Below are 57,168 nucleotides of genomic sequence, written 5' to 3'. Positions count from 1 at the left end.
GGTAGATCGCATAGTTCAAATGTGAACTGCCGCTTCGCAACCGACCGAATTCACAGATGTGGGCGCGGCCGGAGGCGGTATCGCCGTCGATATCGACCGCGCCGGGATGGGTGTGCTGCACGAAGTAGTCCCAGGCGTCTTGCATTCGCGGCATTGCGGTCTCCAATTCGGCGCGTCCGGAGACTTCGATACCCGCGTCGGGGATGCGCAGCACCGCGTCGTCGGTGAACAGCGCTGCCAGGCGCTCGAAGTCGTGCATCATCACCGCGTCGGTGAATTCGGCGCAGAGTGCTTCGATTTCGATACGGTCGACGAGTGACCGAAAGTCGTTTGGCGTAGCCATCATTGGCTCCTCAGGAATTGACGAGAGTGGTTTCGGTACTGGCCTGCCGTAGCGGTGCGAGCGCGCGGCTCCATGCGACGACCTGGTCCAGCAGCATGCTCAGGGCTGTGGCGTGGCGGTCGTCCGGTGTGAAGGTGGTGTAGTTCTCGAAATCGGTGAGCACCGAGATCGTGACCTGGTGGCTCACATCGGCCATGCCCAGGGCGCCGCAGACCAGCCGCAGCTGCTCCACCGCGCGGACGCCGCCGCCCGCACCGTAGGAGACGAATCCGACCGCCTTGTCGGCCCACTGCGCGAACAGGTGGTCGATCGCGTTCTTCAGCACTCCGGGGGCCGAGTGGTTGTACTCGGGGGTCACTATCACGAAGCCGTCGAACGGGGCGATTCGCTCGGCCCAGGCTCGGGTGTGCTCATGCACGGAGGGGCCGAACATCGGCGCCACCGGCTCGTCCAGATGCGGTAGCGGGTGGTCGCGCAGGTCGATCAGTTCGAACTCGGCGTCGTCGCGACCCGATGCCATGTCCAGAACCCACTGGGCGACCTGTGGGCCGTTGCGGTTGGGCCGAGTACTGCCGAGAATGATGCCGATTCTGATCATGTCCGGGAACTCCTGCTCTGCTGAAAGTGTCACGACCTTCCGACGATGCAGCGGGTCGGAATGTCAGGCCGCCTCACAGTCCGGGTGGCTATTTCGTCAATTAGGTGAGGGCCGCATCGACCGAAGGAGCCGACACATGACCGATCCACAGCTGCGCTCGGTGATCAGTGAACGCCGTCAGCTGATCAATCTCGCCTACCGCCTGCTCGGCTCGCTGGCCGAAGCCGAGGATGTGGTGCAGGAGACCTATGCGCGCTGGTACGCGTTATCCGAGCGGCAGCGGCAGGATGTGGCCGCGCCAGGCGCCTGGTTGACCACGGTCGCCAGCCGCATCTGCCTCGATCTGCTCGGCTCGGCGCGAACCAGGCGGGAACGCTATGTGGGCGAATGGATTCCGGAGCCGGTGCCGGACCGTGCCGAATGGCTCGGTGGCCCGGCGCCCGCCGATCCCGCCGACCGGGTCACCCTCGACGAGTCGATCAGCATGGCCTTCCTGGTCGTGCTGGATTCCATGACACCGGCCGAGCGGGTGGCCTTCGTATTGCACGACGTGTTTCGCTACTCCTTCGCCGAGGTCGCCGACATCGTCGGGCGCACCCCCGCGGCCTGCCGTCAGCTGGCCTCCTCCGCCCGCCGCCGCATCCACACATCACCGGGTCCATCGGGCACCCAGCGCGCCGAGGTGGTCCGGGACTTCAAACGGGCCTGGGAGACAAGAGATATCGAGGCGCTGATCGGCCTGCTCGATCCGCAGGCGACCGCGACCTCCGATAGCGGCGGCCTGGCCCCGGCCTTCCTGCACCCGATCAACGGCGGCGAGCAGATCGCCCGCGCCTGGGTCGAAATCGCCGCCCGAGCCCCCGAGGTGACACTGCTCGAGCGCACCGTGAACGGCCAACCCGGCCTGGTGGCGCAACTCGCCGACGCCATCGTGTCCGTCTACGCCTTCGATATCGCCGACGGCCGCATCACCCGCATCTGGGCCATCCGGAACCCGGAGAAGCTGCGGCCCTGGACGGCGGGATGAGCTGTGCCGACCACGCAACCGAGCTCGACCGGTGAGATGAGTGGGACGCGCACTTGGGCGGGCATGGCCGAGCCTGAAGCGGGCCGGTATCCGCTGATTCAGTGGGCTTTCTGGAGCCAGTCCCGGTAGTGCGTTGGTGCCAGGTGCGCGTCCGGGCCTGCGATGAGCACATCGCCGGGGACGGCTGCGAACATGCCAGCCGTGTCGTCGGTGACGACGGTGCGGCTGTCGTCGTGTGCGGCGAGGGTCACCCTGCCGAGTTCGTCGAGCCGGAAGACGTCCGGGCCTGCGACGTTCCAGATCCCGCGCAGCGGGGCGCCGGTGGCGACCTTGACGACCGCGTCGACGACATCGGCGCCGGCCATCGGCTGGATCGGGGTTGCGGGCAGCCGGACGGTATCGCCATCGGAGGTCCAGGACAAGACCGCGTCCATGAACTCGAAGAACTGGGTGGCGCGCACGATGGAGTACGGCGTCGGCCCCTGCCGGAGCAGATCCTCCTGCAGGGCCTTGGCCCGGTAATAGTCCAGCTGGGGCACCTGGTCCACGCCGACGATCGACAGGATGACCTGGTGCCCGACACCGGCCCTGTCTCCTGCGGCGAGCAGGTTGGTCATGGAGCTTCGGAAGAACTCCAACGACGCCTCGTCGAAGGTCGGCGAGTTCGCCACGTTGACCACGACATCGGCGCCCTGCAGCGCCTGGTCCAGGCCCTTCCCCGTGATCAGGTCGACACCGGTCGACGGTGCCGCGGGGACGGCCTCGTGTCCGGCCGCAGTCAACTTCTGGACCACTTGCGAGCCGATCCGTCCGGTACCACCGATGACTATGAGCTTCATGGTTCTCCCCTTTTCACGTGCCCGAATATCCAGGGTTCACAGCGGCCGATTGCACTGATGCCCGAAGTCCTGTTCACCGCGCCAGCCAGAAGCCGATCCCGTCTCCCACGGCCGCGCCACCAGTAGTCGACTACCTTGTCGCGCTTCCAGCATCCCATCAGCAAACCGTCGATGGGGTGTTTCTGTCAGACGTCCATGAATTCGAACCCTGCGGCGTCATGCCGGAACTCGACGGCAGAATCGAGCAGATTGTGTGGATCTCACATGGCCCCATGGACGACAGAATCGCATCTCTGGATCGACTCGGTGACCACCTGCACTACATCCTGCCCGCCTAAATGACCTCAGCGACATGACATCTCAACCATCCGCACATGCCGATGTGCGGACGGCGTGTGCTAGTCCTGCCCGTACCGCTAGCGGATACACACGTGTCGGAGCCACCAGCGTCGTGTCAGCTGAAAAGGCCGGCGCGCGCGGCGGTCAGCGACAGTGCGGCGGCGGCGTCGGCGGTAGTGTCGTCCACTGACTCGCCTGTGATCAGGACACGTAGGTAGATAGGCGCCACAAGGGTTTTGATCATCTCGGCGGCATTTGTGCCGCTGGGAATCTCGCCGCGCGTGATCGCACGCGCGACGACCGGCAGCGCCCGGCGGATACGGTCACGGAAGACATGACGCGTGGCATCGGGCGGCGCCGGCAACCCGGCGGAGGGCAGCATGACCGCGAGGACCGCCCGACCGGACGGGCTGTTGATCCACCCGACGAGGCTGCGCGCCAGCGCACGCAAATCGTCCTCGACCGAACCGGTATCAGGAATGGGGATTTCCGCGGCGACACTGTCGGCCAGCGCATCGGCGATCAAGGCGTCGCGGTCGGGCCATCGCCGGTAGACCGTGGTCTTGTGCACACCGGCGCGCTGAGCGACGTTGTCGACGGTGAACGCGGAGTACCCTCGCTCGCTCAGTTCAACGACGGTCGCGGCGAGTACGGCTGCGCGAACCTTTGGTCCACGGCCGAGGGGCGCGGCAGAACTCATTGCAACTCCCAGTTGCGATATCGGTGAAAGTCGGGCAGGCTGACAATATCGCAACTCGGTGTTGCGATGCGGAGATGGGAGTTCCGATGTTGTCGAAATCCGTCCGAGCTGCGGCGCTGTTGTTTCCCGGCCTGCTCGCTGGAGCGTTCGGATATGGCGCGGTGAACGTGCTATACGCATTTCGTGAAGTGCCCCTTGATGTTCGGTTCACGTTTCATACCGCGTTGATGCGCGTCAACGGCCCGGTCATGCAGACACTGATGGGTCTGGCCGTCCTGAGCACACTGCTGCTGGCGGTGCGATCGAAGTCTCGGCCACGGTGGGTCGCGGCGAGCGCCTCGGCGCTGACGTTCGTCTCGTTCCTGGTGACCCGTTTCGGGAACGTGCCGATCAATCAGCAGATCAAACACTGGGCAGCGGGAACGCCACCCAGCGATTACGCCGAGATCCTCCGGCGCTGGGAACTATTCCATTTCACCCGAACCGGGTGCGCCCTCATCGCATTCGTCCTGGTGATCACGATAGTCATCGGGTCCGGCGCTATCGACGAACACAACCGCCAACCCGGCAGGGCCGGCCGCAAGCCCGCTATCGATGCCCACCCAGCGCACTGAAGGAAGACCCGGTGACGACACTGTCCACCAAGCACAAGATCCGCAACCGCATAGTCGCGCTCTCGCATCGCGTCGGCTTGCCGTTCGGCCATATCCAACTGCTCACCCTCCCTGGCCGCACCAGCGGGCACCCCCGGACCACTCCCGTCGCGCCGATACTCATCGACGGCACCCACTACCTCGTCCAGGCGTACCCCAACGCCGACTGGGTGAAGAATGCCCGAGCCGCCGGTCACGGCATGCTGACGCGCGGGCGGAAAACCCGGATCGTGAATCTGATCGAGGTGCCCGAACAGCAGCGTGAACCGATTATGCGCGAGTTCCCCACGCAAAACCCAAGGGGAACACAAGCTTTCATCAGAAACGGGCTGGTCGACTCCGCTTCACCGGACAGCTTCGCCGCCGCAGCGCCCCGATGCCCGGTATTCCGCGTCGAGCCGGTGAATACGTTGGGAACATCGACTGGACCCGCCTCGTGAATGCCATGGAGCGAACAGCTCGAGCTAAAGGTACGCCTCAGCGTGGCGAACATTTATGCCGCTGGGCGGGCGATCCGAGCAGTGAGATCCACGGCGGTGCAGACCGTCCGATGATGCCGCCGGACGCGCGTACCTCATGTGACAGACCCGGCCTCATGTGGCGTGGACAGCCGTGATCACCGAGCCGTGAAGGTACCCACCCCCGAGGACAGAGTGATGCCGAAGCCACCGGCGGTCGCGATGGCGACGATCTGTCCTGCTCCGGTGAACACCGGCACCGGAGCCGGGGCGCAGTCGCAGGGCTGCTGCGCCGTTTCCCGATCCGCCACGTCCACCACACCGATCGCTCCGGTCGTCAGGTTCGACCACTGGATCCGGGCGTGGGAGTCGAAAATGGTGCCACCGCCGAAGGGGGCGGGGTTGGCGACACCGAAGGTAGTGACCCCCGGGGCGTCGCCGACGGTCGCCGTCAAGTAGATACTGAATTGCGTTGGCACACCCCCTGATTGGGATATCTTCACCAGCGGCAGCCGGAACGTGGTCATTTCCGCGGCGCGAGCCACGGTGTGCTGCCCCAGCACCGACGCACCGACCACCGCACCGGCGACACCGAATTTGGCGACCACGCCAGCAACCCGGCCAACCACGTTGTTCGTCACTAGCCCTCCTCACGGTCGATTCCGGCCTGCATCCAGATCGGCGACATCATGACGATCGATCACGTGATCGCCGGATCAGCTTCGCCGACAGCCCCATTCACAGCGCTGCCCGCGCATTCGACAAGGCGCCACGAGCGGGCGTCCCGCCCAGTAAACAACCCGAGGTGCGATATTTGCGGCATCGACCCGCCCAGACTTGCGGCATGCCGGGCGCGCCACAGGGCTCGATCCTGATCAGGACACGCTTTCCGGCGGCCACAAAGACATCGGCGCCCTTGTTGGCAGCCGCGGTGCAGACGTCCGTGCCGACCGTCGCAGCGTTCGGTACACCCTGAATTACCTGGATGCAATTGAGGAAATGCCCAGTACGTTGCGTGGTACGCGCATTCCTCTCACGGAAATATCCCGCGATGTTTGTGGCTCGGCCGAAACTATTCGATCGGGTTCAGAATCCCAGGTGCCCGAGTCCGCGCTGCCGAAGAGAAGCGGTGCCCCCAGTAGCTGGGCTTGTTGTAGGTTCGCGCCACCCAGCTGAGATCGTCCACGACCAATCCCCCATGCCCGAGTTCGATCTGGAAGCTCGACGGAGTCGTGATGTAGATCGAGGTCATGAGGTCATTGGTGTGCCGACCGAGGCTTTGCATGATTTCGGTGTCGTGCCGTTCCAACAGATCAATCGCACGGCCGAGGTCGTCCATGTTCTCGTATTCGAGCATGAGGTGGTTGAATCCCACGTGTCCAGGGAATTCGGCGAGCGCAAGAGAGTGGTGCCTCCCGTTGATGTGGTAGAAGCGGACATTGAAGTAGCCGTTGACGATTCGGTCCGACAGCCGGAATCCGAGGACGTCCGCATAGAACTCGTTCGCCTTGTTCATATCGGGGACCTGGAAAACGACGTGCCCCAGACCTTGGTCGCCGGTGACGAAGCGCCCTCGCATCACTCGTCCGGGCTGAAACGAGTTCGGGGTTGCCGCCTTGCCCCACGTCAGCTCATGCCGCAGACCCCACGGGTCGCAGAACCAGGCCAGCTCGGCTACTTCTCGTTCCCGACACAAGTCGGCATCACCCCAGTGGATATCGACGCCACGCTCAGTCAGCTGCTCGACATAGGCCCGCAGATCGGTTTCGTTGGCGAGCCCCCAACCGGCGTACCGGAATTCGTCCGCGGTGCCGGGATGGATCGAGATTCGATGGTTGATGTCGTCGAGTGCGAGCCGGACTGCGCCGGCGGGTCCATCGGGTTTCACCATCGCTCCCAGAAGGCCGGGGCCGTAGCTGCGCCAGTTGTCGACATGCGGCGAGGCGACGCCGACATACGAAAGTTCTTGGATCATAAGAGTTCTCCCCACTCGCTGCCGCGGGCGCTGTGTGCTCGCGGCATGCCGAGAAGGTAACACCGCGTACCAATCATTGGCAATGCCAGTCATTGGCAAGGCCGTCTTATCAGGTACCATTCGCGTATGGAATCACCCGACCGGGACGCCTCCCGCACGCTCGACGGCAGACTGGGGTATCTGCTGGTGCGGGCGGCGATGCGTGTCCGCCAGCGATACACCGCCGTGCTGTCCGTCCATGGACTGCTGCCGAACCAGCACGCGATCCTGAGCCGGTTGAACGAGATCGGCCCTTCGCATCAGAAGCAGCTGGCCGACCGAGTCGGTCTCGATCCGGGCGACATCATCGCCTACCTCGACGGCCTGTATAAGGCTGGCTACATTCACCGCGACCGCGACCCGGCCGACCGACGGCGCCAGATCGTCGCCGTGACACCGGCTGGCGTCGACGTGCTCGATATCGCCGATCGGGCCCTCGACGCGATGGAGGAAGACACATTCGCAAGTCTTGCCGTCGCCGAGAAGACCAGCTTCGCGGAGCAGCTTGCACGTTTGTCCGAATCATTGGGCCGATAGGGTGTCTCGACCGCGCAATCGCGTACGCCACCCTCCATTGACAAACGACACGCACAGCGTCGGACCTGCGCTGCCACATGACGTCTCGCCGACTCCTGCGACATCCTCGGGCGCCTGCCGCTGAACAGGTTTCGGAACCCATGTTGCGGAACGGCTTTCGGAACGATTCGTGACTCTCTCGCGTCTGGCCCCACTATCTCGCATCGAGGTCCCTCCCCTGGACACCGCCAGGATCCTGAGCGCATGGGAAAGGCACGCCACGATGTCGGCTAGTGGCCGCCGAGCAGTCCGTATGCGGCGGCGTACGCCTCGAGGCGGTCCGCCAGCTCGTGTGGGCGGCTCAACGCGGGGGTGTGCCCGCAGTTGATCTCGTCGGGGGTGATGCCCAGGCGTTCTTGGGTGATGCGGTGCAGGAAGCCAGCGGGGAACAGGCGGTCGTCGTGTCCGATCAGGACTCGCGTGGGGACACCGGGCCAGGTGTCGAACGGCGACGGTTCACTCATCCGGGCCTCGGACTGGGTGCGCGATCGGTTCAGCGCTTCGGCGGCCAGCTCCGGCGGAACGTCCTGGTAGAAAAGGGCGATCGGATCGTCGTACCGGACCCGCTCTTCCTCGTCATATCTCGTATTGGTCCAGTAGTCGGCGGGCGCCTCGCCCGGCCTGGGGATCATGGGCGCGATCAGGACGAGCAGTTCCACCGCCACCCGGTCGCAGACGAGCGGGGCGGTGAAGCCGCCGAACGATTGCGCGACCACGACGAGATCGGTCCGGTCGCCGAGCGCACCGACCACGATGTCCGCGTACTCGGACAGGCCAGCCGAGTCGTCGTCGCATGGCAGATCCGGAGCGATGGCCGCATGGCCTCGTGCATGCAGTTCGGCCGCCACCAGATGCCAGTACCACCCGACATCGCCAGCGCCGTGGATGAAGACGAATGTGGCCACCCGGCCTCCTTCCTGAGATCCTGATCGAGATTGCTGCCTGGCTCCAGTGCAAATCTGCACGCAGACCGCACTTCCTGGTTTCGTGGCGAGGTTAGGCGACGGTACCGACAATCTCGGCCGCATTGCCGGGTGCGCAGCAAAGCGTCTGCCGGGGAGAGGTGGGGTTTCTCGCCGTCTCGATTGGTCAATATTCATGCAGCGGTCCGTCGGTCGCGCGCGATCGGCACCCGCCACACACCAGCTGCACCACCCCGCCCGAGAACCGCGCCACCTTGCGCGAACAAGGAGGAAGAACAAGTGCGTTCCAACAAAGTCGGTGCCATCGCCGTTGCACTTGCCGCCGCCACCGTGGCCGCGGCAAGTCCGGCGCAGGCCGATGAACCCACCCCCGGTGCGCCCAACGAGATCATCTCGATCGATCTCAACCTGCTGGGATGTTCCATCGGCGCTGGGCTGGGCGTCGACCTTGTACTTGCCCTCGCCAGCACTGGTTCCAGTTCCAATGCCAGCGTTTCATCCGGACTGGCGGCCCGCCTGCGCGCCGCCGGTTGCCTGCCCTGGCCCCGGTAATCGTGATGACCCGCATCGGCTGGCCCGATGTGCGGTGATCTCCCTGTCTGCGGTCTCGTAACCAGGCTGCGCCGAGGCCGCAACTCGCCTGTGTGGCAATGATTGTCGGCTCGCAAGTTGCACCAGCAGCGTCGCCACTCGAACAGATCGCTGCGAATTTCGCACCCCGATAGGCGATTCCGGGTTCTCGATCTCGTCGGGCGCGACCCCGGAAGCCGATCACGGCGACTACGCGCTGCACCGGTATCTCCAACGCCGCGCAACGCAACCGTGGTTCGCCAACGCCCGAAGCGTAAGCAACGCGGTAGAACGGGCTCGGCTACGGCACGCACGGCGACTGATCTCCGCGCCCAACCAGCTGGTGAACCTCGCCGCGCTCGTCAACCCCGCAGGGAATCATCAGGGACGCACAGACATTCAAACACCACCCCGATCTTGATAGACCGAATCCACTGCGTACCAGCAACATTCGCGATATCCCCACCATCGGGAAGGCAAGAGGGGCTACGGCGACCCCCGCCATCGGGTTTACTTGCAGGACTCAACCCTCGCTGCAATGGAGCGTCCACGTGGGGTCAGATTCGTCGCAAGCAAACCGACACGGTGGCATCGTCCCACCGGGTTTCATCGGCCTCGAACCGGGTGCCAACGAATACCTTGTTGTGGCAGTTGATTTCGACCTCACCAGCCGTGGTGAGGCGGGGTTCCGTGACCTCGCAACGCTGCTGCCCGAGCCGGTGACGGTCTGGCTGACCGCCCAGCCGCCCGCGAACGTCGCCCATACCGCGTCGGGTGCGGCCTACACCGCATGGTGGTGGGATCGGCTTGCCGCCTCCGGCGCGCAGATCGACGCGATACTCGGGTATTGCGCGGGCAGCGTGTTCGCCTGCGCCCTAGCCGATGAGGTGGCACGTCGGCAAGGCCGCCGACCCGCCACCGTTGTCTTCAATCCCGGTCGCCCCACCAGGGATTCGGTGTTCCGTGATATGCGCACCACCCTGACTTCGCTGTCTTCGCTGTCGGCCGCCGAACGCGACGACCTCATCGGCACGGCGAGCACCCTGCTCGAGGAGTGGCCGCGTGATATTCCAAGTATCCTGGATCGACTCTTGGCGCTGTATCGCGACGCCGCCAGCGACGCCTTCGAACGAGTCGGTATCGCACCGGACGTCGGCGCCGAGCTGATCGATGTGTTCGCCTCCTACACAGCGTATTTGAGGGCGGCGTCATCCATTGCGCCGCACCCTCACTGGTCGTCGGCGACCGCCGTGATCTCTGCGGAAGACGACGGGGAACCAGGCTTCACCGCGCAACGCATCCCCACCGCGATCGGCCGCCGCGACCTGTTGCGCACACCCCAGGTCGCCCGCCTGGTCCTGAACGCGATGCAGCCGGAAAGTAGGAGATGACATGGCGACCGGCACCTCCACTGTCACAGAGCTGTTCCGCGAACAGGTGCACCGGATCGGCGATGCCACGGCCGTCGTGCATGCACGCGGGCGGCTGAGCTACCGCCAGCTCGACGACGTCTCCACGCGACAGGCCCGAGCATTGCACCGCAACGGCGTGCGCCGCGGCGACCTCGTCGCGGTGTACCTCGACAACTCCGTCGATCTCGTCATCGCGCTGCTCTCGATCGTCAAGAGCGGGGCGGGCTATCTGCCGCTGGCCGTGACCGATCCACCGCCGCGGACCGAGGCACTGCTGCGGGCGGCCGAACCGAAACTCGTTCTGGTCGAACAGAACTGGCCACAGTGGATGTCCGGACTCGCTCCCATCGTCTCGTTGGGCGTGCAGACCCACGACGACTCCCCCGGCGACGCGCCACTCGGCCCGGCGCCACACGATGCCGCCTACGTCATCCACACGTCCGGTTCCACCGGCCGACCCAAGGGCGTCGTCATCGAACACGGTGCCCTCGCAACATATCTGCGTTGGGCCGTGACGTGGTATCCGGGCTTGGCCGGGTTGGTGCGCGTGCACTCCTCGCCAGCGTTCGACATGTCGGTGACGAGTCTGTTCGGCCCGCTGGTCGCAGGCGGAACGCTCGATATCGCGCCCCTCGACGACCCCGGCGAGACCCACGACGCGCCGACCTTTCTCAAGGTGACTCCCGCACATCTGCCGCTGCTGCGCTCCGCCTTCCCGCACTGCGCGCCCACCTCGGACCTCATCGTGGGCGGCGAGGCGCTCACCGGTGCGATGCTCGCCGACTGGCGGCGCGAGCATCCGGCGGCCGCCGTCGTCAACGAGTACGGTCCCACCGAGGCGACGGTCGGCTGCTGTGTCCACCGGGTGGGGCCGGGCGATGCACTCGCACCCGGGCCCGTCCCTATCGGCCTGGCCACCCCGGGCACCCGGCTGTACCTGCTCGACTCGCGACTCCTCCCCGTCGACGAGGGTGAGTTGTACATCGCCGGGTCCCAACTCGCGCGCGGCTACCTGCGCAGCCCCGGGCTCACGGCCGCCGCCTTCGTCGCCGACCCGCTCGGGCCGCCCGGCACTCGGATGTACCGCAGCGGCGACCGCGTCCGCCGCCGAGACGATGACCTGCTCGAATTCGCGGGCCGGGTGGACGACCAGCTGTCCATCAACGGATTCCGGGTCGAACCCGGCGAAATCGCCGACATGCTCACCCGGGCCACCGACGTGGATCGAGCCGCGGTGGTCGCTCGCGATAACGGATCCGCGGGCACCGGGCTCATCGCGTACGCCACACCGGCACCCGGCGCCACCCCGACCACAGGCGCGCTGCGGCAGTACCTGGCCGACCGGCTTCCGGGACACCTGGTGCCCACGACCATCGTGCTGCTCGAAGCGTTCCCGCTGACCCCGAACGGCAAGCTCGACTACGCCGCACTGCCGGAACCCACGGAAAGTGCTGGGCAGCAGGCGGATTCGTCCGCAGCACCGCAGACACCCACGGAACAGCTCGTCTGTGAGCTCATGGCCGAACTGCTCGAACTCGAAGAGGTCGGCGTCGACGACGACTTCTTCGCCCTCGGCGGAACCAGTCTGGCCGCGGCGCGCCTGGTGACCCGGGCCCGCCGCAGCGGCGTGGATTTCACCCTTACCGACGTGCTGAGCCACCGAACGGTGCGCAGGTTGCTCGATCCCCACTTTCCGGCCCGGCACTGAGGAGACGATATGGCACCGACGCTGCCCGCCGAACTCCCCCACCTCGGCCCCGTCGCGGGCCTGCTCGAAACCAATGGGATCACCTCCGCGGCGGTCTATCCGCTCCCGGACGACCTCGTCGACATCCCCGCATGGGCACGGCAGCACCGCGCGGAAATCCGGGCAGTACTGGCCCGATTCGGGGTGGTGTTACTGCGCAACATAACCGTCGAACTCGACCTCTTCGGACGAATCGTCGCCGCCGTCGGCGGCGAGCCGCTGTCCTACCGCGACCGGTCCACGCCCCGCTCGCAGGTCGACGAAAACATCTACACCTCCACGGAATACCCTGCAGACCAACGGATTCCACTGCACAACGAGAATTCCTATGCCGATGTCTGGCCCACGTTGCTGTTCTTCTTCTGCGCCTTACCCGCCCAACACGGCGGATCGACGCCGGTCGCCGACAGTCGCGCGGTGTTCGACCGAATCGATGCCGACATCCGCACGCGCTTCGCTGACGGCATTGTCTACACCAGGACCTACCGTGACGATTTGGGGCTGGGTTGGCAGGAGGCGTTCCAGACCGATTCGCGGTCCGAAGTCGAGGACTATTGCGCCCGGCACGGCCAACAATGCGAGTGGGACGGCCGGGTCCTGCGAACCCGCTTCCACCGGCCGAGTTGGCGTACCGAGCCCTCTTCCGGCAGCACGGTGTGGTTCAACCAAGCGCACTTGTTCCATGTGTCGGCGCTGGACGAGGAGATCCGCGAGGCACTGCTACTGAGCTACCCCGAGAGCGATCTCCCCCGTAACGCCTATCACGGCGACGGCAGTCCGGTGGCCGCGGATGATCTCGGGCGCATCGACGAGGTCTACCGGGAATGTGCCCTCACCATCCCGTGGCGGCGCGGCGATCTGATGCTCGTCGACAATATGGTGGCCGCGCATGGCCGCATGCCCTACCGCGGCGCGCGCCGCGTACTGGTGGCCATGACATGAGCGGCAGCAGCACCGAACAGGGCGTGGCCGTCTACGCGGCGTCATTCGGCCAGCGTCGGCTGTGGTACGCAGAGCGCCTGGAGCCGATGAGCCCGATCGCCAACGTGCCCTTGGCAATACGCTTGCGCGGCCCCTTCGATCCCGCGGCATGGCAGCGAGCGGTCGATCTAGTGGTGCAGCGGCACGATACGCTGCGTACCTGTCTCGCTGATCGCGGCGGGGCACCGGAGCAGGTGGTCCTCGACACCTGCCGGGTGCGCGTCGAAATCGAAGAAATCCCCGAGTCGGACGCCTCGGATTTCCTCGACCGCGTCGCGACCACCCCCTTCGATCCGACCGTCGCGCCGCTGCTGCGCATCGCCCTCGCCCGCTTCGCCGACACGGATCACCTGCTGGCGATCACCATGCACCATGCCGTCACCGACGGCTGGTCGTACGGCGTGCTGCTGCGCGAACTTTCCGAAAACTACGCCGCGATTCGCGCGGACGCGATCCCGGATCCGCCGGAATTGGCAGTGCAGTACGGCGATTACGCCGAGTGGCAGCAGGATGCCGTCGCGGTGGGCCGATGGGACGATCAGGCCGACTTCTGGCGCGCCGAGTTCGCGGATGTCCCGCTGGTACTGGATTTGCCGACCGACCGGCCACGGCCAGCGGTGCGATCATCGGCGGGCGAAGCAATTCCGTTCACGGTGTCCGCGCCGACCGCCGCGGGCATTCGGGAGGCGGCGCGCCGACTCGGCGGCACGGTACATATGGCGCTGATGACCGCGTTCCAGGCGCTGCTCGCCGACGTCGCCGGTCAGGACCGGTTCGTAGTCGGCACGGCGGTGTCCGGCCGCAGCCCCGCGGCGGTGGAGAATCTGATCGGGTTCTTCGTCAACACCGTTCCCGTCAAGGCGGATTGTTCGGGCACGCCAACGTTCCCGGAGTTGTTCGGCCGGGTTCGGGAGCAGTTGCTTCGGGCCTACGCCCACCAGGACCTACCGCTGGACCACATCGTGGACGCCGTGCGCCCGCCGCGGGATCCGGCACGCACTCCGCTGTTCCAGGCCATCCTCACTTACGGCCCGCATCCGATCGCCGAACTGCGCCTGCCCGATGTCGAGCTGGAGTACGTCTGCGTCGCCCCCTCCGGCGGCTGCCATTCCGATCTCGATCTCATCGTCTACGACGATGGAAAGCGATTGCAGGGCTACCTGATTCGACCCGTCGCCTTCATCGACCACGAACGTGCTTCCGAATGGCTGGCGGGACTATTGGGACTGCTCGAGGACATCGCTGCCGGGGTGGAGCGCGCACTCTGCACGCACGCCCGTCCAACGCCGACGATCCCCGCCCGAGTAGCCGCTCCCGCCGATTCGGCGGCCGCCGACGGTCCGCGAACCGACCTGCAGCGGTTTGTCGCCGAAATCTGGACGCAACTGCTCGGGCTGGACTACGTCGGCGTGCACGACGACCTGTTCACCTGCGGCGGCGACTCGCTACAGGCCATTCGGCTGCTGAGCCGGATCGAAACCAGGACCGGACGCAGTATCGGGCTGGCCGATTTCCTCCGCACACCGACCGTCGCCGGGCTCGCCTCGCTGCTGACCACGAATCCGGCTGCGGCCGAATCGGATTCAGTGCCATTGGGCCCATCCGGACGCATCCCCGCGCGCGTGTCATACGGTCAGCACCGCCTCTGGTTCATGCAGCGACTCGAGCCCGACAGCACCACCTACACCGTGCCGGTGTCCGCCAGAGTTCGGGGTGCATTGGATCTCGCGGCGCTGCAACGGGCAGTCGAGGTGATCGTGGCAAGGCACGATGTCCTGCGGACGCGCTTCGCCGACACCGGCAGCATCCCCGAACAGATCGTAGAAGCGGACTTCCGGGTATCGATCCAGGTCGAAGATGTAGCCGAGGCTGCCGCAGCGGATTTCGTCGACCGAATCACCGGCACTCCATTCGACCTGACGACGCTCCCATTGCTCCGCATCGCCGTCGCGAGATTCGACACCGCCGATCATCTGCTGGCCATCGCGATGCACCATGCCATTACCGATGGCTGGTCCATCGACCTCCTGTTGCGCGAATTGTCGCTGTGCTACAACGCCTTCCTGGCCGGGACCACGCCCGTGCTGCCGGACATTCCGATTCGCTACGGCGATTACGCGGAATGGCAGCGCGCCATGGTCGAGGCCCGACAGTGGGATGACCAGTCGTCGTTCTGGCGCACCGAACTCGCCGACTGGCCGCTGACCCTGGAGCTGCCGACCGATCGGCCGCGACCGGCCATACGGACCGCACAGGGGCAATCCCTGCATTTCACGGTCCCCGCAGACACCACGGCCGGGATCCGCGCGGCTGCCCGACGGCACGGCGGCACCGTGCACATGGTGCTGATGGCCGCGTTCCAGGCAGTGCTCGCCGAACTCGGCGGACAGGATCGATTCGTCGTCGGCACCGCGGTGTCGGGACGTGGCCCCGCCGCGGTCGACAATGTCGTCGGATTCTTCGTCAACACCATTCCGGTCAAGGCGGACTGCTCGGGCGCACCCGACCGACCGGAGCTTTTCGACCGGGTTCGGCGCAACCTGTTGCGCGCCTATGCGAATCAGGACCTTCCCCTGGAACACATCGTCGACGCCGTGCGCCCGCCCCGCGACCTCGGCCGCACTCCGCTCTTTCAGACCGTCCTGACCTTCGCAACCGACCCGTGCGCCGAATTGCGCCTCGGCGCAACGCAGATACAAGGACGTCCGGTGCTGCAGAACGCCGCCCGCACCGATCTCACGGTGGAAATCCACGACACCACACCGGCTCTGGATGGCGTGGTGGAGTTCAGCACCGACCTGTTCGACTCGGTGACCGTCGCCTCGTTCATCGACCGCCTGCTGCAGGAGCTCGCCCAGTGGAACCGCTGACCGATATGACCCACCCCGGCATCACCACATACGTCACTCGAATGTGGTGCACGATCCTCGATGTCGACGCGGTCGGCCCGGACGACAGCTTCTTCGACCTGGGCGGGACTTCCTTCCAGCTGCTCATGGTGAAGGACCGCCTCGACACCGAGTTGGGCATCACCACCGAGCTGACCAGCTTCTTCCGCCATCCCACGGTGGCGGAGCTGGCCGACTACCTCTACGGGAAGACACAATGACGGTGGACGACGCAATCGCAGTGGTGGGTATGGCGGGCCGCTTCCCCGGCGCCTCCGATGTGGCCGAGTTCTGGCGGAACCTGGTGGCGGGCAAGGAGTCTCTGGTCCGCACGATGAACGGCGCACCAGGTTCACCGGGTTCGGACGCCTACGGCGTGCTGGCCGATATCGACCTGTTCGACGCCGAGTTCTTCAAGTTCGCACCGGCCGAGGCCGAACTCCTCGATCCACAGCACCGGCTGTTCCTCGAATGCGCATGGCATGCCTTGGAACACGCTGGCTGCCCGCCGGACCGCTACGGTGCGCAGACCGGGGTCTTCGCCTCCGCCAGCCCGAGCACATATCTGCTCCGGACCCTGCTCACCCGATTCCAGCATGCGAATCCGACCGAGCAGCATCGCATCCTGCTGGCCACCGACAAGGACTACCTCGCGACCCGTACCTCCTACAAGCTCGACCTACAGGGCCCGAGCATCGGCGTGCAGACGGCATGCTCGTCGTCACTGGTCGCGGTGCACCTCGCGGCCCGCGCACTGGCCGCGGGCGACTGCGGGGTCGCGGTGGTGGGCGGCGCCACGGTATTCCTGCCGCAGGTGACTCTGCAGGAGCATGTGGACGGTGCCATCATCTCCGCCGACGGGCACTGCCGCCCGTTCGACGCCGCCGCCACCGGCGCGGTCGGCGGCAATGGGGTGGCCGCGGTGGTGCTGCGCCGCGTCGCCGACGCCGTCCGCGACGGCAATCCGATTCGTGCGGTGATCCTCGGTTCCGCGGTCGAGAACGACGGGCGGCGCAAGGTCGGCTACGCCGCGCCCGGCTGGGAAGGCCAGGTGCGGACCGTGTCCCGCGCGCTCGAGCGCGCGGGTATCGCGAGTACCGATATCGGATACGTGGAAGCCCACGGCACCGGCACGCCGATCGGCGATCCGCTGGAGGTGTCGGCGCTGGCCGAAGCGTTCGGGCGGCACCGCGACGGTGTGGCGGAACCCGGCGACTGTCTGCTCGGTTCGGTCAAGTCGAATATCGGACATCTGGACGCCGCTGCGGGCGTGACCGGTCTCATCAAGGCGGTGCTCGCACTCGAGCACGGAATCATTCCGGGCACAGTGCATTTCCGAGAGCCGAACCCGAACTTCGAATGGGATCGTTCCCCGTTCGCCGTCAACGCATCGGCGGTGCAGTGGCCGCAATCCCGAGCGGACCGCCGCTGCGGTGTGAGCAGTCTCGGTATCGGCGGCACCAATGCCCATGTCGTGCTGGGGGGTTGGGCCGAAGCCGCGCCCGCGCCCGCCACCCGCTCGTCTCACGTGGTGACGTTCTCAGCGCACTCCGCTGCCGCCCTGGCAGCCCGGACCCGGGACCTGCGCACCTATCTCGAGACCAACCCCGACGCCGATCCGGCCGATATCGCCCGCACCACTCAACTGGGCCGCAGTGCGCTGCCGCACCGTCGTTTCGCGATCGCGAGCAGCGGCTCCGAGCTGATAGCGGCGCTCGCCGACACAGCGGCAGTCGGCACAACCGCGGCGTCGAAGGCAAAGGTGGCGTTCCTCTTTCCCGGCCACGGCGGACAGTACCCCGACGTAGGTGCCCGGCTGTGGCCCGACTTCGCGGTCTTCCGTGATGCGCACCGGGAATGCCTCGAGCTGCTGAACGCCGCCTCCGACCGATCACTCGAGACATTGCTGTCCGAACCAGCTCGCGCGCACGACACTCTGGTCGCCCAACCCGCGCTGTTCGCGGTCGAATACGCGCTCGCCCGCACCTGGTTGCACCTCGGTGTGCAGCCGACGAGCATGATCGGCCACAGCCTCGGCGAATATGTGGCAGCGGTGATCGCGGACGTGCTGACCGTCGAGGACGCGGCGCGGCTGGTGGTGGCCCGTGCGGAGCTGATGCAGCAACTCGAGCCAGGGGCAATGCTCGCGGCCGCGATCAGCGAGGAAGATGCCGCTCGGTTCATTGCCGCCGGGGCGGATCTCGCGGCCGTCAATGCCGCGAAGTCATGTGTGCTTTCGGGCACCGTCGAGGTCGTCGATGCGGTCGCCGAGGACCTGACCGGCGCGGGCATCCCGTTCCGACGCCTGGCAGTGACGCGGGCGTTCCACAGCCGGATGACCGATACCTGCCTCGATGGCCTGCGTGCGCGGTTGGCCCAGGTGACCTTGCACCCGCCGAAGATTCCGTTCGCCTCCAATGTCACCGGCACCTGGATCACCGACGAGCAGGCGACGAGTCCGGACTACTGGGTCGAACAAACGCGCCGCACCGTGCGATTCGCCGAAGGTTTGGCCACCGTATTCGCTTCGGGTCCGAAGGCGGTGGTCGAATTGGGGCCCGGCCGCGCACTGAGCAGACTGGCACAGCGCGATCCAGCGCGGCCGGAAGGCCTGCAGGTGCTCGCGGCTCTGCCCGCGCCCAACGACGCGGAGTCCGAATCCGAGTGCCTGTCAAGGGCGTTGGCGGCGGCATGGACCACGGGCGCTCCGGTCGACTGGTCGGCGCTGTGGGAGTACGACCGGCCGCGGACCGCGGTCGACCTGCCTGCCTACCCGTTCCAGCGCACTCGCCATTGGCCCTCCGACGCACCCCCGGATCCCGGTACCGCACCGGCTGCTGTTGCAGCGCAGCCAGAGATGAGCTCGGAACAGTCCCGCTCGGAATCCGAGGAACTGCTCGCGGCGGTCCGCGCCACCTACACGGACACGATCGGACGTCCGCTCGACGACACCGCCAACTTCTTCGACGCGGGCGGAGATTCGCTGGTGGCAGTGCAGGCGGTGCTTGCGTTGCGCGCCGCGCTGGGCCGGGAGCTGTCGTTGCGCGAATTCGTCGACAATCCAAGCATCGAGCGACTGACAGCCCTGCTGGCCAACCGTGCAACCGCCGTCCCCACATCCCGAACAGCCGAGACGACATCCCTCCCCGGTGCTGCCGACCTGTCGATCCAGACCTGTCCGGCAACACCCACCGTTTCCGTATGCGACAGTGCCGCAGCCGCATCCGGCCCGCGGTCAGGCCCGCAGTTCAGCGTGTTCTTCTTCTCCGCCGATTCCGTCGAAGGTGACCGTTACGGGCTGATTCTCGACTGCGCGCAGCGCGCCGACGAACTCGGCTACACCGCGATCTGGACGCCGGAACGCCACTTCCACCAATTCGGCGACCTGTTTCCCAACCCTTCGGTGCTCGCCGCGGGAATCGCGACCCGTACCAGCAGGATTCACCTGCGTGCGGGCAGTGTCGTTGCGCCGCTGCATCATCCGGCCCGAGTCGCCGAGGAATGGGCGATCGTGGACAATCTCTCGGGCGGCCGGGTCGGACTCGGATTCGCACCGGGATTCGTGCCGCTGGACTTCGTCTTCAGCCAGGCCTCCTATGAGCGCAAGCAGCAGATCATGCTGGACCGCATCGAGAAGGTGCGAAAGCTGTGGCGCGGCGAATCGATCGAGGACGTCAACGGTTTGGGTGAGCGGGTGCGTCTGCGCACCTTCCCCCGGCCGGTCCAGCCCGAACTACCGGTGTGGCTCACCGCGGCCACCAATCCGGTGACCTTCGCCGCGGCTGGGCGGTCGGGCTACAACGTGCTCACCGCGCTGATCAACCTGGACGTGACCGAACTGGAGGAGCGGATCGTCGCCTATCGCACCGGACGCGCCGAGAGCGGCCTCGACCCGGCCGCGGGCACTGTTTCCGTCATGGTGCACGCCTACCTGGGCGCGGGTAGCGACGACGAGGTACGGGCGGTGGTGGAGCGGCCGTTCCGCGAATACCTCTGGGCGAATTCCGAAATCATCAAGTCCGCGGCCAGGGCGGTGCTCGGCGAGCTCGACCTGGATCAGCTCACCGCCGCCGACCGGGAAACCCTGATGGACTTCGCCTTCGCGCGATACTGGGGATCGAGCGCGCTGCTCGGCGGTGCGGATACCTTCCGGTCCCGGGCGCAGCGACTGGCGGATATGGGTGTCGACGAGATCGCCTGTCTGGTGGACTTCGGCCTCGATCGCGGCACCGTCGTCGCCAGCTTGGAACGCATCGCCGAAACGATGGCGCTGCGGGTCGTGCCCCGGGTATGACGACGCGTCCGCACGCGCGCGCATGGCCGGGCCACGTGCGGATCTTTCTCGGTGGTCAGGCGGTGTCGCTGCTGGGCGACGGGCTCGCACTCTTGGTGGTGCCGCTATTGGCCCTCGAACTGAGCAGCAGCCCAGTGGTTTCCGGAATATCGGCGGCCACGGTCACCATCGGCTACCTCTGTGTCGGCGTGCCCGCCGGGGTCGTCGTCGACCGGTTCGGCCCGTGGCGGGTGCTCATCGCCATGGACGCGCTGCGAGCCGGCCTGTTCGCCGCGCTGTACGTGCTGGCGGTAACCGATCTCCTGACGGTGCCGCTACTGCTCGGGCTGGGTCTGCTGGCTGGTGCGAGCCATGTGTTCTTCGAGACCGCGGTCACCGTGACGGTGACGGAGCTGTGCGCCGATCGCGATCTGCTCCGGGCCAACTCGGTGCTCGAAGTGAGCAGTCAGCTCGCCCTGGTACTGGGGCCGGTCACCGTCGGCGCGCTGGCCGCCACCGTCGGTCTGGATACCGCATTGCTCGTCGACGCCGTTACCTTCCTGGTGTCGCTGGCGAGCCTGCTCGCTGTGTGGTCGCACCGGTCTGCGGCGCCGCCGGTGGTTTCCCCGCTGCGCATCAGTGACATCTGGCGGGAATTCCGGGACGGGTTGCGGTATCTGCTGTCGATCCGAATTCTCGTGATGTTGACCGTCCTGCAGATGGTGGTGAATTTCGGTCTGGCCGTGGAGAAGATGCTGTTCTTCTATGCCAAGGACACCCTCGGACTGGCCACCTCGCTGGTGAGTGTGGTGGTGGCCGCCGGTGGCGTTGGCGGGCTTGTCGGCGCGCTGACAGCACCATGGCTCGGATATCGGCTCGGACATCTGCGAGTGTTCGCCGGTGGCGTGGTATTCGCCGGAATCGCCACGGCCACAATGAGTCTGGCGCACACATGGGCTGTGCTGGCGGCGGCGAACGCAATCTACCTCTGGGCATTGGTCACCGCGAGCCTGGTGAATCGCACCCAGCGGCAACTGATGGTGCGTGGCGATATGCTCGGGCGGGTAACCAGCACCGTGAAACTGCTGTTCCTGGCGGTGGATCCGATAGGTGTATTCGTCGCGGGGAGTCTCACGCTCGCGCTCGACGGCGATCCTCGGTTCGTATTCCTCGGCGCGGGAACGCTTGTGACGGGTGCGGCGATCGTGGCGTGGTATGCCGGACTGCGGGGCTATCGCCGCGCGGCGATGAGCAATCTGCGGTAGTCGCGCAATGTCGGCGTCATGGTCCGTGCCTCCGAAACCAACACCCGTGCGGCCTCGACCCCCAACTCCGCGACCAGATCCGGCTCGGCGCCGATGATCCGGTCGTATACCGCGGTCTGCCGCTCATACCAGCCCGCGGGTTCCCGACAGCTGAGTACCTCCCATCCCGCCGCCGCCAACAACGTCGCATACGACAGATAGCTCGGCTCCCATGTCGACAACACCCAGCGCGCGCCCGGCTCGAGTAGCCGCGCCACTTCCCGCATGGCCGCGGCCTTGTCGAGCACCATCCACAGCGAATCAATGCTCACCGCGCCCTGGAACGAGCCCGCAGGCAGCCCGGTATCAAGGAAATCCCCCACGACGAAGGTCGTCGACCCACCGGGATACAGTGTCGGAGCGCGCTTTTGCGCCGCGGCGACGGCTTCCGGGAGCAGATCCACCCCGACCAGATCGACCTCGGCGTGCCGGGCGATCCACAGGCCCGGCCCGCCGCGTCCACACCCCACGTCGACAATGCGATCGCCCGGACCGACATCCAGCCAGCGCCGCAACGACCCCAGTTCTCCGGCGGAGCTGAAGCCCAGCGGTTCCAGCCCGTCCGGGAGGTCCGCGCCATAGCACTCCTGCCAGATCGCGGTGAGTGTCGGGCTCCAGTCCCCCGCGGCGTACACCGGCCGGTACCGGGCCTCATCCGCCAATGGCGCCGCCTCGGCCGCACGGTCCGGCTGCGATCCCGCGAAATCCCTTGTCACAGTGCGGCCTTGGTCAACGGAGCCTCGAGATCGGCGGCCGTACGGACGCGGGTGGTGCAGGTCTCGGACAGCGGCACATAGTCGTCGGTCGAGTAGCTGCCCGAGCCGTGCACGACCACCTCCATACCCGCGGGCACCAAACCGCGTTCGATGGCATTCATTACGCCGGTCAGCGCCATGACCAGCGACCACTCCCGCAGCGCTGCGGTGTCGGCGGGCAGCGCGATGTCCACCGCGGCCAAGCGTGCCCGCAGCTCGTCGTACCGGGCCAGGCATTCCCGCCGCGACACCACAATGCCGTCGCCACCGTGCCGTTCGATGATTGCGTTCATGGTCGGCGATGTGGCCGGTTGGCGCGTGTAGAAGGTGCTGTCCAAATCCTCGGTGGGACTATCGGTGACCGCCGGGAAGTGCGGATCATCCTGCTGTGCAAACACTTTCGCCGATTCGTCACGAACGTAGCGCGGCGGGATCTCGCCACCCGACCTCGCTCGCAGCAGGCTCGTCACCATATCGGAGGTGCGCAAATGTTGGACGAGCAGGAATTGCGGATGGTCCGGATCCGACTCGGGATGGCGCACCCGCCTGCCGAGGTGGTATCCGAGCAGCCCGAACGCACTCGATACGGCATGGGCGTGCAATCGCCCCTGCGGCGCCGGACTCGACACGTCCGCTTCGAAGAAGGCCCGCGCGGTATCGGCGATGATGTAATTGGCCAAATCCATTGTGTACCAAAGCCGGACTCCTCGATCCCGCTCGAAGGAGTCCGCGGCCGCGCGCACGAACTCGGCGGCCAACGCCTTGACCCCGTCCGACCGCTCACCGTCGTAGAGCAGAATCGGGTTGCGCCGCAACAACTCCGAGTCCTCGGACAACTCGGAAGCCCACAGCTTGGGCAGCGACTCCGCGGGCGCGACCACGGCAATGCTCAACTGCTCTGCCGACACCAGACCGAGTCGGATCGCCCGCAGCACGGCATCGCGCAATGCGGTGCCCTTGTTCGCCGATGTCGGTGTCACGATCATTACCCGCTCGCCGGTTCGCTGGATATGCGCCACCGCCCTGGCCACGATGAGCACCGAGGCGAACGTTTTCGTGGTCCGGGTGGACGCGGTGCAGCGCAAGTCCAGCAGCCGCAGCTCCCGGCCCGCGTACGAACCCAGCCCGACCATCCGCATCCGCGCGGTCCCCAGCAACTGCGCCAGCGGCTCGGTCAGTTCGGGAAGCTCCGGATCCATGGCCAAACCCGGCGTCTGCGGAGTTCCGTTCTCGGACCGGTAGAGCCGGGCCGCGGTGCGCAGGTCCGCGTAATAGCGGACCAGCACACTGTCGCCGTCGATATCCACCGGAAGTGCGGTCTGTGCGATCACCATCGGTTCTCCAATGCGGGCGACAACGCTGTAATGCAGTCTCCCGGAAAGGATATCGACGCAAATCGCTTGCTTCGCTGTGTGAGTTCCCGGCAGTGGAAAACTCAAAAGGCATTGCGCCGCAATCCAGTTGGTCAGCGCGCCGGCAATGCTGCCCGAGCAGCGGCTAGCACCGCGTCCGGTAGTCCCTGAGCTTGTGCCGCCGTCAGCGCCCGCTCGGTCGGACCGCCGGGCGAGGCCACCGCGCGACGCAGCGCGAGCGTGTCGTGCTCGAAGTCGGCCAAGAGAGCGGCCGTGCCGCGCAGCGTCTCGGTCGCCAGCGAAATCGCCAGATTTGCCGGGAGTCCGGCGTGGATGGCCGCATCCGCTTGGGCCTGCGCGAACATCGCGACCAGTGCGGGACCGACACCGGCCAATGGAATCAAAGCGTCCACTTGATGTTCTGGGATTCGGACAACCGCGCCCACGCGGCCGAACAATTCCGCTACGGCGGACTCCACCTCCGCGTCCACGCACTGGCCGGTCGGCAGCGATACGATCCCCGCGCGGACCCGGACCGGGAGATTGACCGTTACTCGCACCGCCGGTGACCGGCGGTACACCGCGTTCAGCTGTGCGGATGTCACGCCGGATAGCACCGAGACCACCACGGCCCGCGTCCCGTCGAGTTCCCGGCCCACCGCGGCCAGCTGCCCCGGCTTGTGGCACAACACGATCACGTCCGCGCGGGCGGCGAGTTCGGCATTGGTCGCCACGGCGACACCGCCGGTGTCCGCGGCCAGCTCAGCCGCGCGTCCCGAGCCGTTGTCGGTGCACAGGATCGGAGTTGCCCATCCGGTTGCCAAGGCACGTGCCATATTTCCCGCACCGACTAAGCCGATCGTCGCGAAGTTCGGCGCATCGTTCTTCTGGTTGTCGGTCATCGCACGCTCCTGTCCACGACGAGTTCGGTCAGCAGCTCTCGCACGCGTGCCGCGATGCGATCGGCCGCTTCCGAATCGTGGCCGCGCACATGCACCCAGCCGGTTAGACCACCCGCCTGTTCGGTCACCTCCAGCAGCCGCACGGTGTGAGCGCCGAGGATCGGCAGTTCGACCGGGGTCGCCTCGACGCCGTCGAGTAGCAGCGGTTCGGCGGCAGCCGGATGCACGACGACGCAATTGGTCAGCATCGACGAGGACAGACCCAGCTCTCCGCACAGAAACTCGACCGGGATCTCCACGAACGCGGCGGCGTCGCCGAGTCGGTCGGTGTCCATCCGCAGCAGCTGCCGCAGCGAATGCCCGGCGCCGATATCGACCACCGCGGGCTCGGATCGGGCGAAGGGGCCTATCACCGGCTCCCACTCCGGCCCTGGGCGGCGTAATACCTTGGTACACACCGCAATCCGGTCTCGATCGGGTTCATCGGCCGCGAGCGCGGTCGCGAAAGCGGTGCGCAATACGCCGGGCAGGTCCATACCCAGCGACCGTGCCTCGGCCCGCAGCGGGCGAACCACGGCCCCCGGCAGCGACAGCCGTGCCGACGACACCGCGCCTGCCGCATCCGCGGGCGGAACGATCTCACCCAGCCGGGACTGCCAGTACCGCAATGCTTTTCCCGCATCTGCTATCGGGTCCTGCGCACGGGCGAACTCCGGATAGTCGGCCGTGGGCTCCGCGCGGCCCGCTGCGCTTCGCGCATCCGAGTACAGCTCGCCGAGCTCACGTACCAGGATGTCCAGCGAAGGCTCATCGGCGACGAGATGGTGACAGCGCACCAGCAATGTGCACCCCGCTCGGGTCGGGTGTTCGTACAGGGTCACATCGATGACCTGCCCGCGCGTAACGTCCATAGCGGTCGCACACGCCAGCGCGAGTTCCGCGGCCATCTCGTCGGCGGGTGCAGTCTCGGTCTTGACCGCAACGCTCACCCGGTGCCGCACGGTCTGGCCCGGCGGCTGTCCCGGCGCCGCATCGAACGCGCAGCGCAGCACCGCATGTCTGCGCAGCAACGCAGCCACCGCACCGGCGAGCCGATCCCGGTCCGGCCGAACGTTCAGCCGGAATGCGCGCGCCACCACCGGTGGTTGCGCTTGCCACGACGCCAGATTCCACAGCCCCCGTTGCACAGCGGACAGCGGATACCGGGTTCCGGTCCGGCGTACCAGCTCATCCGTTGGCCGCGCGGCGGCCGCCCGTCCCGGCAGGTTCGCGGCGAGCAGAGCGATAGTGGGGTTGCCCAGGATGCGCTCGGTAGTGAAGTCACGGCCCAGCTCGGCAGCCAGGCGGTTCGCAATACGCGCCGCCAGCAGCGAATGGCCGCCGAGATCGAAGAAGTTGTCGTCGCGACCGATCTCCCGCACATTCAGCACGTCCGACCAGACCTCGGCAATCGCGCGCTGCACCGTGGTGCTCGGGGCGAAATCCGGTGCCGCACCGTCCTCGGCGTCGGCCCGGCGCCCGCCGAACACGGGCTCCGGCAGGGCGGATCGGTCCACCTTGCCCGTAGCCCCCAAGGGCAGCCGGTCCAGGAACACGTACGCCGCCGGAATCATGTGGGCCGGGAGCAGCGCCGCCAAGTGCGTCCGCAACCCGGCGCTGTCGAGCGGCGCACCTGCCGTGCTCTCCGCCCGGACGACGTAGCCGACCAGGACGATCCCGTGCGTCGGGCGGCGATGACCGATGACGACCGCGGCGCGGACGGCCGGGTGACGGGTCAGCGCCAACTCGACTTCCGCTGGCTCGACACGGTGGCCGCGCAAGTTGATCTGCCGATCGCGCCGACCGAGGTACTCCAGCGTCCCGTCCACGAGCAGACGTCCCAGATCCCCGGTGCGATACAGCCTCGCCCCACCCGCACTGGATGCCGACACGAACGGATCGGCGATGAACCGCGCGGCGGTGTGGCCGACCGCTCCCAGGTATCCCCTGCTCACTCCTGTTCCCCCGAGGTAGATTTCGCCCACTTCGCCGCGGTCGACCGGCTGCAGCGCGCTGTCGAGCAGGTGCACCGCGACGCCCGGCAGCGGCTTGCCGATCACGTCGGCGGCGACCGCCGCTGAGGTGATCGTGTGCTGGGTGGCGATGAGGGTGGTCTCGGTGAGCCCGAAATGATTGACTATGCGCCCGAATCGGACCAGGGCCGCCGCGTGCGCACGCAGCGGCACGAAGCTCTCACCGCTGACCAATGTGGTCTCCAGCCGAGGCGGTTCGGCAGCGAACATCGGCGAGGTGATCAGGCCGGTGAGCAAAGCCGGTGTGGCACTCAACAAGTGGGTAACCCCGTGCGCTCGCACCGCGGCCAGGAGCTGATCCGGGTTGCGACGCACCGACTTCGAGGTGACCACCACCTTGGCCCCCACGGCGAGCGGCATCAGCGCATCCCGCAGCCACGGATCGAAGGTGAAGGCCGCCACCTGCAGTACCACATGGTGTTGCCCGAGCGAGACGTACGACGCCAGCGCGGTGTGGTAGGCGGCAAGGCTGTGATGTTCTACGGCAACACCTTTCGGCCTACCTGTGGAGCCGGAGGTGAACATCACGTATGCGAGGTTCCGAGAATGGGGTGGGCCATGGAACGGCGCGTCACCCGGGAAAGATGGTTCCGATGCGTCGACGATCATCACGTCAACCCCATCCAGGTCGGACAGTCGCGCCTGCTGCTCGGGCTCGGTAAGTATCAGGCGCACACCGGATCCGGCCATCCACCGCCGCAACGTATCGTCGGGAAAGTCCGCGTCCAGCGGCAGATACGCGCCCCCGACGGCCCACACCGCCAGCACCGCAACGATCGCCACCGCGGGCTCCCGGACACAGATGGCCGTCACGGCCTCGGGTTCGACTCCATTGCGCCGCAACCGATCTGCCATGGCATCGACCCGATGGCCGAGCTCTCGATACGTCAGCGCGCGCCCGTCGTCGACAAGAGCGACGGCGTCGGCGAAGTTCTCGATCCCGCGCCGGATCCGATGGTACAGACTGTCCATCCTCCGAGCGTCGCATGTTCGCGCCGGCGCTATTCCCTTAGTTGGCAAGATTCGTGAAATAGCTGGCGTAATAACATCATTGGACTCGACTCACCGCGGAGGGCAGGCGGATCATATGCACCCTGACGGCAGGTACGGCGATAGTTCCAACACCGTGGTGCACCACAGGGTGCTCGAATGGTCCACTCGCACACCGGATTCGGTGGCGCTGGAGTTCGGCGACCGACGCTTCGGCTACGCCGAACTCGTCACCATCGCATGCCGTATGGCGGCAGGTCTGCGCCGTCAGGGTGTCGGCCCCGACGTCCCTGTCGGCGTTCACCTTCCGCGTAGCGAAAGGCTGGTCACGGCGCACTTGGCCGTCCTGGCCGCAGGCGGCGCCTACCTGACCCTGGATCCCGCACAACCCGATAAGGCGCTCGCCGAACAGATCGCGATCGCTGGGGTGCCCGTCGTGATCACCGACGGCGCCAGCCGCGACCGGCTGCCCGGCACCGTCCGCACGCTGCTGTACGACGACCTTGTCGACCATCCCACCGAGCCGCTCCCCGACTCCGTCGGACCGGATCACTTCGCGTGCATCATGTTCACCTCCGGCTCCACCGGAAAACCCAAGGCGGTGGCCATTCCGCACCGTGCGGTGGTCAATGTCGTCACCACCCAGAACTACATGAAGGTAGGGCCGGAACAGTGCTACCTGCTGCACACCGCGCCCACCTTCGATCCATCGATCTTCGAGACCTGGGGTGCCTTGATCAACGGCGGCAGGCTCGCGATCGCGCCGCCGGGACCGCCTTCGGTGGGCGAATTCGCCCGCCTGGTCAGCGATCACGGCGCGACGGCGACCTTCCTCACGCCCACCATGTTCCGGCTGATCCTGGAGGAACAACCGAATGCGTTGCGTCCCCTACGCGATCTGCTGCTCGGCGGCGAGGCCATCTTCCCCGCCCACCTCGAGCTGAGCGCGCGACACCTTCCCGACACCTCGATAATCGTGGGCTACGGTCCCACCGAATCGACCGTCCTCGTCACCGCGCATGTCCAGACAAGTGCCGATCCGCTGCCTTCGGTCGTCGTCATCGGTCATGACATCACCGGCGTGCGCACCTATATCCTCGACGAGGATCTGAACCCGGTCCCCGACGGCGAACCGGGCGAATTGTGTATCACCGGAGCAGGATTGGCCTGTGGATACCTCGGCGCACCCGACCTCACCGCGGAGCGGTTCACGCCGGACCCGCACGCATCTCGCCCCGGCGACCGGCTGTACCGAACCGGGGACCGGGTGCGGGCGATCGGTTACGGCGGGATGGAATTCCTGGGTCGTATCGACAACCAACTCAAAATCCGCGGCCGCCGAATCGAACCGGCCGAAGTCGAGCAGGCGCTGGTACACCACCCGGACATCCTCGCCGCCTACGTAACCGCCGAACACAACGACCGCCGCGGCAAGTACCTCGCCGCGTATGTGACGCTGCGCACCGGGTCCACCGCCGAGGAGTCGGACCTCCGCGGCCACATGGCATCCACTGTCGTAGACCACCTTCGGCCCGACATCTATGTCCTGCGCACCGAAGCGTCCGTCACCGCCAACGGCAAACTCGACAGACGTCGCCTCATCGACGCCACGGCGGCGCCCACGGCACCGACCGCCGGTCCGCCCCTGCGCACAGTCGTGGTCAATGACGATGACCAATACGCGATCTGGCCCGCGCACCGACCCGCGCCCACCGGCTGGACAACGGTCGGCCAGCCCGGCACCCTCGACGAGTGCAAGGCCCTCGTCCGCCGACTCTGGTCCGACATCCGCCCCTCCCGCCGACGACCCGCCGTTGAGACCTCGTAGGCGCGGCATGCGCCCCCGCATGCCTACCGGATGTTATTCGGTACGCCATTCCGGTCGGCTGGAGCCGCGGGGCCGGATGTAGATCCTGCTCCCGCGACGCCGGTGCATGGCGACCGCGGCGGCCATGATGGAGATGCCGATACACGCCCCAGCCGGTGGCGCACGGGCACGATCGGGTCCTGACCGGCGAAACCGACACTGCCTCCGGCGTTTTTCGGTCGAGAGTCCGAGGTTGGCCAACAGGTCGTTCACTGCCGCGACATGGTCCAGGCCCGCAACCCTCGGGGCGGTTGTCTGCTCAGTCATGGGCATCTACTTCGGGAGTGGACAGTCGATTCACCAGCGTTTCGACGATTTCCCAACGCGTAGTGGCCAATTCGGCATGCCCTGCGACGTGCCAGCGCAGGGTGTGCAGGTTCCCCACTTCGACGACGGTCACCTGCGCCTAGTACGCGGGTGCCGTGGACCGCAGCGATCGGGTGATCAGATCCGCGACTGCGTCCGGGGCTTCCCACGGCGGGGTGTGCCCGACGCCGGGAAGGATCGTCGGGTGCGTGTCGTGCAGCAGCGCGAACTCGGCCGCGGGCGCGGCGACACGGGCGTCGAGCTCACCGAAGACCAACTCGATGCGCATCGGCAGGTTCTGCAGACGATCGGCGAGGGTGCGGGTGCCCAGATAGGTGTCGATGGCGTGCGTGCTGCGGATGAGGTTGCGGCGCCCGCGGGAGCGCAGATCGGCGACGAACCGGTCGGGCACCGCGGTGTCGGGAGCGAACGACGTGGCCTGTGCGGCGCGTTGCCGCTCATCCGAGGCCAGCGCCCACATCAGATGGCCGATGACCGGCAGCGCCAAGGCACGCTCGAGCGGTCGACGCGCGCTCAACCGGCTGGCTGGTGACCACGGCGGGCACAGCAGAATCAGTTCCGACACGAGATCGGGGTGGCGTTCGGCCAGCGCGGTGGCGACCAGGCCGCCACGGGAGTGTCCGACGATGAGCGTCGGCGAGTCGATCAACGCTGCGGCATCGTCCGCATCGAACTCGATCGATTCGGTCGATTCCAACTGCACCGCAACGATATTCATGCTCGCTTCGAGCAAGGGCACGACCCGGTCCCAGACTCGGTAGGAGCCGCCGAGGCCGTGGATCAGCATGATCGATGGCGCGGCGGGATTTCCCGCGATCATCGCCCCGGCGCTCATGCGGTGACCGCCACGGGTGCGCGCCGGTGCAGCAGATGCTCGGTGGGATCGAAATGCATTGTGCGGCGGCGGAAGTCGATTGTGGAGCCCGGCCAGATGTTGGTGTTGCGCCCGTCTTCGTTGAGGTACCAGCTGGTGCAGCCGCCCGCGGTCCACACGGTGCCCGCACCGAGACGCTCGACCTCCTCGGTGAATGCATGCTGCGCGGCGGCGGTGGGTTCGACAGCGGCCAGGTCGTGGTCGCGGGCGTAGCTGACCGCGTCGGCGATGTAATTGGCCTGGGATTCGAACATGTGGATCACCGAGTTGTGCCCCAATCCGATGTTGGGGCCGTGGATGAGATAGATATTGGGGAATCCGGCCACCGACGTGCCCAGGTACGCGGTCGGGCTGGTGCCCCACACCTCGGCCATGGTGCGGCCGTCGGGGCCGTAGGTGCGGTCGGTCAGCGGCAGGCGCGAGGTTCGGAAGCCGGTGCCGAAGATGATGGCGTCCACCCGGTGCTCGGTACCGGTGTTGTCGATGAGCCCCCGCTTGGTGATCGAGCGGACGCCGTCGGTCACCAGCGATACGTTGGGTTCGTCCAGTGAGCGCAGATAGTCGTCGGAGATCAGGATCCGCTTACAACCGAAGCGGAAGTCCGGCAACAGTTTTGCCCGCAGCTCGGGGTCACGGACCTGTGCCTCGAGGTGGCGGCGGGCGCCGCGTTCGGGCAGTTTCATCAGCGCCGGATTGCGGAAGCCGACCACCTGCCACTCGCGCCGCAGATACAGGCTCAACCGTTCCAGCTGCTGTACAACGGGCACCGTGCGGTACAGCAGGCGGCTGAACCCGCTGATCTGGTGGTCGTGGCGGGGTACCACCCACGCCGGGGTGCGCTGGAAGACGGTCAGGTGCGCGACGTCGGGCTGGATCGCCGGAACGAACTGCACCGCCGAAGGTCCGGTGCCGATCACCGCGACCCGTTTGCCGGTCAGGTCGTAGTCGTGATTCCAGCGCGCGGAGTGGAAGCTGACACCGGCGAAACGGTCCAGACCCGGAATCGCGGGGATGACCGGATCGGCGAGCGCGCCGGTGGCCAGGACCACATGGGTGGCGGTGCGCGGTCCGCGGGCGGTGTCGAGCTGCCACCGCTGCGCGACCGGATCCCACGTCAACCGATCCACCGTGCAGTCGAGCACCACATGCGCACGCAGCCCCTGGGCGTCGGTGACGTTTTTGAGGTACGCGAACAGCTCGGGTTGCTTGGCGTAGGTGTTGTGCCAGTTCGGGTTCGGTGCGAAGGAGAACGAGTAGAGGTTGCTCTGGATATCCACCGCGGCACCGGGATAGTCGTTGTCACGCCATACCCCGCCGACTTCGTCGGCACGCTCGAGCATGACGAAGTCGGCGCATCCGGCGCGACGCAGCCGCACCGCGGTCGCGATGCCACCGAAGCCGGTGCCGATGATCGCGACATGGTTGTGGGGAGTGCTGGTGTCGGTGGATAGATCGCTGGCGTCGGGCACGACCGTGCTGCGGGACATGGCTCCTCCTGGGCGTGGGGGGTGGGAAGACTCGGAGATGGCTGGACTCACAGCTCGGCCGCGGCCGGTATCGCGGCGTACCGCGGCTTCCTCGTGGCCAGCCATACGCGGTAGCCACGGAGCGCGCGCCGCTGCACGATCTGGTCGGACACGAGCGCGAATGCGGGGCCGACACCGGGCGCCGGGTTGCGTCCGCGCGCCAACCGACGCATTTGATACCGGACCATCGCCATCCCGGCCATCGCAGCCGCAGCCTTATCCGACCAGGTCACCGGTTTCAACGCGGCGCTCGCCGCCAGGTTCTCCCGCCACCTGTTGGGCAGATCCGGTGTGAGCGCCAACGCGGTGCCCATGCCGATCACCGCGACATTGTTGGCCAGAACCTGCTCAGCGGTTTCCCGGCGGGTGATGCCACCGGTCAGCATCAGCGGCAGCGGGCTGGTGCGGGCCAGCTCCGAGGCCAGCTCCAGGAAATAGGCCTCCCGGGCAGCGGTACGGCCGTCGGTGGGTCGGCCCGCCATCGCGGGGCTTTCGTAACTGCCGCCGGACAACTCGACCAGGTCGACCCCCAGCGGCGCGAGCATCGCGATCACCTGCTGGGCGTCGTCGGCGTCGAAGCCGCCGCGCTGGAAGTCCGCGGAGTTCAGTTTCACCGCGACCGCGAAGCTCGGCGACACCACCGCACGAATGGCACGCACCACCTCGAGCAAGAGCCGGGCCCGGTTCTCCAGGGATCCGCCCCATTCGTCGGTGCGGGTATTGACCAGCGGTGACAGGAACTGCGACAGCAGATACCCGTGCGCGGCATGGACCTCCACCCCGTCGAATCCGGCCTGTTCGGCCCGCAGCGCGGTGGTGGCGAAGCGGGTGATGGTGGCACCGATCTGCGCGGGCGTCATCGCGATCGGGCGGCCGAACCGCTTGGAGTGACGGCCCATATCGACCGCGACATCCGAAGGCCCCCACACGACCCCGGGCATCGCCGCCTGCACCTGGCGGCCGGGATGGCTGATCTGCATCCACATCGCCGCACCGGCGGCCTTACCGGCCTGCGCCCACGCCGTGAACGGTTCGAGCGGCGCGTCGGCATCGAGAACGATGCCGCCGGGACCGGTCAGCGCCTCCGCGTGCACCATCACGTTTCCCGTGATCAGCAGGCCAGCACCGCCAGCGCCCCACCGCCGATACAACGCGACCAGACGCGCATCGGGCAGCTGTGCCCGACCCGCCATCCCTTCCTCCATCGCCGCTTTCGCGATCCGGTTGCGCAATATCTGGCCGGACCGCAGCTGAAGCGGCGAGAACAACCCGCTTGACGTCGAACCGCTCGACATGGGCACCTCTCGTTCATCCTCTAATGTTCACACTGCTCACATTATGTGTGCAGCGCTAACATTAAAGAGAAATGTAAGCGATGTCAACACTTGTTAGGTTGGAGGCATGTCAACATCGACCGCGTCGTATCACCACGGCGATCTACCGTCCGCGCTGGTGCGCGCGGCCGTGGAATTGCTCGAGGAAAGCGGCGCGACCGAGTTGTCCCTGCGCGCCGCAGCCCGGCGCGCCGGCGTGTCCACCGCCGCGCCGTACCGGCATTTCGCCGACCGCAACGCCTTGCTGTCCGCGGTGGCCGCCGTCGGATATCGCGAACTCGCCGCACATCTGGCCGCGGCACATCCCTCACCGACGAAGGCCGAGGACCTCGCCGCGATCGCGGTCGCCTACGTCCAGTTTGCGCTCGAGCGGCCCGGGCTGTTCCGGGTGATGTTCGCCGACCCCTGCGATCCGAGCAGCCCCGAACGGGTGGCCGCCACGGCCGCGATCGCCGAGTACGTCAAGTCCATTGTGCAGCAGGCTTTTCCCGCTGCCGACCCAGAAGCGATGGCCACCGCGGTGTGGGCACTTGTCCACGGTCTCGCCTTCCTACACCTCGACGGCAAGTACGACACCTCCTCCCCACAGGTCGTCGCCGATCGGGTTCGCGCGGCGGTGTACGCGACACTCGGCGCCTCCAGCGCGGTAGCGACACTGCCGCAGCCCTGATTCGCCGCACCGACGACCCGGTCGCGCCGCTCACCCACGCAGCTCCGAAACCAGCAGGTGCGCCAGCTTTTCCGAGGACTGCGGGTTCTGGCCGGTGTAGAGATTGCGGTCGGTCACCACGAACGGCCGCAGGGGCATGCCCTTCAGGTAGTCGACTCCGGCCTCCTTCAGTTTGTCCTCCAATAGCCAGGGCGCCTTTCGGGCAAACCAGTTCAATCGCTCTTCCCGGTTCGACAACCCGGTCATCCGGTAGCCCGAAAACGCCGAACTGCCATCCGGATTCGTCGCCGCCAGGATCGCCGCCGGTGCGTGGCACAGCAGGGCCAGCGGCTTGCCCGAGGCGAGCCGATGCCTCAGCAGCTCACCCGAAACCTCGTCGTAGGCAAGGTCTTCCATCGGACCGTGACCGCCGGGATAGAACACCACATCGAACTCGTCGACATCGACCTCATCCAACGGTCGCGGAGCGCTCAGCGTGGCGCCGATGCTGTCCAGGTAGTTCTTGATCGCCCGTCGTTTCTTCGGCATCCCACCGGCGAAACCCAGACTCAGCTCATCGAGAGTGGGCGGCTTGCCGCCCGGTGTGGCGATCGTGATGTCCCATCCGGCCTCGCTGAAGATCCGATGCGGAACCGCCAACTCCTCCGCCCAATACCCGGAGGGGTGGACGGTGCCGTCGTTGAGCGTCCAGCGATCTGCCGCCGAGACCACGAAAAGAACCTTTGTCATGTTTGCTCCGCCTCCTTGCGTGTTCACCCTTCGATGCTTGCTTGTCACTGTATGACAGAGTTGTCATATAAGGACACATTTGGCAGCACACGTCACATCTGGCATTGTATGCTTTCGCCATGGCAGTAGCGGACATCAGCGGTTTGCGCGCCCGCGCGCGCGAGGCATTGAAGGAATCCCTGGCCGAAACGGCGATCGAGCTGTTCGACGAGCGCGGGTATGACCAGGTCACGGTCAACGACATCGCAGCGGCCGCCGAAATCTCCACGCGCAGTTTCTTCCGCTACTTCCCCAGCAAGGAAGACGTCGTCTTCGGCAGCCGAATACCCACTGCCGAGGAGGTCCGTGCAGCATTCGTCGCCAAGCTCGGCGACGCCGATATCTGGTCGGCCCTGCACGCGACCTTCCGCGAGGGCGCCACCTGGATGGAGCAGGACGCCGCCAGCTGGAAACGCATCATGCGCGTGATCACCCACACCGGCGAATTGCGGGCGAAGAATCTCGAAAAGCACCTCGCCTGGTCCGCGGCGCTCTCCCCGGAAGTTGCCCGCCGTCTCGAGACTCACGACGGGACCGCCGACCTCGAGGCACGCGCAATGGTCAGCGCCGCCTTGGGATGCTTCGAGGTCGCGCTATCGCAGTGGGCCGATAGTGCGGATGGCCGACCGCTTCCCGAAATCATCGATCGCGTCTTCGCGTTCATCCGGATTCGACCGCCCCACGATTGAGAGCCCCGTGCAGAAACGAACTCGGCTTTCGGCTATCGGTCTCGTGCTCGTACTGCTTTGGGGCGAGTGGGAGAACTGGCGCGCTTCCCGCAGGCTCGTCGGAACGGCCACGGGCGGCTCCGAGGCCGTTGTGGTTCTCGGCTATCGCAATGCGGGCACCCGCGCGAACCTCATGAACCGGTGGCGTGTGCGAGCCGGTCTGCGGTCCATCGACCCGAACGCGCTCAGCAGTCGTCTCGTACTCTGCGGAGGCGCATGCGCGGGCCCGCACACCGAGGCCGCCCTGATGGCCCACTACGCCACGGAGATCTGCGGGTACGGCGGCGAGCTCGTCTTGGAAGACCAGAGCCGGACCACGTGGGAAAATATCGGTTTCGCAATCCCACAGCTGAAAGAATTCGATCGAATCAAGATCGTCTCGCTGCCCCTCCACGCCGCAAAGGGGCGCCGATACCTCGCCCAGCAGTCCCCGGAGCTGGCCTCGCGTCTGGTGCGGGGAGCGGAATACCGGTTCGGTGAGTGGATGGCGGCAAAGCCATTGGTGGCCGTCCACGGCCTGTGGCAGGACGCGCGCGACCGCGTACGGTGACCGCCGAGGTCACAGAAACCGCGACAACCTTTGGCCTTCTGGGTGACTCGCCGATGAATTCCTGCGCCAACCGGCTGTGCGGCGGCGGCAATCGGGGCAAACTCTTAACCGGCTCGATCCCCTTTTTTCGAAACAGTGCAAGGCCGCCCGCCTAGATTCGGCGCGGCGGATCCGCCCTCGATTAAGGAGACAAACCATGCCCACTCGTGACTCCGCTTGGCCACAGGGCACACCGTGTTGGGTCGACTGTCAGGTCGACGACACCGACAAGGCCCGCGAGTTCTACGCCAATCTCTTCGGCTGGGAGATCCAGGACAGCCCAGCCGAAGCGGGCGGCTATCTGATGGCGCTGCGCAACGGCAAGCCCGCTGCGGGTATCGGCCCGAAGCCCGAGGGTATGCCGATGCCGTCGGCGTGGACCACCTACTTTGCCGCGGACAGTGCCGACGATATCGCCGGTAAGGTCACCGCGGCGGGTGGGCAGGTGTTCATGCCGCCGTTCGATGTCATGGACGTCGGGCGGATGTTCGTCGCCGCCGATCCCACGGGTGGCGTATTCGGCGTGTGGGAAGCCAAGGCGCATACCGGCGCTGGCGTCTACAACGAACACGGCACTTACTGCTGGAACGAACTGCACACCAGCGGCTACCAGGCCGCACAGGACTTCTACCGCAAGGTGTACGGCTGGAGCTACGCCGAGATCGGCGACGGAGACCAGTTCATCTACTCCACCTTCACCACGCCGAGCGGCGCCGACAGCGTCGGCGGCCTGATGGATTCCAGCAAGGAGCCCGGCGAGGGTATGAGCTACTGGCTCACCTGGTTCCAGTACGACGATGTAGACGCAGCAATCAAACGCGCCACCGAACTCGGCGCCACGCTCATGATGGGTCCCCAGGACAGCCCGTTCGGCCGCATGGGGGTGCTGAAGGCGCCACAGGGCGAGGTTTTCGGCGTCATCGACACCAACGTCACCGTCGGCGAGCCGCCCACCGGGTCCTAGCTTCGCCTCGGCGGATCCGCCACTGAACCGGCGGATCCGCCACCGGCACCCGACACAGCAACCGCGCTACAGGCAGCTGCGTCATCAGGTCGACCCGATCGGCTGGGCGGCGGATCGCCCGAGTCCAGATGCTGAACCGGCGATGGGCCGTGGGCACACTCACCCCGAACTGATCCGGCAGCATCCGCCACACACAACCGCTGGCCAGCACGTACACCACTGCTGTGAAGACCGCCCGCTGCTCGACCGGAGCGGTACCGCCACCTTGGCGGCGAGCGGTGAACTCCGGCAACAACGACTCCACGATCTCCCACAACTCGTCCGACATCAGTCGGACCGAAACATCAGTCACGCCCAAACATCAACCAGTGCAACCCATCTCGTTACACAACGTGAGACACGATCATAGGTCCGAACAGTTCGACCAGGATGCGCTCGAGGCGGCAGGAATGTGCCCAGAGCGCTACCCGAAGTCCGCTTGGGAGGCTCAGCTCAGGTCCGGTAGGAACGCGTGGCCGACATAGTCACGGAACAACACGATTTTCCCGTCGCGGATCCGGAAGACCTGAATACAGGGCACTTTGAACGGCTGGTCGGTCGACGTGACGCGTCCGACGGAGGTCAGTTCGACGATCACGACCTCCGGATCGGCGGTCTGGTGGGTCTGGTGTACACGCAGTTCGTCGAGACGGAACCCACCGCGGTCGGCGTCGATCGCGTATGCCCGAATTGCCTCCTTACCTGCCAGCTGAGCAGGCAATTCGCCTGCAGTGAACGGCATCTCGATGACGCCGTCCTCCGCGAACAGGTCCACGAACGCGTGCATGTCGTTGGCGAGGATCGCCTTGTTTCGCTGCTCCAAGACCTGTAGCGGGCTCTCGACACCGGGTCGGCTCATGTCAACCACCTTTCATTCAACGCTCGTTGAATCATTGATACAACGAGCGTAGAACGAAAAGTCGCCCTGATCAACGCCCGTAGAATGACCCGCGTGAGCAACCCCCCAGCGCCCACTTCGCGGGCCGAGCAGCGACGCAATACCGAGGCGCGGATCCTCGCCCACGCTCGCACGTTGTTCGCAGAATCCGGCTACGACCGCACCACCATCCGCGCGGTCGCCACCGCCGCGGGCGTGGATCCCGGACTCGTCATCCATTATTTCGGCAGCAAACAGCAGCTGTTCCTGAGCGCTATCGGGTCCGGAACGGCACTGCTCGCCGGGGGCAGCGCTGCGGATGTCGCCGAGCAATTGCTCGACAGACTGCGCGACTCTCTGATCGAGGAACCGGTTACCTCGCTGGCCATGCTGCGGTCGATGCTCACCCACCCCGAGGCCGCCGAGGAGATCCGCACCTCCTCGCGTATCTATAACGATCAGATCAGCGACGCCATACCTGGTGCGGAAGCCGATCTGCGCGCAGAGGTGGTCAGCGCCGCGCTGATCGGCATCGTCCTGTGCCGCCATCTCGTCAAGCTCGATCACCTCGCCGAGGCCGACCCGGACCGGGTAGTCGCGATTCTGCGCCCCGTCGTCCGTTCGATCACCAAGGCCGACATCGAAGACGCCGCCCCCGCGGACTGAACGCGCTCCAGTATGCAGAATGTCTGCACGGCATTCCCTGAGCCCATTGCGACCAGCGTCATACTTTGGTCGTATGAACAGCACTGAGAGTCGTTCGATACTGTCCCGTATCTCACCAACGCAATGGGTTGCCCTCGCAGTCACGGTCATGGCGGTCATCTTCGTCGCCGAGAACCGTAACAAGGTCTCCATCGAATTCCTTTTGATCACTATTCGCTCACCGCTGTGGCTGATCCTGCTGATTATGTTCGCGGTCGGATGGGTCACCGGCGTAATGACCATGCGTCGCCGCCACCCGCGGTAGTCGCCCTGCCCAGAATCGGATGCTGATGTGGGTGATCGACGTGATCGAAATGAACCCGACCCGCCAGCCGATTGGTCGTGGGCACGCTACGGCCGAGCCGCCGCGGCGCTGCGTGCCATCATCGACACGACAGCGCGTATCCCCCAGGACATTTCGGTCGTCGGCTGCGACGGCGACCGCACCAACACCTACGGCCAGCTGGTCCCCATCACGGTGCAGCAGCCCATCGACACAATCGCCCGCACGGCCCTCACCGCAGTGCTGAGTACGGACATCGCTGCCGACGCGAGCCCCGTGGCCATCGATGTCCAGCTCGATCTCGGGGAAACGTGCGGCTGTAGGCCGCCGATGTCCTGGAGCGGTCTCGATCAGTTCGCGCAGGCAGCAGCGGCCGAACCAGTCATGAGCGGTGTTCGCGATGCTCCGATGGTCAGCATCGAATAGGAGCGGCCGGAGCATTGTTCTAAAAGGCACAGGAAGCATGCGACGATCGGCTGGGCACACAACCATGGGAGATGTGATGACCACACTGGCACAGGCGGCTGAGCTGGCTCGTGATGAGAACGGGCTCGCCGTCGTCTCCACCCTCCGGCCCGACGACACCATCCACTCCACCCTGGTCAATGTCGGACTGCTGGCTCATCCCCTGTCGGGCCAGCCGGTCCTGGGCTTCGTTACCTACGGCAAGGTGAAACTTGCCAATCTACGTGTCCGACCACAGGTGACCACCACCTTCAGGCAAGGCTGGGCATGGGCGACGGTCGAGGGTCGGGCCCACATCGTCGGTCCCGACGATCCGCAGCCATGGATCGACGCCGAAGGGCTGCGCCTGCTGCTGCGCAATGTGTTCACCGCTGCCGGCGGTAAGCACGACGACTGGGACGAGTACGACCGCGTGATGGCGGCGGAGCGCCGCGCCGCGGTCCTCATCGAACCGAGTCGGGTGTACAGCAACTAGCACTTCCCGGCGAAAAGGGTTGATCGCCCGGGCGAACGGGTGCGGGGCCTCCGCCGAGCTCAACCGCCACCGATCGGTGTCGGTAGACCGTGCAACTGCCGGTATTACCGGCTCGCGTCACCGAGCGGCAGCAGTGCCGCCAGATCGCTGCGCGAACTGATCCCGAGCTTCGGGAAGATGCGATGCAGATGGGTGCTGACGGTCCGATGCGACAGGTAGAGCCGTTGCCCGATCTCCCGATTGGTCAGCCCCTGCGCCGCCAGGTGCGCGATGCTCAGCTCGTGCGGGGTGAGCCGTTCTCGGGCGTCCGGGCTGCGGTCCGGGCTCGATTCGCCCGCACTGCGCAGTTCCAGGCGTGCCCGTTCGCTCCAGGCCACAAAGCCCAGGGCGTCGAAAGTCTCTCTGGCCGTGCGCAAATGGGTCCGGGATTCGACAACCCGGCGCTGTCGCCGCAGCCATTCGCCGTAGGCCAGGTGCAGCCGGCCACGTTCGGCCGGCCAGCCGGTGAGGTCGGCCGCCAGCGCGGCGGCGAACCGCTCCTCGGCCGCGTCGGTGGCGAGTACCGCCTGCGTGTACCGCATTCCGATGTGCAGGGCGGGCGACGGTGTGGACGCCGCCGCCGGTTCCAGTCCGTGCAGCAGTTCCCGCAGGGCGTCGACCTGTCCGGCGCGCACCGCGGCCTCGGCGAGTTCGGTGAGGAAATACGCGCGCAGCGCCGGTGAATGGGACGGATCATGCGGATCGTGGATCCGGCTCAGATCGGCGAAGGCGTCGTCGAACCGGCCTTCGCCGAGCGCGGTGAGCCCGCGCGCGAGCTGGACGGTGGCCAGCACGGGGCGCGCACCGGCGGCCAGCCCGATCCGCTCGGCCTCCGCCGTGAGCGCGATGGCGTGCGGGTAGTCCCCACGGAGCGCGGCGATTTCGGCTTGCACGGCGGTGGCCAGTCCGTGCATGAACGGCTGGCCGGTCTCGCGCGCGAAGGCCGCGGCCTCGGCCGCAATGGGCGTCGCGGTGGCGAGATCACCGAGCCGGGTCAGACTCCAGGCGTGGACCGTGAGTGCGCGGGGCAGCAGCCCCAGCCGCCCAGCGGCGCGCAGTCCGGGTGCGGCGGCGTTGGAGAAGTGGGCGGCGAGGTCGAAGGCGCCCACTTGGAGTGCCGCGCTGCCCAGGAACCGGTCCACTTCCGGATCGCGTCCGGTGGTCGAGGCCAAGGCGTGCAAGTGGCCGAGGACGCGGTCGCCGCGTTCGAAGGGAGCCACGTATGCGTCGACCGCGACCAGGCGGGGGTCGCTGCCAGGGATGGGGAGTGCGTCGGCGACGGCGAGCAGCGCGCGGCGGGTGTCGGGTCCGGGTTCGGACCAGAAGCACCGCATGGCCGCGCCCCACAGGATCCGCATCGCGGCATCGGTGTGCCCGTCGACGGCGACGGATGCCGCCAGGTCGGCCAGTTCACCTATGCGCGATGGATTTTCGCGTATTCCGTCGTCGAATCCGCTGAGCAGCCAGTGCGCGGTGCTCTCCTGTCGCGGTGTCAGGGATAGCGTGCGCGCGGTGTGCACCAGTCGTTCGGCGGTGTCGCGGCGGCCGGAGTCGACGGCCAGTTCGGCCGCCCGTAGCAGCCGGTCCGCACGCCGCACCGAACTGTCGCTGAGCGCCGCGGCCTGCTCCAGCGCCGCGACCGCGCCCCCGCGGTGTCGCGCCCGTTCGGCGGCGTCCTCGAGTTCGATGGCGACCTGTTCGTCGGGGACCGATGCGCCCGCCGCACGATGCCATACCTGGCGATCCGGCAGCTCGCCGAGTATCTCGGCCAGCGCGCGGTGGGTGCGGTGGCGCTGCTCGATCGTCGCTGTCGCGGCGAGCGCCGACCGCACCAGCGGATGCCGGAAGGTCACAGTGCCGGAACCGATTCCGATCAACCGTGCCTGCATCGCGGGCGTGAGTATCTCGGGCTCGACGGTGCAGCCCAGCAGAATGCCGGTGGCAGCGAGTGTTTCGGCGAGCGAGTCGCTGTCGTTGAGCGCCACGACCAGCAACGCGTCACGGCTTCGCGCAGGCAACGCGGCGCACCGCGCGGAGAACGCCTGTTCGAGGCGTTCGGTCAACGGCAGGGCAGCGGCGAGTTCGGTGCGATCCGTGACGGCCGTGGGCAGTTCGGTCAGTGCGAGTGGATTCCCCTGGGCCTCGGCGAGTACGCGGCGGCGGACCGGCGCGGGCAGTTCCGGTGCCGTGTTGTCGAGCAGCGCCGTCGCGTCGTCGTCGGACAGTGGACCGATTCTCATGGCGGTCAGTCCCGCGTCGCAGAGCGGCGTATCGCCGTCTCGAAGGGTGGCAAGTACAGCCACGGGTTCGGTGTCGATGCGGCGGGCGAGGAAGGCGAGCACATCGGCGCTGGCGGCATCGAGCCAGTGCACGTCTTCGGCGACGATCAGCAGCGGCTGCTCGCCCGCCGCATCGGTCAGCAATGTGAGTGCGCCGAGCCCCACGAGGTACGGACTCGGATCGCCGATGGTGTCCGACACGCCCAAAGCGGTCGCCAGCGCGTCCGATTGGCGCACGGGCAGGGCGTCCATCCCGCGGCGGAGGGGATACAGCAGCCGATGCAGTCCGGCGTAGGCAAGGTTCTGTTCGGCTTCGACCCCCGCGGTCCGCAGCACCCGCAATCCCGCGACGGCCGCGGCTGCCACCGTCTCGTCGACGAGCGCCGACTTACCGATACCCGGTTCCCCTTCGATCACAATTCCGCTCCGATCGCCGGGGCCGTCCACGAGCGCGCCCAGGTCTTTCAGCTCGGTGTCTCGGCCGATCAGTGGCATGGTGGGGTGTCCCTTCTCCGGGTCCCGTGCGACATGCGGACCCGCCGCGACCCTACCGAAACTGGAATACGTCAACCCAGTGTCATCCGACTGATTCGCCGCCCCGCCCGCGGCTGTCGACGGTCCCGCTATGCCGCCCCTATGCCGCGTTATCGAGGTCCCGGTCGTATGCCCGATCAGCGATGACCGCGCCTTCAATCCGCGCCTGGTATTTGCACTGGTGGGTGAGCAGTGCCCGAAGGTTGACGTAGGTTCCCCGCAGCCGGATCACATCGGACGGTAGCTATCGCTGGCCGGCGAGTCCGACTTCCTGCCATTCGATGCGGTGGAATCCGAGACCGGACGTATCGCGGGTTTCACCTGCGCCAGCATCGTCACGGTTGCCCCTACCGCGCGAGAAAGTGCCAGCCGACCCATGCCCAGATGAGCACAGCGGCAATCCTCGCCACCCGAGTGCGCGTGAGGTACGCGACCGTTTCCCCCACGGGCGCAATCAGATCCCGGCGCACATGCGTGACCACGACCACGCCGAGCGTGACCATTAGCACCAGCACGAACCCGATGATGACGATCACTCGATCGCTCATCTCGACACCAGCCACCAGCCGACCCCCAGCCACACCAGCCATCCGACGAACCGCAGCGGCCCATGCTCGAGTGCCGAATCCAGCAGCGTCGACAAGGTCGGGTGTACCTCGCTCGGCCGGGTCAGATCCGGTTGCCGCACAAAGGCATAGACCTCCCATGCCGACGCCCAGACCAGCAGCATCGACCAGACGGCCACTCCGCGCCGCAGCCGGGCGGTACGTGGAATCTGCTCGGACCCCGCCCGGAAAGCCAGTACCAAAACCACAACCGTCGTCGCCACCACCAGCACGGTTGCCGACCAACTGAACGGTCGGGTGGCAGCTCCCCCCGCAGCCAGCACCGCACCGACGGCCAACAGCACCATCCGCCGCCGGAATGGTCGCGCTGGGCGCGCCAGTTGCTCTGTCACATGGGCAGAATAAGTCCCTGAGCACCGGATTCGGGAATGTATCGGTGCCTGATCCGGCACACCGCAATGTCGATCCGACGATCTCGCCGCGCCCGCACACTCGCTCGAGACCTGACGTACGCAACCATACCTACAGCCGGAGGCGCGATTGCTGCCGATCCGACCAGACCGTGGAAGACGTCGTCCAGGCCGCCATTCTTCGGTCGGTGGGTCAGCCCCGGGCGGCGGCGCGCGCCCTATCCGCTCTGTCCGTCGCTGAGTTGGTATGTCGCGAGGATGCCCTTGTGGTCGCTGCCCCACTGCGCTGGCGAGGCGAGGAAATTGTCCTGGGTTGATTCCGGCAATCGGGTACCGCGCACGATGGACGCGCGCGGGCCGATGATGCCGACGCCGGACAGGCGCAGCGCGGCACCACGGGCGAAGATGTAGTCGACGCGGTCGCGTTCGTCGGCCTCAGGAGCCCAGGCGAGCTCGGAGACATCCACATCGACGTTGTCCGAGGGCCAGGTGAGTCCGGGATGGGTAGCTGGATCCGGGTACATCGATCGGTAGGCATCGATGAAACCAGCTTGATGCAGGCGTCGAGTGGTCTCCCACGCCGACACCACACCGTTGTGGTCGAACGAGTTCGCTGTGGCAGACGTCCAATCCAGCAGGGACGGCTCGTTCAGGTCGCCACCCATGATGACCGAAGCCCCAGCGGCGATCTCGGCTTTCGCATCGGCGAGAAAGTTGCTGATGACCGCGGGGCGGCTCGAGGCCGTGTTGATGCGCTGGATCGCGGCAGGGTCGGTCACCGGACCGCCCGGCAGCTTGTTCCACTCGTGTTCGGCGAACTCGCCCGGCGCCGGGGCCCCCGGTCCGTACCCTCGGGGCAGGTTGGAGGCATACCAGCGGTACTCGAGATGCGCGGAGTAGACGGTGAGGCGCTTTCCGTCGATATCCAACCGCGCCTTGACCATCCATTGCAGATCGGCGCTGTCCTGGACCGGAAACACCGACAGAATTCCCGTGTCGTGCGAGGGCACCGCGTTGAATTCGCGCCCCCGCCGCGCCAGTTCGGCCGCAACGGCCGTGGTCGCTTGGGTTGCCTCCGAGAGCAGCACAATCGAGGCCTGTGTCGAGATGACGAGATCGGCGATCAGCTGAATACCATTGGCGATCTTGCTGCCGCTGTGCCACGTGTTCAATGCCAGCACCCGGATCTCTCGTGCCGCGGGTGCAGCCGCGGCAACCGACATCACCGAACCAGCCGCGAGCGCTGCGTCCGCCGCTGCCGACCCCAAGCCATCATCGCGTCGCCTCATCAACCCATCATGGCCTCCAGCGGTTCACGCCGACGGCGCGGTGGGACGGGCTCGGGGCGTCGAGCCGTCGGGAAGGCCGAGTCGCCGTAGCAGCAGCGTCGACGGGCACCATCCCACAGCGCCGTAGAGCAGCAGGTTCGCGCCGATGAACCCAGTGAATATCAGCCACCATGGCGAGACCACCGCGGCCAGCAGCGTGCTGATCAGCACGAAAGTGCCCGCAAGCAACGGTACGAGTCGCGGGATGGACCAGCCCTGGTGTCGAGGTAGTTTCGACATTCGAATTCATCCAATCATGCTCTGTACCTGCGATTTTCGCTCAGGCGATGGCCTAAAAAGAAGTTTCTCGATTTCGGCTGCGGTCATCGGTTCCGAGCCACCCTACTGAATTATACCCCCAGGGGTATCCATAGGCCCGGCTCCGGACCGGGCCCATGGATGTGATTTCACAACGTCGTGCTTTCCCCTGTGTCCGCCGCGAAGGTCTGACGAGCTCCCGTGTGACGCGAGCCCGGTCGAGCGAACCCATAGCGGCAGCACTAGGGACCTCCACCAACTGCCTGCGTGAGGTCAGCGAACCGCCAGGTTCCGTTCCACCACAACTCACATAGATGACCGTTCGTGGTTTGTCCGGTGGCCCTGAACGGTATGTGTTGCGTCTTGTCGCCGGGGTGGGCGTACCCGTGTCCGATGTTCTTGGCAAGGTTGCCTACCTGCGCCCCACTGAGATCGGCATAATGCCAGCCGCCGGACCACCAAAGCTCGTGCAGGTCGCCGTCGGAAGTCAAGAACGGAATGTGCTGAGATCCATCGGGATGCACATATCCTTGGCCGATATCGATTGCGCCAACAGGAGCCCCCGAGGAAGCAGTCAGATCGGCGTGGGACCACCCACCTGCCCACCACAACTCCTGTATATGGCCATTGGTTGCGATATATGTGACGTGCTGGGTTCCATCACCGGGATGAACGTAAGGGAGTGGCAGGCTGTTCACGTTCGACGGAGCTCCTGACGCCGCCGTCAGGTCGGCGTGATGCCACGCGCCATCCCACCACAGTTCGTGAATGTGCCCGTCGAAACCCTGGTATGTGACATGTTGCGTGCCGTCTCCGGGATGGGCATAACCGCGGACGGTCTTTGCTCGCGTGTTCACCGGAGCGCTCGCCTGTGCGGTCAGATTCGCTTGATGCCATTCGCCATTCCACCACACCTCGTGAATCTCACCGTTTGGTTGACCCACATAGACAACATGCTGCGTACCATCCGAATGTACGTAACCGCTAACGGCTCCCTCCGCTCCAGATTGCGCATTTGCTGCTTTGGACAGGTTGTTATAGTGCCAGCTGCCGTCCCACCACAACTCATGCACCAAGAAGTCTGCACCCCTGAAGGGAATATGCTGAGTGCCGTTGGGGTGAACGTAGCCTCGACCGACACCAGCCGGTGCGATGGGCGCCGCCGCCGCGGCCGACAGGTCGCTGTACTGCCATAATCCGCTCCACCAGAGTTCGTGTATACGATCTCCAGCCGTGTACGTGACGTGCTGTGTGCCGTCGCCGGGGTGTACATAACCGGACGGTTGACCATCCGGAACAGGAATTGGCGCCATGACAAATCTCCTCGGTCGTTGTTTGCCCTTATAGACACCCCCGAGTGGCTCGAGGATGGCATGCGCGCATCGCTGTCACACGGGTAGTGCGCTACTCCCTTTTTCCGGCACATCTACCTATGTCACCCCGAATTGGATAACCTGCTCGCCGAAATCGCGACGCTACACGTACCGAGCGGCGGCCGTGTTCGTCAGATGGATGTCTGCGGAGGCATCCGTCCGGGCCACGGGAATCGGAAATTCCGTCGGACAGTTCGGGTCATGGCAGTTGCGATGGTCTGCTGCCGGCTTCGTCGCTGGCTGTGACAGGTCGTTGCCGAACGGTCGGCAAGCGAGTCCTTACGGCCCTCGATCGCGAACCGATGGGGTCATGCTCGCCCCGCACACCGATTGCCGCAACACGCTTACTACTTCGCCATATCACCATATTCAAGATTCAAATGCGACCTTCGATAGACACGGCATCACGGGCGCAAATTTCTATCGAAGCCAATTCGCATACGCCGACCTCGAGGGGTCGACCATCGAGTACTCGACACTCGAGAAGGCTAACCTGGATGGCACAAACCTTAATGGGACACGCTTCTCCGACGACGTCATGAGTGGCTGCGACTTGTCGCGGGTAAGCCTGGTTCGTGGACTTATTATCGAAACTGACATAAGCAATTGCAACCTGCTTCGTACGAATTCAAAAGATGCCGAACTTCGCAACTCGAACCTGAAAGGAACCGCTTCGATCGACCAAAACCTCCCGCACCGGCACTCAATCTTTCCACAGCAAAATTTGACAACGTTCAGTACGACGCCCACCACCATATGGCTATAAGCGACTTCCAACCTCCTCCACGCCAACCCTGAGCCACCCTTGGACATTTGCGGTGACGCGCGGCTGATTCAGCGCGGACCGATCACCCTGCGGGGCAGCGAGTTCGGTCTCGCTCAGTGCGCCCGGCAGCCGGGTCGCGATCGAGCAGATGGATCCGCTGCCCGCGGAGGCCGCGGCCGCGATGGCCGAACAGGACGACGCGGCCGCGGACTGGGTGCGGTTGATCTACAACGACCCCCGCGGTGAGGCCACCGCGTGGTTCATCGACCGCGGTTGGACCGGTGAGCACGTCTACCTCAACGACTACATCCGCGACCTCGGCCACACTCCGGCCGCCGAGCAGTCATTGATCAGCCTGGTCACCGTCGTGCGGCCCTGAGCCGGTTTGCAGCTGACAATTCGCGCCAGCGGACTGTGGACCGTCCGGGTCTTGCAGATCACCCATACGTGTCTTTCCCGAACACGCGGATCGATCGCGGAACGGTGTCGGTTGTGCGACGGATCGGTGGAGATTCCGCTCATTATTGTCCCAGCAATCGCGTAGCTACCACATGCTGGCGGACAGAGGTCGGCCCTGCTGCACCCAGCGAAGGGAGATACGTGGTGGCATTGGGACGTCGTCGGCTACTGATCGGCTTCGCCGGTGCGGGTGGCCTCGCCCTGGCCGGATGCGGGCTGGAACCCGCGCCCCCCAAACCCGCCACACTCCGATTCGATCCCCCACCCGGCACCCACGACGTCGATGCGCGCACCCTCGGCACGGTCACCGTCACCGACGGGACGCTGCGGTCGGTCGAATGGATCGACGAAACGGGCAGATCACTGCCGGGCACACCGGCCCCCGATCATCGAACCTGGACCAGCGCCGAACCACTCGGCTACGGACACACCTACACCGCGAAAGCCGTGGCGCAGGGCGAAACCGGCGACGTCACCGCGACGACAACCTGCACCACGGTACAGCCGCAACAGCTCATCGACGTCTCCCTGCGCTCGGCCAATCTCGTCGAGCTGACCGAAAACGACACCTACGGAGTGGGTTTCGTGCTCGTCGCCCATTTCGACGAACCCGTCGACCGGGCGGCCGTGGAACGCCACCTGACGGTCACCACCCAGCCCGCCGTCACCGGTGCCTGGTACTGGCTCGACGATCAGAATGCGCACTGGCGGCCGGAGCAGTATTACGCGCCGGGAACCAGGATCACCATCGAGTCCGAACTCTTCGGACTCGCGCTCGGCGAGGGCCGCTACGGCCTGCGCAACCAACAGGTGTCGGTGATCATCGGCCCCGCGCACGTCGCGATCGCCGACGACGACACCAAACAGATCCAGGTCTTCGAAAACGGAAACCTGGTGCGCACCATGCCCACATCGATGGGCAAGGGCGGCACCGCGGTCGTCGGTGGCAGATACCTGTCGTTCTGGACCCGCCCCGGCATCTACACCGTGCTGGACCGAAACAACCCGGTGATCATGGACTCCGCCAGCTACGGCCTGCCGACCAGCTCCGGCGGCTACCGCACGAGCATCAACCACGCGGTCCGCATCAGCCACGACGGCATCTTCGTGCACGAACTGGCCGCAACCATGTGGGCTCAAGGCAACACCAACGTCTCACACGGCTGCCTGAACATCTCCCCCAACGATGCCGCATGGTTCTACGACTTCGTCACCCCCGGGGACGTCGTCGAGGTCCGCAACACCGGCGGCGACCCCCTCGACATCTGGCAGAACGGCGACTGGAGCGTCCCCTGGGCCGACTGGATTCGCGGCGGCACCCACACGTGACATCAAAAGGCAGGTCACCGGTCTCCATCTCGGTGACCTGCCTCAGGTACGCTCACACATCGCCTGATCGTTCTTGCGCGGCCTGCCCGGCTCCATTTCGCGTCCACGCAGCATGCACCGAAACTTGTTATCAGCCGACCGCGCTCCCGCAATCTCATTGACGTTCAGCAAAATGCCAGCTACTGACACCGGCATGGCCACCATAACCGCGAGGCCACACCGCAGTAGAGCAGCCGAACATCACAGCGAAGGGAAATATCCCATGCAGCGATCCACTCTCTACCGTGCGCTCGCGGTCACGGTGACCGCCGTCGTCGTAGCCACCGGCGCACATCTCATTGCCGGATGCGGCGCTGCGTCGTCACAGCCGTGGGCCGGTAGTGCCGATCAATTCGCCCTTGCCGCAGACAAGTCGGGGCACCGATGGGCGTCGGCTGCGTCCGCCACCATAACGCCCGGCGTGCAGGCCAACACCCAGGGCGCGCGGCCGTGCACGGCGAACTACACCTTCGTCGACAATGTCGGCAACGTATACCTCGGTCAGGCCGCGCACTGCGCGGGTACGGGTATCGGCGACCTGCAAGACCCCAACGGCTGCACCGCCGACAGTCTCCCCCTCGGCACCGCGGTAACCTTCAACCGTGGCGGCCTGCTCATGCTCCCGGGTGATGTCGTCGGCACCGGTCAGCTGGTCTACAGCAGCTGGCTGGCCATGCAGCGGGACGGCGAGCAGGACCACAATACCTGCGCCTACAACGATTTCGCGTTGGTGAAGATCGCCGCCGAGGACCTCGACAAGGTCAATCCGAGTGTGCCGTACTGGGGTGGTCCCGTCGGCATCAACACCACCGGAACCGGCATCGGTGACCACGTTTACGGTTACGGCAACCCCAGCCTGCAGTTCGGAATCGCCGAACTGTCGCCTCGGACCGGCCAGAGCAATGCCGACGGGCTTGCTACCGCCGGTTGGACACACGCGGTGACCGCGCCCATACCAGGGATACCCGGCGACAGCGGCAGCGCCTTCCTCGACCGCAACGGCTATGCCCTCGGCACGCTGTCGACTGTGGGCATCAGTTTGCCGATCGTCAACAATATCGGTGACCTGAGCCACGAACTTTCCTACGCCCGAGCGCATTCCGGCATCTCGGGACTTTCGCTGGTCCTCGGCACCGAACCATTCAACCCGAACCGCTGAGAGAAGCTGTCAGCTACGCCGCTGTCGAGCGGGCACGTGCAGACCGGCATTGCCATCGGCCGCCCCACCTCGGTGGACGGCAACCGCTCCGCCGCGACCATGGCCGCATTCCTCGAGCTCCGCAGCCGCCTTCGATGCGGAAACAATGGTCGAGCGCGTGGATGCTGCGGTCGACTCCGTAGCCGGACAACTTCCGCCCGCCGAAGGGCACCGAGGAGTGACCCTCCTTGAAGGAGTTGACCCTAAAGAAAACCGGCTGGGGGCCCATCGCGTGGCTCGTACGGTCCGTACCGCCGATCGGTCAGTCGATTGTCCCCGACAGATGGCGGGCCGGTTATTGGAGGGCGAGGTATTTGGTCTCGAGGTATTCGTCGATGCCTTCGGTTCCTGCCTCGCGGCCGAGGCCGGATTCCTTGACACCGCCGAAGGGGGCGGCGACGTCGGAGATGATGCCTCGGTTGATGCCGACCATGCCGGATTCCAGTGCCTCGGCGACGCGGAAGGCTCGGTCGAGGTTGGTGGTGTAAATGTATGCGGCCAAGCCGAACTCGGTGTTGTTGGCAAGTGCGATGCCCTCGTCTTCGCCGTCGAAGCCGGTGATCGCGGCGACCGGGCCGAATACCTCCTCGCGCAGGATGCGCGCGTCGGCGGGGACGTCGGCGAGCACGGTGGGTGCGAAGAAGTAGCCTTCGCCGGGCAGGCTCGCGCCGCCGGTGGTGACGACCGCGCCTTTGGCCACTGCATCCTGGACCAGGGATATGACTGTGCCGCGTTGTTTTTCGCTGATGAGTGGTCCGACCTCGGTGCCGTCGAGATGGCCTGGACCGACTTTCAACGCGCGCATCCGGGCGGTCAACGCGGCGGTGAACTCTTCGCGTACCGCGTTGTCGACATGGAAGCGGTTCGCGGCGGTGCACGCCTCGCCGGTATTGCGCATCTTGGCTGCCATCGCCCCGTCCACCGCGGCATCGAGATCCGCGTCGGCGAACACCACGAACGGGGCGTTGCCACCGAGTTCCATGGAGGAACGCAGAACGCGCGTAGCCGCTTGGGCGAGAAGGAGTTTGCCGACACCGGTGGAGCCGGTGAAGGTCACCTTGCGCAGACGTTCGTCGGCGAACATCGGATCGGTCAGCTGCGCTGCGGCCGAGGTCGGCAGGATCGACAGCACACCCGGAGGTAGCCCGGCATCTGTGCAGACCTGGCCGAGCAGCAGCATGGTCAGCGGGGTTTCGGCGGCGGGTTTGACCACCATGGTGCAGCCAGCGGCGAAGGCGGGCGCGATCTTTCGCGTGCCCATGGCCAGCGGGAAATTCCACGGCGTGATCGCCAGGGTCGGGCCGACCGGCTGTTTGGTGACCAGGATGCGGCCGTTGCCCGACGGCGAGTGCGTGTAGCGGCCGTTGACCCGGACCGCTTCCTCGGCGAACCAACGCAGGAATTCCGCGCCGTAGGTGACCTCGCCGTAGCTCTCGGCGAGCGGCTTACCCATCTCCAAGGTCATCAGCAGCGCGAAGTCGTCGCGCCGTTCGATCATCAGTTCCCAGGCGCGCCGCAGAATTTCTGCCCGCACCCGCGAAGGTGTTGCGGCCCAATCCTTTTGCGCACGAACAGCGGCATCCAATGCGAGAGCGCCGTCGGCGGCCGACGCATCGGCCACCTCGACGAGCACCTCCCCCGTCGCCGGATTGTGCACGGGGAAGGTCCGTCCCCCGGTTGCAGGCACTTGTTCGCCCGCGACCCACAGCCCGGTGGGCAGCGAAGCCAACAGCGCGGCCACATCACGCATGGTCGATTCTCCTCGATCAGTTCGAAACGGTCTTGCGACGCAAAATCTCGGTCAGCACATCGATGCCGTCGGCGAGCAGATCCGCGCCGATCACCAGCGGCGGCAGCAGGCGGATGACATTGCCGTGGGTGCCGCAGGTCAACAGCACCATTCCGGCGGAAAGCGCCTCGGCGGCAATAGCTTTCGTGAGCACCGGATCGGGCACCGACGTCCCGGGCCGCACGATCTCGATTGCCAGCATCGCGCCGCGACCACGCACCTCACCGATCACGCCGATCTGCTCGGCCAGCGCCCGCAGCTCGGGCACCACCATCGCCTCGATTTCCCGCGCCCTGGCAGGCAGGTCCAGCTCGCGCATCACCTCCAGGGTGGCCAGCGCCGCGGCACAGGCGACCGGATTGCCGCCGTAGGTGCCGCCGAGCCCACCGGGATGGACCGCGTCGAGCAGTGCGGCCCGCCCGGTGATGGCCGCCAGCGGCATACCGCCCGCGATGCCCTTGGCCATGGTGATGATGTCGGGCACCACACCCTCGTGCTCGCTGGCGAACCACGCCCCGGTGCGGGCGAAGCCGGTCTGCACTTCGTCGGCGATGAACACGACATTGTTGCGTCGAGCCCAATCCGCCAGTGCCGGAAGGAATCCCGGCGCTGGCACGATGAACCCGCCCTCCCCCTGGATCGGCTCGATGATCAGCGCGGCCACCGCATCGGCACCCAGTTGCGCCTCGATCCGCGAAATGGCCCGCCGCGCGGCCGCTGTCCCGGTCAGCCCCGGCTCGTCGCGGTACGGGTAGGAGCTCGGCATCCGGTAGATCTCCGGTGCGAACGGCCCGAAGTTTGCCTTGTAGGGCATGGATTTCGCGGTCAGCGCCATGGTCAAGTTGGTGCGCCCGTGATAGGCGTGGTCGAAGGCGACCACCGCGCTCTTCCCGGTCGCCAACCGCGCCACCTTGATCGCGTTCTCCACCGCCTCCGCACCGGAGTTGAACAGCACGGTGCGCTTCTCGTGGTCGCCGGGCGTCAGCGCGGCCAACTCCTCCGCCACCCGGACATAGCCCTCATACGGCGTGATCATGAAACAGGTATGGGTGAACCGACCCGCCTGGTCGGCAACGGCCGCGGCGACCTTCGGATGCGAGGCGCCGACACCGGTGACAGCGATGCCGGAACCCAGGTCGATCAGCGAATTGCCGTCGACGTCGACAATGACACCGCCATCGGCGTCGGCGGCGTAGACCGGCACCGACGACCCGACGCCCGCGGCCACCGCGGCCTTGCGCCGATCGGCCAGCGCCGACGACCGCGGCCCGGGCAGAGCGGTCACAATATTGCGCCGCTGGGCCAGGCGGTGCTCGATCTCGATCATCAGAGGGCTCCCATCGGGGGTCGGAGGTCTACATCGAGTCTCGGTGGAGCCGCTGTCATGCGCCATCGCCATTTCGGCCGAGCCCGGTCCGGTCACGCGCCATTTCGTCGACTGCGCGAACAGCGAGCATGTGCGGTCAGCAGGATGGTTTCCGCCGAAGTCGGTCAATGCTGGCTCGTCGTACGAAGTTTCACGTCTTGATGCAGGATGTCGAGTCGATGCGCGCTCTCGAGCAGATCAATCGGTTGCACCGGTTCCGCGTTTGTGCCGAGTTGGATAGGCAATCGGCGAGCAATCGACATTCTGTACACTTCTGGCAGTGTCTGTTCCGGTTAGCTGGGTGCTATCCCAATCCGATCTCGCGCTGCTGTTGGTGGGCGGCGCGACCGGCGTGGACCGCGAACTCGATCTGGTACTCACTACCGAACTCGAGCATCCATTTCCCTGGCTGTCGGGTCGCGAACTCGTGCTCACCACCGGGATACGGCTGCCGCCCGAGCCGCAGCAGCGCGCGGCATATCTGCGCGGACTCGACGAACGCGGTGTCGCCGCAGTCGGATTCGGCACCGGCCTCACCTATGAGGAAGTCCCGCCCGACCTGATCACGGCCGCCGACGAGATCGGCATTCCGCTATTCGATGTGCCACTGCCGACGCCGTTCGCGGCAATCGTCAAACGGGTAACCGCGCGGTTGGCGGAGTTGCAGCACATAGCCCTGCTGCGCGCCTCCCGCGCCCAACCTCGGATGACCCGCGCATTGGTCCGGGCGGGCGCACCGGCCGTGGTGCGCGAATTGGCCACCTCGCTCACCGCGACCGTATTGATGCTGGATCCATCGGGCGATGTCGTCGCGACGCATCCGGGCACGCCGGACGACGAACTGTTGCGCACGGTGCGCACGGCCATAGCCACCGAGCCGCCGGGCGCGGCCAGCAGCGTGCTGACCGCTCCATCCGGGACGACGATCACCCACCAACGCATCAGCGTCGGCCCGACCAGGTACGGCACCCTCGCAGTGGTCGGCCACGCACCACTCGGGCCCACTGATCAGATCCTGCTCGGCCACGCCAACTCGCTGCTGGCGCTGGATTTCGAGAAACCGGCACGACTGCAAGCCGCGCAAAACCTGCTCAACAGCCATGCACTCGGACTGCTGCTGAGCAGCGACACCGACCTCGGCCCGGCGTGGGCGCAATTGGCAGAAGCTGCCGACGCACAGGGACGCATCCGCGTGCTCGTTGTGGACTGCGATACCGAGGCCGCGGCCGAGGCGGTCCGAACCACCATCACGGCGGCGATAATTCGGACCGGGCAACCACTGTTCATGCAGAGCCTGAACCGGGAAGTCGTGGTGGTACTGCCGGGCACCCCGGGTACAACCGTCGCGCACCGGATCGAGATCGATACCGCGACAAGCAAACTCACCCGCTCCGGAATCAGCGACCCACATCCGGTGCACGATCTGATCACCGCGCTGGCCAATGCCCGCCTCGCCGCGTCCGCCGCCGAACGTGGCGCTGCGCCTGCGGAATTCGCCCCGCTCGCCGGACGGTCCCTATTGTCGTTCGACGCGACCCGACAAGCGCTCGCATCGATCGGCGATACCGTGCTCGGTCCACTCGCCGACCACGACCGTGTATACGGCACCGATCTGATGACCGCGCTGCGCGCGTTCCTCGAAGCGAACGGGCAGTGGGAATCAGCCGCAACTGCGACCGGGGTACATCGACATACGCTGCGCAAGCGGATCAGCATGGCCGAAACCCTGCTCGGAGTGGATCTCGACAGCGCACGCGTACGTGCCGAACTACTGCTGGCGATGCTGGCCCGCCGCGCCTGACCAACGAATATCCAGCCCGAGATCCACACAATGCTCGTACTCGGCGCGAGGTTTCCGGTTCGGCCCTGGTCGCCGCGGTGAACCTCAGAGAGCTCCGTCCGATGCCTCGGGTTCCTGTACAAGTCTGTCGGCCATGGTGGACGCGATGAATTTCGGGATTGTGGGGGCGAAGAGTTTGAGGTAGGAGTCCATCCATTCGTGGCGGGAGTTGAGGAATGGGAAGTCGGTGGGGGCCATGTAGCGGACGGCGAGCATGGGTAGTGGTGCGTCGAGTGCGGGGAAGTCCGGGTTGTGCAGTCCCGGGGCGGTGCACCCCGGATAGAACTGACCGAGCATCAGACCCTTTTCGACGAACCGAGACTTCTGGTCCTGTTGAATATCGTCGATGTCGGAGTATTCGGTGAGGTTGGGGAATACCGCGAGGACCGCCTTCGATTTGGCATCGGGTTCACCCTGCGGTGGCAGGGCGGGGAACAAGTCGTACAGATCATCGATGATTGCGGCTATGCGGTCGGCATCGATGGAACGACTTTCGAAGGCAGCCCAGATGAACTGGTTCCGGACGGCGCGGTTGGTGTAAGGACAGACCGCGCCGGTTCGGCCGAGGTCCGGGTGCGGTCGGCACAGATATTCGACCGTCCACCGCTGTAGTTCGGCGGCGCAGGGATGCAGGGCGCTGCGGGTCGCCTCATCGGTAGCGAATAGGTTGACTGGCTCGACGCCGGAGCGGGTCCCGACGATTTGGGAGGTGGTCATGATCGGCCTGTCCTTCCGGATGTGATGGACCCCGGTTGCGTGCTGCGGGCAGAGCGGAAGTGGTCGGTGAGGACGAAGCCGATTGCGCGTAGCGAATCGGGTTCGATCATCCGTTCGTGCCGGACCGGAATGGGGTGTTCGGTGATCCGGCCGGTGATGAGGTCGTTCCATGCGAGGGCCGGATCGGGGCCGCCGTCCGTGTCGTCGGCGGCGCGGAAATAAATCAGATCACCGTCGAACTGCGTCGGCCGATGATTCCGGGTGAGGTCGACGAGCCGGGTGTAGTCGTCGCGCAAGGTCGCCAGATGCTCAGGGGTGACGGCGGTGAAGAGTCCACCTTGCTGATGCAGCAACTCGGCCGCGGCCTCGGCGTTGACGTCGGCGGCATCCGTCGGCATCGCGATTCCGCCGAACTCGGCAAGCATCTGCGTGATCGTCGGGGTGGAAACGCGGGGGGTACGGGCGGTGACAACGCGGGTATCCATCATGGCCAGGGTGGCGACCGACTCGCCGTCGCGGCGGAGTCGGGCCGCGATGGCGTGCGCGATGGTGCCGCCGAGGGAGTAGCCGAGCAGGTGGTACGGGCCGTGCGGCTGAATGGCGCGGATCTCTCGGACGTAGCGGGCGGCGAGTTCGTCGAGCGTCGCGAATTCCGCGGTGGCATCGCTGAA

At 66.2% G+C, this 57,168-nt stretch carries 54 protein-coding genes and 1 pseudogene (1 of these 55 only partly in view); 27 read left to right on the top strand and 28 right to left on the bottom strand.

Annotation, left to right across the window (positions count from 1 at the left end):
* Positions 1–343: the 5' portion of a nuclear transport factor 2 family protein gene (locus ABZ293_RS27475; RefSeq protein WP_355185242.1), read on the bottom strand. It extends 149 nt beyond the left edge of the window; the window shows 343 of its 492 coding nt (coding positions 1–343); the start codon lies at positions 341–343; the stop codon falls past the left edge of the window.
* 10 nt (positions 344–353) lie between these two features.
* Positions 354–941 carry an NAD(P)H-dependent oxidoreductase gene (locus ABZ293_RS27470; RefSeq protein ID WP_355185330.1) on the bottom strand — a complete coding sequence of 196 codons (588 nt, stop codon included), beginning with the start codon at positions 939–941 and terminating at the stop codon, positions 354–356.
* Between the two features lie 136 nt (positions 942–1,077).
* On the opposite strand from ABZ293_RS27470, the gene sigJ reads away from it, so the two are divergent.
* Complete coding sequence (sigJ, locus tag ABZ293_RS27465) at positions 1,078–1,968, top strand: RNA polymerase sigma factor SigJ (protein ID WP_355185240.1); 891 nt, start codon at positions 1,078–1,080, stop codon at positions 1,966–1,968.
* Positions 1,969–2,066: 98 nt separating this feature from the next.
* Here the strand turns inward: sigJ and ABZ293_RS27460 are convergent, their stop codons facing one another.
* On the bottom strand, positions 2,067–2,807 hold the full coding sequence (locus ABZ293_RS27460; protein ID WP_355185238.1) for an NAD(P)H-binding protein: 741 nt from the start codon (positions 2,805–2,807) through the stop codon (positions 2,067–2,069).
* A gap of 454 nt (positions 2,808–3,261) precedes the next feature.
* On the bottom strand, positions 3,262–3,846 hold the full coding sequence (locus ABZ293_RS27455; protein ID WP_355185236.1) for a TetR/AcrR family transcriptional regulator: 585 nt from the start codon (positions 3,844–3,846) through the stop codon (positions 3,262–3,264).
* Positions 3,847–3,932: 86 nt separating this feature from the next.
* Here ABZ293_RS27455 and ABZ293_RS27450 point away from each other — a divergent pair, with 86 nt between their 5' ends.
* Positions 3,933–4,460, top strand: a complete 528-nt coding sequence (locus ABZ293_RS27450) for a DUF1772 domain-containing protein (protein WP_355185234.1) — start codon at positions 3,933–3,935, stop codon at positions 4,458–4,460.
* Between the two features lie 11 nt (positions 4,461–4,471).
* Positions 4,472–4,939, top strand: coding sequence for a deazaflavin-dependent nitroreductase (locus ABZ293_RS27445; RefSeq protein WP_355185232.1), 468 nt, complete (start codon positions 4,472–4,474; stop codon positions 4,937–4,939).
* Positions 4,940–5,115: 176 nt separating this feature from the next.
* Here the strand turns inward: ABZ293_RS27445 and ABZ293_RS27440 are convergent, their stop codons facing one another.
* Together ABZ293_RS27440 and ABZ293_RS27435 are read right to left on the bottom strand one after the other, a co-directional pair.
* Positions 5,116–5,598 (bottom strand): hypothetical protein, encoded by a 483-nt coding sequence (locus tag ABZ293_RS27440; protein ID WP_355185230.1) that lies wholly within the window; start codon positions 5,596–5,598, stop codon positions 5,116–5,118.
* A 431-nt stretch (positions 5,599–6,029) separates the two neighbouring features.
* A complete protein-coding gene (locus ABZ293_RS27435) occupies positions 6,030–6,932 on the bottom strand; it encodes a VOC family protein (RefSeq protein WP_355185228.1) in 903 nt (300 codons plus the stop codon).
* 126 nt (positions 6,933–7,058) lie between these two features.
* On the opposite strand from ABZ293_RS27435, the gene ABZ293_RS27430 reads away from it, so the two are divergent.
* Positions 7,059–7,508 carry a MarR family transcriptional regulator gene (locus ABZ293_RS27430; protein WP_355185226.1) on the top strand — a complete coding sequence of 150 codons (450 nt, stop codon included), beginning with the start codon at positions 7,059–7,061 and terminating at the stop codon, positions 7,506–7,508.
* 269 nt (positions 7,509–7,777) lie between these two features.
* Here ABZ293_RS27430 and ABZ293_RS27425 read toward each other — a convergent pair whose 3' ends face one another.
* Positions 7,778–8,452: an alpha/beta hydrolase gene (locus ABZ293_RS27425; RefSeq protein ID WP_355185224.1), complete on the bottom strand. Its 675-nt coding sequence runs from the start codon at positions 8,450–8,452 to the stop codon at positions 7,778–7,780.
* Positions 8,453–8,749: 297 nt separating this feature from the next.
* Here ABZ293_RS27425 and ABZ293_RS27420 point away from each other — a divergent pair, with 297 nt between their 5' ends.
* From ABZ293_RS27420 to ABZ293_RS27380, 9 genes are all read left to right on the top strand, one after another.
* Positions 8,750–9,022, top strand: a complete 273-nt coding sequence (locus tag ABZ293_RS27420; protein ID WP_355185222.1) for a hypothetical protein — start codon at positions 8,750–8,752, stop codon at positions 9,020–9,022.
* 88 nt (positions 9,023–9,110) lie between these two features.
* On the top strand, positions 9,111–9,461 hold the full coding sequence (locus tag ABZ293_RS27415; protein ID WP_355185328.1) for a hypothetical protein: 351 nt from the start codon (positions 9,111–9,113) through the stop codon (positions 9,459–9,461).
* Between the two features lie 223 nt (positions 9,462–9,684).
* Positions 9,685–10,431, top strand: a complete 747-nt coding sequence (locus ABZ293_RS27410; protein ID WP_355185220.1) for a hypothetical protein — start codon at positions 9,685–9,687, stop codon at positions 10,429–10,431.
* Position 10,432: 1 nt separating this feature from the next.
* Positions 10,433–12,160 carry a non-ribosomal peptide synthetase gene (locus tag ABZ293_RS27405; protein ID WP_355185218.1) on the top strand — a complete coding sequence of 576 codons (1,728 nt, stop codon included), beginning with the start codon at positions 10,433–10,435 and terminating at the stop codon, positions 12,158–12,160.
* A gap of 9 nt (positions 12,161–12,169) precedes the next feature.
* Positions 12,170–13,141, top strand: a complete 972-nt coding sequence (locus ABZ293_RS27400) for a TauD/TfdA family dioxygenase (RefSeq protein ID WP_355185216.1) — start codon at positions 12,170–12,172, stop codon at positions 13,139–13,141.
* Positions 13,138–16,050, top strand: a complete 2,913-nt coding sequence (locus tag ABZ293_RS27395; RefSeq protein WP_355185214.1) for a condensation domain-containing protein — start codon at positions 13,138–13,140, stop codon at positions 16,048–16,050. Before ABZ293_RS27400 ends, ABZ293_RS27395 begins: the two co-directional genes overlap by 4 nt.
* Positions 16,038–16,289, top strand: coding sequence for an acyl carrier protein (locus ABZ293_RS27390; protein ID WP_355185212.1), 252 nt, complete (start codon positions 16,038–16,040; stop codon positions 16,287–16,289). Before ABZ293_RS27395 ends, ABZ293_RS27390 begins: the two co-directional genes overlap by 13 nt.
* Positions 16,286–20,362 (top strand): MupA/Atu3671 family FMN-dependent luciferase-like monooxygenase, encoded by a 4,077-nt coding sequence (locus tag ABZ293_RS27385; RefSeq protein WP_355185210.1) that lies wholly within the window; start codon positions 16,286–16,288, stop codon positions 20,360–20,362. The genes ABZ293_RS27390 and ABZ293_RS27385 overlap by 4 nt, the downstream gene beginning before the upstream one ends.
* Positions 20,359–21,606 carry an MFS transporter gene (locus tag ABZ293_RS27380; protein WP_355185208.1) on the top strand — a complete coding sequence of 416 codons (1,248 nt, stop codon included), beginning with the start codon at positions 20,359–20,361 and terminating at the stop codon, positions 21,604–21,606. Before ABZ293_RS27385 ends, ABZ293_RS27380 begins: the two co-directional genes overlap by 4 nt.
* On the opposite strand, the gene ABZ293_RS27375 is transcribed toward ABZ293_RS27380, so the two are convergent.
* The 4 genes from ABZ293_RS27375 to ABZ293_RS27360 form a co-directional block, all read right to left on the bottom strand.
* Positions 21,573–22,361, bottom strand: a complete 789-nt coding sequence (locus ABZ293_RS27375; protein WP_355185207.1) for a class I SAM-dependent methyltransferase — start codon at positions 22,359–22,361, stop codon at positions 21,573–21,575. The two genes, ABZ293_RS27380 and ABZ293_RS27375, sit on opposite strands and share 34 nt — an antisense overlap.
* Positions 22,358–23,734, bottom strand: a complete 1,377-nt coding sequence (locus ABZ293_RS27370; protein WP_355185206.1) for a DUF6002 family protein — start codon at positions 23,732–23,734, stop codon at positions 22,358–22,360. Before ABZ293_RS27370 ends, ABZ293_RS27375 begins: the two co-directional genes overlap by 4 nt.
* Positions 23,735–23,865: 131 nt before the next feature.
* Positions 23,866–24,654: a pyrroline-5-carboxylate reductase dimerization domain-containing protein gene (locus ABZ293_RS27365; RefSeq protein ID WP_355185205.1), complete on the bottom strand. Its 789-nt coding sequence runs from the start codon at positions 24,652–24,654 to the stop codon at positions 23,866–23,868.
* Positions 24,651–27,698, bottom strand: coding sequence for an amino acid adenylation domain-containing protein (locus tag ABZ293_RS27360; protein ID WP_355185203.1), 3,048 nt, complete (start codon positions 27,696–27,698; stop codon positions 24,651–24,653). The genes ABZ293_RS27365 and ABZ293_RS27360 overlap by 4 nt, the downstream gene beginning before the upstream one ends.
* Positions 27,699–27,813: 115 nt before the next feature.
* On the opposite strand from ABZ293_RS27360, the gene ABZ293_RS27355 reads away from it, so the two are divergent.
* The gene (locus ABZ293_RS27355; RefSeq protein WP_355185201.1) at positions 27,814–29,544 is read left to right on the top strand and encodes an amino acid adenylation domain-containing protein; all 1,731 of its coding nucleotides are present in this window, start codon (positions 27,814–27,816) and stop codon (positions 29,542–29,544) included.
* A 298-nt stretch (positions 29,545–29,842) separates the two neighbouring features.
* On the opposite strand, the gene ABZ293_RS27350 is transcribed toward ABZ293_RS27355, so the two are convergent.
* The 4 genes from ABZ293_RS27350 to ABZ293_RS27335 are packed head-to-tail and all read right to left on the bottom strand — an operon-like array spanning position 29,843 to position 33,605.
* Entirely contained in the window at positions 29,843–29,983 is a 141-nt protein-coding gene (locus tag ABZ293_RS27350) for a hypothetical protein (RefSeq protein WP_355185199.1), read from the bottom strand.
* 6 nt (positions 29,984–29,989) lie between these two features.
* A complete protein-coding gene (locus ABZ293_RS27345) occupies positions 29,990–30,745 on the bottom strand; it encodes an alpha/beta hydrolase (RefSeq protein ID WP_355185198.1) in 756 nt (251 codons plus the stop codon).
* Positions 30,742–32,271: an NAD(P)/FAD-dependent oxidoreductase gene (locus tag ABZ293_RS27340; RefSeq protein ID WP_355185196.1), complete on the bottom strand. Its 1,530-nt coding sequence runs from the start codon at positions 32,269–32,271 to the stop codon at positions 30,742–30,744. Before ABZ293_RS27340 ends, ABZ293_RS27345 begins: the two co-directional genes overlap by 4 nt.
* A 47-nt stretch (positions 32,272–32,318) precedes the next feature.
* On the bottom strand, positions 32,319–33,605 hold the full coding sequence (locus ABZ293_RS27335; RefSeq protein ID WP_355185194.1) for an NADH:flavin oxidoreductase/NADH oxidase family protein: 1,287 nt from the start codon (positions 33,603–33,605) through the stop codon (positions 32,319–32,321).
* A 106-nt stretch (positions 33,606–33,711) separates the two neighbouring features.
* On the opposite strand from ABZ293_RS27335, the gene ABZ293_RS27330 reads away from it, so the two are divergent.
* Positions 33,712–34,314: a TetR/AcrR family transcriptional regulator gene (locus ABZ293_RS27330; RefSeq protein ID WP_355185193.1), complete on the top strand. Its 603-nt coding sequence runs from the start codon at positions 33,712–33,714 to the stop codon at positions 34,312–34,314.
* 30 nt (positions 34,315–34,344) lie between these two features.
* Here the strand turns inward: ABZ293_RS27330 and ABZ293_RS27325 are convergent, their stop codons facing one another.
* Complete coding sequence (locus tag ABZ293_RS27325; protein ID WP_355185191.1) at positions 34,345–35,043, bottom strand: type 1 glutamine amidotransferase domain-containing protein; 699 nt, start codon at positions 35,041–35,043, stop codon at positions 34,345–34,347.
* Between the two features lie 119 nt (positions 35,044–35,162).
* Between ABZ293_RS27325 and ABZ293_RS27320 the strand changes: the two genes are divergently transcribed.
* From ABZ293_RS27320 to ABZ293_RS27310, 3 genes are all read left to right on the top strand, one after another.
* Entirely contained in the window at positions 35,163–35,771 is a 609-nt protein-coding gene (locus ABZ293_RS27320; protein WP_355185189.1) for a TetR family transcriptional regulator, read from the top strand.
* Between the two features lie 7 nt (positions 35,772–35,778).
* The gene (locus tag ABZ293_RS27315; RefSeq protein ID WP_355185187.1) at positions 35,779–36,360 is read left to right on the top strand and encodes a YdcF family protein; all 582 of its coding nucleotides are present in this window, start codon (positions 35,779–35,781) and stop codon (positions 36,358–36,360) included.
* A gap of 196 nt (positions 36,361–36,556) precedes the next feature.
* Positions 36,557–37,363, top strand: coding sequence for a VOC family protein (locus ABZ293_RS27310; protein WP_355185185.1), 807 nt, complete (start codon positions 36,557–36,559; stop codon positions 37,361–37,363).
* 124 nt (positions 37,364–37,487) lie between these two features.
* Here the strand turns inward: ABZ293_RS27310 and ABZ293_RS27305 are convergent.
* Positions 37,488–37,691: pseudogene (locus ABZ293_RS27305) on the bottom strand (transposase); the annotation flags it as partial.
* Positions 37,692–37,850: 159 nt separating this feature from the next.
* Positions 37,851–38,261, bottom strand: coding sequence for a nuclear transport factor 2 family protein (locus tag ABZ293_RS27300; protein ID WP_355185183.1), 411 nt, complete (start codon positions 38,259–38,261; stop codon positions 37,851–37,853).
* A 93-nt stretch (positions 38,262–38,354) separates the two neighbouring features.
* On the opposite strand from ABZ293_RS27300, the gene ABZ293_RS27295 reads away from it, so the two are divergent.
* The 4 genes from ABZ293_RS27295 (at position 38,355) to ABZ293_RS27280 (ending at position 40,207) form a co-directional block, all read left to right on the top strand.
* On the top strand, positions 38,355–38,945 hold the full coding sequence (locus ABZ293_RS27295; RefSeq protein WP_355185181.1) for a TetR family transcriptional regulator: 591 nt from the start codon (positions 38,355–38,357) through the stop codon (positions 38,943–38,945).
* A gap of 73 nt (positions 38,946–39,018) precedes the next feature.
* On the top strand, positions 39,019–39,249 hold the full coding sequence (locus ABZ293_RS27290; protein ID WP_355185179.1) for a hypothetical protein: 231 nt from the start codon (positions 39,019–39,021) through the stop codon (positions 39,247–39,249).
* Positions 39,250–39,276: 27 nt separating this feature from the next.
* Positions 39,277–39,693 carry a substrate-binding domain-containing protein gene (locus ABZ293_RS27285; protein ID WP_355185177.1) on the top strand — a complete coding sequence of 139 codons (417 nt, stop codon included), beginning with the start codon at positions 39,277–39,279 and terminating at the stop codon, positions 39,691–39,693.
* Between the two features lie 76 nt (positions 39,694–39,769).
* Positions 39,770–40,207 (top strand): TIGR03618 family F420-dependent PPOX class oxidoreductase, encoded by a 438-nt coding sequence (locus tag ABZ293_RS27280; RefSeq protein ID WP_354953218.1) that lies wholly within the window; start codon positions 39,770–39,772, stop codon positions 40,205–40,207.
* 104 nt (positions 40,208–40,311) lie between these two features.
* Here ABZ293_RS27280 and ABZ293_RS27275 read toward each other — a convergent pair whose 3' ends face one another.
* From ABZ293_RS27275 to ABZ293_RS27250, 6 genes are all read right to left on the bottom strand, one after another.
* The gene (locus ABZ293_RS27275) at positions 40,312–43,095 is read right to left on the bottom strand and encodes an AAA family ATPase (RefSeq protein WP_355185175.1); all 2,784 of its coding nucleotides are present in this window, start codon (positions 43,093–43,095) and stop codon (positions 40,312–40,314) included.
* Positions 43,096–43,406: 311 nt separating this feature from the next.
* Positions 43,407–43,607 carry a DUF6186 family protein gene (locus ABZ293_RS27270; RefSeq protein WP_355185173.1) on the bottom strand — a complete coding sequence of 67 codons (201 nt, stop codon included), beginning with the start codon at positions 43,605–43,607 and terminating at the stop codon, positions 43,407–43,409.
* Positions 43,604–44,017: a hypothetical protein gene (locus tag ABZ293_RS27265; protein WP_355185171.1), complete on the bottom strand. Its 414-nt coding sequence runs from the start codon at positions 44,015–44,017 to the stop codon at positions 43,604–43,606. The genes ABZ293_RS27270 and ABZ293_RS27265 overlap by 4 nt, the downstream gene beginning before the upstream one ends.
* 236 nt (positions 44,018–44,253) lie before the next feature.
* Positions 44,254–45,324, bottom strand: a complete 1,071-nt coding sequence (locus tag ABZ293_RS27260; RefSeq protein ID WP_355185169.1) for an endonuclease/exonuclease/phosphatase family protein — start codon at positions 45,322–45,324, stop codon at positions 44,254–44,256.
* Positions 45,325–45,348: 24 nt separating this feature from the next.
* The gene (locus ABZ293_RS27255) at positions 45,349–45,603 is read right to left on the bottom strand and encodes a DUF2892 domain-containing protein (RefSeq protein ID WP_355185167.1); all 255 of its coding nucleotides are present in this window, start codon (positions 45,601–45,603) and stop codon (positions 45,349–45,351) included.
* Positions 45,604–45,863: 260 nt separating this feature from the next.
* Complete coding sequence (locus ABZ293_RS27250; protein ID WP_355185165.1) at positions 45,864–46,934, bottom strand: hypothetical protein; 1,071 nt, start codon at positions 46,932–46,934, stop codon at positions 45,864–45,866.
* 55 nt (positions 46,935–46,989) lie between these two features.
* On the opposite strand from ABZ293_RS27250, the gene ABZ293_RS27245 reads away from it, so the two are divergent.
* From ABZ293_RS27245 to ABZ293_RS27230, 4 genes are all read left to right on the top strand, one after another.
* On the top strand, positions 46,990–47,760 hold the full coding sequence (locus ABZ293_RS27245) for a pentapeptide repeat-containing protein (RefSeq protein ID WP_355185163.1): 771 nt from the start codon (positions 46,990–46,992) through the stop codon (positions 47,758–47,760).
* A 148-nt stretch (positions 47,761–47,908) separates the two neighbouring features.
* Positions 47,909–48,139: a hypothetical protein gene (locus tag ABZ293_RS27240; protein WP_355185161.1), complete on the top strand. Its 231-nt coding sequence runs from the start codon at positions 47,909–47,911 to the stop codon at positions 48,137–48,139.
* Between the two features lie 224 nt (positions 48,140–48,363).
* Positions 48,364–49,548: an Ig-like domain-containing protein gene (locus ABZ293_RS27235; protein WP_355185159.1), complete on the top strand. Its 1,185-nt coding sequence runs from the start codon at positions 48,364–48,366 to the stop codon at positions 49,546–49,548.
* Between the two features lie 262 nt (positions 49,549–49,810).
* A complete protein-coding gene (locus tag ABZ293_RS27230; protein WP_355185157.1) occupies positions 49,811–50,746 on the top strand; it encodes a hypothetical protein in 936 nt (311 codons plus the stop codon).
* 334 nt (positions 50,747–51,080) lie between these two features.
* On the opposite strand, the gene ABZ293_RS27225 is transcribed toward ABZ293_RS27230, so the two are convergent.
* On the bottom strand, positions 51,081–52,535 hold the full coding sequence (locus tag ABZ293_RS27225; protein ID WP_355185156.1) for an NAD-dependent succinate-semialdehyde dehydrogenase: 1,455 nt from the start codon (positions 52,533–52,535) through the stop codon (positions 51,081–51,083).
* Between the two features lie 16 nt (positions 52,536–52,551).
* Positions 52,552–53,901: a 4-aminobutyrate--2-oxoglutarate transaminase gene (gene gabT, locus ABZ293_RS27220; protein WP_355185154.1), complete on the bottom strand. Its 1,350-nt coding sequence runs from the start codon at positions 53,899–53,901 to the stop codon at positions 52,552–52,554.
* Positions 53,902–54,220: 319 nt separating this feature from the next.
* Between gabT and ABZ293_RS27215 the strand changes: the two genes are divergently transcribed.
* Positions 54,221–55,741, top strand: coding sequence for a PucR family transcriptional regulator (locus ABZ293_RS27215; protein WP_355185152.1), 1,521 nt, complete (start codon positions 54,221–54,223; stop codon positions 55,739–55,741).
* Between the two features lie 84 nt (positions 55,742–55,825).
* On the opposite strand, the gene ABZ293_RS27210 is transcribed toward ABZ293_RS27215, so the two are convergent.
* Together ABZ293_RS27210 and ABZ293_RS27205 are read right to left on the bottom strand one after the other, a co-directional pair.
* Positions 55,826–56,497 (bottom strand): DUF6875 domain-containing protein, encoded by a 672-nt coding sequence (locus tag ABZ293_RS27210; protein ID WP_355185150.1) that lies wholly within the window; start codon positions 56,495–56,497, stop codon positions 55,826–55,828.
* Positions 56,494–57,168: alpha/beta fold hydrolase (locus ABZ293_RS27205; RefSeq protein WP_355185148.1), on the bottom strand; the 675-nt coding region annotated here is incomplete at its 5' end. The genes ABZ293_RS27205 and ABZ293_RS27210, both read right to left, overlap by 4 nt.

The sequence above is a fragment of the Nocardia sp. NPDC005998 genome (genome assembly GCF_040614395.1).
In the GTDB taxonomy this organism is placed as follows: domain Bacteria; phylum Actinomycetota; class Actinomycetes; order Mycobacteriales; family Mycobacteriaceae; genus Nocardia.
This window is presented reverse-complemented; position numbering and strand designations above follow the sequence as displayed.

Excerpts from the sequence above, each read along its gene's own strand:
- ABZ293_RS27470 (WP_355185330.1), bottom strand. The coding sequence starts at position 941 with ATGATCAGAATCGGCATCATTCTCGGCAGTACTCGGCCCAACCGCAAC.
- sigJ (WP_355185240.1), top strand. The coding sequence starts at position 1,078 with ATGACCGATCCACAGCTGCGCTCGGTGATCAGTGAACGCCGTCAGCTG.
- ABZ293_RS27460 (WP_355185238.1), bottom strand. The coding sequence starts at position 2,807 with ATGAAGCTCATAGTCATCGGTGGTACCGGACGGATCGGCTCGCAAGTG.
- ABZ293_RS27455 (WP_355185236.1), bottom strand. The coding sequence starts at position 3,846 with ATGAGTTCTGCCGCGCCCCTCGGCCGTGGACCAAAGGTTCGCGCAGCC.
- ABZ293_RS27450 (WP_355185234.1), top strand. The coding sequence starts at position 3,933 with ATGTTGTCGAAATCCGTCCGAGCTGCGGCGCTGTTGTTTCCCGGCCTG.
- ABZ293_RS27435 (WP_355185228.1), bottom strand. The coding sequence starts at position 6,932 with ATGATCCAAGAACTTTCGTATGTCGGCGTCGCCTCGCCGCATGTCGAC.
- ABZ293_RS27430 (WP_355185226.1), top strand. The coding sequence starts at position 7,059 with ATGGAATCACCCGACCGGGACGCCTCCCGCACGCTCGACGGCAGACTG.
- ABZ293_RS27405 (WP_355185218.1), top strand. The coding sequence starts at position 10,433 with ATGGCGACCGGCACCTCCACTGTCACAGAGCTGTTCCGCGAACAGGTG.
- ABZ293_RS27400 (WP_355185216.1), top strand. The coding sequence starts at position 12,170 with ATGGCACCGACGCTGCCCGCCGAACTCCCCCACCTCGGCCCCGTCGCG.
- ABZ293_RS27395 (WP_355185214.1), top strand. The coding sequence starts at position 13,138 with ATGAGCGGCAGCAGCACCGAACAGGGCGTGGCCGTCTACGCGGCGTCA.
- ABZ293_RS27385 (WP_355185210.1), top strand. The coding sequence starts at position 16,286 with ATGACGGTGGACGACGCAATCGCAGTGGTGGGTATGGCGGGCCGCTTC.
- ABZ293_RS27380 (WP_355185208.1), top strand. The coding sequence starts at position 20,359 with ATGACGACGCGTCCGCACGCGCGCGCATGGCCGGGCCACGTGCGGATC.
- ABZ293_RS27370 (WP_355185206.1), bottom strand. The coding sequence starts at position 23,734 with ATGGTGATCGCACAGACCGCACTTCCGGTGGATATCGACGGCGACAGT.
- ABZ293_RS27365 (WP_355185205.1), bottom strand. The coding sequence starts at position 24,654 with ATGACCGACAACCAGAAGAACGATGCGCCGAACTTCGCGACGATCGGC.
- ABZ293_RS27360 (WP_355185203.1), bottom strand. The coding sequence starts at position 27,698 with ATGGACAGTCTGTACCATCGGATCCGGCGCGGGATCGAGAACTTCGCC.
- ABZ293_RS27355 (WP_355185201.1), top strand. The coding sequence starts at position 27,814 with ATGCACCCTGACGGCAGGTACGGCGATAGTTCCAACACCGTGGTGCAC.
- ABZ293_RS27345 (WP_355185198.1), bottom strand. The coding sequence starts at position 30,745 with ATGAGCGCCGGGGCGATGATCGCGGGAAATCCCGCCGCGCCATCGATC.
- ABZ293_RS27340 (WP_355185196.1), bottom strand. The coding sequence starts at position 32,271 with ATGTCCCGCAGCACGGTCGTGCCCGACGCCAGCGATCTATCCACCGAC.
- ABZ293_RS27335 (WP_355185194.1), bottom strand. The coding sequence starts at position 33,605 with ATGTCGAGCGGTTCGACGTCAAGCGGGTTGTTCTCGCCGCTTCAGCTG.
- ABZ293_RS27330 (WP_355185193.1), top strand. The coding sequence starts at position 33,712 with ATGTCAACATCGACCGCGTCGTATCACCACGGCGATCTACCGTCCGCG.
- ABZ293_RS27325 (WP_355185191.1), bottom strand. The coding sequence starts at position 35,043 with ATGACAAAGGTTCTTTTCGTGGTCTCGGCGGCAGATCGCTGGACGCTC.
- ABZ293_RS27320 (WP_355185189.1), top strand. The coding sequence starts at position 35,163 with ATGGCAGTAGCGGACATCAGCGGTTTGCGCGCCCGCGCGCGCGAGGCA.
- ABZ293_RS27310 (WP_355185185.1), top strand. The coding sequence starts at position 36,557 with ATGCCCACTCGTGACTCCGCTTGGCCACAGGGCACACCGTGTTGGGTC.
- ABZ293_RS27300 (WP_355185183.1), bottom strand. The coding sequence starts at position 38,261 with ATGAGCCGACCCGGTGTCGAGAGCCCGCTACAGGTCTTGGAGCAGCGA.
- ABZ293_RS27290 (WP_355185179.1), top strand. The coding sequence starts at position 39,019 with ATGAACAGCACTGAGAGTCGTTCGATACTGTCCCGTATCTCACCAACG.
- ABZ293_RS27280 (WP_354953218.1), top strand. The coding sequence starts at position 39,770 with ATGACCACACTGGCACAGGCGGCTGAGCTGGCTCGTGATGAGAACGGG.
- ABZ293_RS27270 (WP_355185173.1), bottom strand. The coding sequence starts at position 43,607 with ATGAGCGATCGAGTGATCGTCATCATCGGGTTCGTGCTGGTGCTAATG.
- ABZ293_RS27260 (WP_355185169.1), bottom strand. The coding sequence starts at position 45,324 with ATGAGGCGACGCGATGATGGCTTGGGGTCGGCAGCGGCGGACGCAGCG.
- ABZ293_RS27255 (WP_355185167.1), bottom strand. The coding sequence starts at position 45,603 with ATGTCGAAACTACCTCGACACCAGGGCTGGTCCATCCCGCGACTCGTA.
- ABZ293_RS27250 (WP_355185165.1), bottom strand. The coding sequence starts at position 46,934 with ATGGCGCCAATTCCTGTTCCGGATGGTCAACCGTCCGGTTATGTACAC.
- ABZ293_RS27245 (WP_355185163.1), top strand. The coding sequence starts at position 46,990 with ATGGCATGCGCGCATCGCTGTCACACGGGTAGTGCGCTACTCCCTTTT.
- ABZ293_RS27240 (WP_355185161.1), top strand. The coding sequence starts at position 47,909 with ATGGATCCGCTGCCCGCGGAGGCCGCGGCCGCGATGGCCGAACAGGAC.
- ABZ293_RS27230 (WP_355185157.1), top strand. The coding sequence starts at position 49,811 with ATGCAGCGATCCACTCTCTACCGTGCGCTCGCGGTCACGGTGACCGCC.
- ABZ293_RS27225 (WP_355185156.1), bottom strand. The coding sequence starts at position 52,535 with ATGCGTGATGTGGCCGCGCTGTTGGCTTCGCTGCCCACCGGGCTGTGG.
- gabT (WP_355185154.1), bottom strand. The coding sequence starts at position 53,901 with ATGATCGAGATCGAGCACCGCCTGGCCCAGCGGCGCAATATTGTGACC.
- ABZ293_RS27210 (WP_355185150.1), bottom strand. The coding sequence starts at position 56,497 with ATGACCACCTCCCAAATCGTCGGGACCCGCTCCGGCGTCGAGCCAGTC.